Genomic DNA, 57,671 nt, shown 5'->3' with positions numbered 1-57,671 from the left:
ATACTGTAAACTAATGAATATGCCATTTATTGCTTAGTAAAGAGTTATTTTATTTGTTTTGAAATTAAAATTTATAGCGTTTAATTGCTTAAAAAAATGGTTATAGCGGGTTCAAAATAGGGTTTTACAACCATTTTGTTTTCGTTGTTTTTTTCTTCTATTTTTTGCCAAGCCCCACCATAATAGGTAAATATGCCACTTAGTTCTATTCTGTTGTACAACATGAACGGGTAGTATATTTTTTGAATTTTTACCGTGTTTGTATTTTGGTCGATTATGGTTTTTTCAACTTTGTTTTTATCAATAAATAATTTTTCAAAAGCTACAAAAAGACCTTTTTTAGGAAATATTAAATTATAGTCTGATACATCAATAACGTTTCTATAAATTCCTTTTTTGGGTTTTACTATAATGTCTTTTTGTAATAAATCTGAAGCAGGAAGTCCGTTTTCGTCTACACTATACAATCTCATTTTTACAATTGCAGAGTCTATTTGACTATCGGTATACACAGTAATTTTTTTAATAAACCTCGTTTTTTTATACTTTGTTAAGTATGGAAAAAATTTGGCGTCTATTTTTGGACCATTATCAAATGCCTGACGAATACTGTTTTTATAATCGCCAATTTCTATTGTTTTTGTTTGAAGTTTGTTTAAAATAACAACATCTTGCAATGTGTGATTTTTTGGCTGCATAAATACATTCATTTCTTTGGTAATGGAGACCTTTTTTTTATGGTATCCTACTGCCGAAAATACCAAGTTTCCCGTTTGGGTGTTTATGCTGAATTTACCCTCTTCGTCTGAAGTTGTTCCTTTGGCTTGATTTTCTAAAGAAATGGTTACATACGGTATAGGTTTGCCCGAAACACTATCTTTTACCACGCCTTTAACTTGAGCAAACGACATTACAGATATAAATAGAAGTAGAATGTTTTTCATCTTTTTTAAAGATTATTGTTTATTTATAAGGATATCCCCATGATTTTATCAAAGATAATTTCATTAAAGAAATATATGTAAAAAATTCGTTATTTTTCTAACTAATGCGTTATAAAATTGTAATAGAATCCAAGAGTTAGTTGGTTGGAAAAAAATTGTAAATATTCTACAGACTTTAGACCATTTGTTGGGTTATCTCCATTAAATCTAGAAAGCGTTATTTTTGACTTTAAGGCTATACAAATTCTTTTTGACAAATCATATTCTAAACCATAATTAAAGTCGAGATAATCTTGTTTTAAATCATACTTTTTTTCTTGAATTGTTGTTAATTCTGTATTGTTTGGATAAGAAAAGAAATTAAATTCTGTTTGTTTTTTAGTGTAAGAAAAACCTAGTAACGGTTTTATTTTACCTAGTTTATAATAGAAATTTATTGGTAGACATATTTGTTGAGTTTTTATGTCTTGAGGTATGTAATACATAACTTCGTTTGGAGTAATAAAGTAGCCATCAAAAGATTTTGACTCACTTGAGCTAAATACTTTTGAAAACGATAATTCTAAATGTATAAAAAGTTTATTGTTATAAATATTTTTTCTAGTAAAAATGCCAATTCCGCCACCTATACTTTGAATTTCTGATTGTTTTGAAAATAAATATTGTACAGAAACTCCAAATTTATCTATTTGAAAATAATGGTTTTTTTTTGGTGTTTTTTTGAGCGGTTTTAAAAGATTTTTTAAAACAAGAGTAGTATCTGCAATAGGTAGCATTGCCGCTTGTTTTATTGGTAAAGAATTGTTTTTGACGATAATGCTGTCTAAAATAGAGCTCTTTGTAAGAGTAGTGTCGTTTTTTGGTCTTTTTTTGTAAACAACAACTTTTTCACGAACATAAATGGTGTCAACCTTTTTTTTTGTTTGTGAAAAAGAGAAAAAAGAAATTAGTAATAAGGTTAGTAGTAATTTATTCATAAACATACACTGTATCAACAATTTTTTTAACTACAACATTATTTCTTTTCCGTTTTTTACTCTTTGCTGATTCATTTAATATGCTGGTTTCTAGTTTTATATTAGATTCTGGTTTTGATTTTTTTTCTAAATTAGATTGGTTAAGAGAATCGTTTTCTGTGATTAAAAAAGTGTTTTTTAGAGTGCCTTTTTCAATAGAATTTATTTTGTTTTTTTCTTTTTGAGCCTTACTTAAATCAATCTCTATAGTAACATTGTTTTTTGAAGTAAAAAAGTATAAAATTCCTAAAAAAATAAGAATTATAGAAAACAAAGAAAGTATAAAGTTTTGTAAAGTTACTCTAAAAATAAAGCCTTTTGTAGCTTTTACAGGCAAATTATTTATTCTAATTATTTCGGCTATATCAAATGGTTTTACAGGTTTTGTTTGAAATGATGAAAAACTAGCAGCATATAGAGAATCTACATAAAGGCTAATAAAGAAAAACCAGAAAAATAGTTTTTTTCTATCTTTTTTCTGCTCTTTTTCAGATGCTTTTAGGAATAATAGTTCTTGTATTTTTTTTCTTGCTCTCAATAGATGTGATTTGGATGTATTGGTAGTAATATTAAGTGTTTTACTTATTTTGCTGTGAGAGAAATTATCAACAACATACATATTAAAAACTATTCTATGATGTTCAGGAATAGATGCCACTACCTCAAGAAGTTCTTCTTGGGTAAAATCTGTGTTTATTATCTTACTCTTACTATTGGTAACCAAATTCATATCTATAGTTTCTGGAATAGTATCTGGAATTTCAATTTCTGAAATAAAAACACCTTTTTTATTTTTTCTTAAATAAATTAAAGAGGTGTTAATCATAATGGTTTTGAGCCAGCCTTCAAAAGAGCCAAATCCAGAAAAAGTATGCTGTTTTTGCATTGCAGTAATAAAACCCTCATGCATTAGGTCTTCAGCAAGCGACATGTCATCAACATACCGCTTGCAAACCCATAACATTTTTTTTGAATGTTTATTATAAATTTCAGTCCAATTTATACTTCCAAACATTTAATTTATTATTCATTTATAATCTATTTATTCTGTAACAAACATAGAAGTAAAACCATAGCCTATTCCCGCTGCGCCAAAATCTGGGTTAATACTAAATACATTGTTTATCAATGTAGTACCATGATTTTCTCGGGTACCAAAAGGTAACGGGTTTGGTGATACCAAGTTCGATTCTATACCTACAGCAAAAATATTATTGTTACTCACATACATAGAGGTAAAAGCCCCATGTTCAACATTTTTTTCCGTTACACTATTTCCGTTTTTCCAAACAACCGATTTATTTGGTACTCCTTGAGCATCAATTTTGTCACCACATAAATAGATATCACCGTTTGATATATAAATATCATGCACTTCAGCATTACTAGCTATTAAGGTTTCTATTACCCCATTTTTTATTAAATAAGCATTACTATTAAAAATAGATGATGAACCATCTCTTTCATTCACAGATAAGTAAACATCGTTGTTATTTACAGCAATACTTACTTCGCCAACATATCCACAAGAATAGGTATGATTAGAGTTTATAGTTGTTATATTTCCGTTTTTCCAATAAGCAATGGTATAATTAGAACTTCCTGTAGGATAATTACAACCAGCAATATATACATCGTTATTTTTAATTTCAATATCATATGCTACACCTGTATAATTGGGATCATTGTTTAAATAGGTTAAAATACCATTTTTCCAATAAGCAGGATGATTGTCTTTTTGCCCTACAATATAAACATCGTTGTCTTTTACAAACATTTTATACGCATGGTCGCCAGATGTACTGGATAAGAGAGTAAACATTCCGTTTTTTGAATAAGCTGCTATATTATCTTTATTTCCACAAGTATAAACATCATTTCCAGAAACAAACACATCAAAAGGCAGATAATTTGTGCCAAGACTTGTGTATGCACCATCTTTATTGATAAATCCTTCTGAATTACCATTTGCACCTACTGCATATATATGTGCTGTTGAAGGATTGTTTAGTTGATTTTCTACATCTGAGGTTTCACAACTTACAAATGCAAGAAAGGTAAGTGATAGTAAAAATAATTTTTTCATAATAAATAAGATTTGATTAAATAACCAAAACTATTTTGGTTTGAACCTAAGATGCAATTAGTAAAAAAAGTTGCAGTAAAAAACTCAACTTTTTTTAAATAATTTTTTTACAACAGTTTGTCTGCAATTTTTCTATCGTTGCTTAGTCTTGGTAATTTGTTTTGTCCGCCAAGTTTGCCTATAGATTGCATATATTTTTGAAATCCATTTTTTGAAACCTTTGTAATAATTAATGTTCGTAAAACATTCCCCGAAATTAAATCATCGTAATATACATTTTGTTTACGCATAGCTTGATCTATCTGTAACGCAAATTCTTGTAAATCGGCTGGTTCATTTTCAAATTCTATAAACCATTCATGATAAGGCAAACCGTTTTTTGGGTTAATTTGCGGAGCTACTGTAAATTCGTTTATACTGATATTGGTTCCCGTAATAGCTTGCTTTATAGCTTCTTCTACTTCTTTGCCAATAACATGCTCTCCAAATGCAGAAATGTAGTGTTTTAATCTACCCGAAACAATTACGCGGTAAGGTTGTAAACTAGTAAACTCAACAGTATCGCCAATATTGTATGCCCAAAGTCCGGCATTGGTAGAGATAATCAAGGCATAGTTTACCCCCAATTCTACTTCGCCAATAGTGTATCTTTTAGGGTTTTGAGTATAAAATTCATCTGCTTTTACAAATTCATAAAAAATACCTGAATTTAATAACAATAACATTCCTTTTTCTTTTTGAGAATCTTGGTAGGCAAAAAAACCTTCAGATGCAGGAAAAAGCTCTATTGCATCTACTTTTCTTCCCATAAGATTTTCAAATTTTGCACGATAAGGCTCGTAGTTTACACCGCCATATATAAAAAGATTAAAATTTTTGAAGATTTCGCCTATAGGTTTATTTCCTTTTTGATGTAGTTTTTCAAAATACATTTGCACCCACGAGGGTATACCCGAAATTACAGTCATGTTTTCAGAGAAAGTTTCTTCAACAATGGCATCAACTTTGGTTTCCCAATCATCAATAGAGTTGGTTTCCCAACTTGGCAAACGATTTTTTTGCAGATATTTAGGCACATAATGCGCTACAATTCCAGATAAACGCCCTAGTTTAATGCCATTTTTTTCTTCTAGCTTTGGACTTCCTTGTAAAAAAATCATTTTTCCATCAACAAAATCGGCGTTGCCCGTTTCGTGTATGTAACTCAAAATAGCGTTTCGAGCAGCTTTGATATGAAAAGGCATCGATTGTTTGGTAAGCGGAATATATTTTGCCCCAGAAGTTGTACCCGAAGTTTTTGCAAAATAAATGGGTTTACCAGGCCATAAAATGTTTTCTTTTCCTTTTGTAACTTCTTCTATATAAGGTTTTAAGTCTTCATAATCTCGAATAGGGACTTGCTTTGCAAAATCGGAATAGGTTTTTATTTTGTTAAATTGATGATCTTTTCCAAACTGCGTTTCTTTTGCTTGACGAATTAAATCTTGAAAAACTTTTTGTTGGGTTTCAACAGGCTTTTGTGTCCATTTTTGAGTTTCATTATAAATAGACTTAGCAAAAAGTTTGGCTATAAATGATTTTACTGACATGATTTTGTTTGTTCAAATTTTGAAAGTGCTTTTTCGGTAGTTATAAAAATATAGCCTACTGCTCCAAAAACAAGCGTTAGTCCCAATAGTAAATGAATGATTTCACTTTTAAAAAAGTAACCCAAAAAACTCAGTAAAATGAGCATTATACTAACCTCAAGCATTTTTATAGTGGAATATTTTTGAGAAAAATTCCAGTTTTCTATGTTTTTTTTAGACTTTGCTGTTCGGTATCCGTAGAGATCATTTATTTTTTTTGGTGGAAAAAGATAGGAGATTAAAGCAGCAATTAAAAAACATATACCTACTACTAATGAAATTTCAAAAAAAGGAAGCATATTTATTTCTTTTTGGTTTTTTCTACGATCTCTACTTCTTTTCGTAATTCTAGCTCGGCTTTTGTGGCATCAAGTTGTAACTCAGGTAATGTATCTACTCGTATTGCCATGATAGAATCTTTGTTTACTTTGGCATATTCTAGTTTGCCATTGAGCACTTTTTTTATAGACTCTAGGTATAGTTCGTTTTTTTTAATCGCAAATTTTAAAGAATCCGATTTTAATGCTAATTCTGTAGCCTCTCGTTTTAATTTTGTAGAAGTATAACCAGGAATGTATTCCCTAAGCGGAGTAAAAGCAATGATAAATGTAGTAACAAATATGATTAAAATTGCGCCTAAAGTAGCAAAAACAAAAACATTCATCAATGTAAGTTTTAACGAGAAAACTTCTTCAAAAGTATCATCATTTACAATTACCAATCGGTTTTTGGTAAATAAATGCCTTTTAAGTAAATCTTTTTTAAAAAACTCTTTAATTTTTTGCCACTTCATACTACAAATATATGATAGTTTTATGATAAAATTTTAGTTGTGAAATCTTTTTATTTATACCTTTGCTTCGTTAAACCATTAACAGCGAAAGCTTAAATTATATATCATGGGAAGACTTGGTGGTTCAGAATGGATTCTAATAATAATTGTAGTATTATTACTTTTTGGAGGAAAAAAAATTCCAGAATTGATGAAAGGCTTAGGTAGCGGCATCAATGAATTTAAAAAAGCTTCAAAAGGAGAAGAAGAAAATTCCAACAAAAACAACGAAACAAAAGAGTAATTTTACATTACTCTTTTTTTGTACCCTCTTATCTTAATTTATTAAATACCTTTTTCAATTTATCTATATTAAATACTTTAAAATTTTGTTTAATTAAAATATTTTTTAATTTTGTTAAAAATTATTTTAATTTTATTCAAAATGAAACTTCCTATTGTTTGTCCAAGTTGCGAAAACACGTTGCAAGTAAGTCAGATGAAATGCAACGATTGCCAAACAGAGATTAATGGTAATTACAATTTACCCTTATTTTTTAAATTAAATAGAGAAGAGCAAGACTTTATTCTCGATTTTTTTCTTTCAAGCGGTAGCATTAAAGAAATGGCTAAGCAGGCAGGAAATTCTTATCCTACTATGCGCAACAAAATGGACGATTTAATTGAAAAAATTAATCAACTTAAAAACGTATAAGGTATGAACTGGAAATTAATTTTTAATCCGTTTGAACAAATTTCTGAAAGAAAATTAATGCAGACAGGTGTTTTGTTTGCTTTATTGGCTGGTATTTATGCCTATTATTTTGGTGTGGTTTATGACGGTGTTTTGGATATTCATCTTTTTGAAAACGCATCTTCTTTGGTGCTTTTGTTTTCCAATGTTATTATTGTTGTATGTATGAGCCTTGTTTTATACATTTTTGGGAAATACATCAACACAAAAACACGATTTATAGATGTACTAACCGCAGTGTTATGGTTTAGAATACCCTTTTATGTTTCTGCAACGCTAACAACTTTGCCTGTATTTGCAGAGATTGAACACCAATTAAAAAATTCGAAAAACATTCAAAACATACAATTTGACACGTTTACAATTGTATTGTTGTTGTTTGTAACATTTGTGTTTTTGTTGGCTTTAGTTTATGCGTTTGTACTACTTATAAATGGCTTTAAAACAGCAACAAACATCAAAAAAGCAAAACATTTTGTTTGGTTTACAGTTCTTATTTTACTTTTAGAAATACTAACAAAGTTTATCATAAATACAATGGTTTAATTTTTTTAAATACTACTAACTCAAATTTTATATATATGAAAAGAAATTTAATTTTAATGTTTTTTCTGGCAATTTTTTGTCAGCTAAATGCTCAAAACATTGTTGGTGAATGGTCTGGAGAACTCGATATACAAGGAACAAAGCTTCCTCTTGTTTTTCGTATTTCTAAAACAGATAAAGGGTTTACTACCACTATAGATAGCCCTATGCAAGGCGTTAAAGATATCCCTACAGATCAAACAGATTTTAGCAACAACCAGCTTACAATTGTTGCCTCAAAAATGATGATGGAGTACAAAGGAGTTTTAGAAAACAATGCTATACAAGGAACATTTACTCAGGGAGGAATGAGTTTGCCTCTAAACTTACAAGCAGGTACTGGTGCCGTAAAAATGAATCGTCCACAACAACCTAAGGCTCCTTTTGATTATATGATAGAAGACGTGTCGTTTGTAAATCCAAAAGATAAAAACACTTTGGCCGGTACTTTTACTTACCCGAAAAACAAAAAAGATTTTCCAGTAGTAGTGCTTATCACAGGCTCGGGCGCTCAAAATCGAGATAGTGAACTATTTGGTCATAAAGCTTTTTGGGTTATTGCCGATGATTTTGCAAAAAAAGGCATAGGAGTATTGCGTTTGGACGATAGAGGCACAGGCAGTTCTAGCAAAGGTTCAATGCACGATACATCAGAAAATTTTGCTACAGACATAAGTACGGCAGTAGATTTTTTATTTCAAAAAGGATATAAAAATATTGGGTTAGCAGGTCATAGCGAAGGAGGAATGATAGCGCCAATTACAGCTTTAATGAACCAAAAGGTTAAGTTTTTGATTTCTATGGCCGGCCCAGGGATACCTATAGATGAGTTGATGGTATTGCAAACCCAAGCGGTGTTAAAATCGCAAGGCGCTACAGAGGAAGAAGTACAAAGAACATCTGAAAACAATCGTAAACTTTATTCGTTTGTAAAAAACTATAAAGGAGCAAACTTAGAAAATGATACGAAGCAGTTTTTAATTAAGGAGTTTACCAACGCAAATCCAGATAAAAAAATAGATTCTGAAATAGAAGAACAAATAAACAGCCAAGTATTTCAAATTACATATCCTTGGTTCGTGTATTTTTTAAAATACAATCCAGACACAAATTGGTCTAAAATAAAAATTCCTGTATTGGCTATAAACGGTGATAAAGATATTCAGGTGCTGGCAAAAGAAAACTTAGACGGAATAAAAAAATCGTTAGATAAAGCGCAAAACAAAAAGGTTACCATAAAAACATTTGAAGATTTAAATCATTTATTACAAACTTGTAAAGTTTGTTCTGTAGAAGAATATGCAGAACTAGAAGAAACTATCTCCCCCAATGTTTTACAAACTATAAGCGATTGGATTTTAAGTTTAAAATAAAAAAAGGGAGTTCGTCTCCTTTTTTTATTACATCGAATTGACTCTTATACTCGCTTTTACAAGAGCAAGAGCCCTTATTTTATCGAGTTCGACATCTTTGTCTTGGTGGTGTTTATTTTGGCTTACCAAACGCACACAAGATTTATGTTCTGATTTTTGAATGTATTTTACGGTAACATATTCTTCACCACTTACATCAAGGCTTAGCAAATACATTTCTCCCCAAAAAATCTCATTAAGCACATCGTGCACTTCTTTATACAATACAATATCACCACTTTTTAAAAGCGGATACATACTATCACCAGTTACATAAACGGCCCCATCGCACTTTGGAAGTCTAGGTATAGAAATAAAATCTATAGGAGATTGCTTCCCTCCGCTTAATAGTGGAACAAGCCCAGCCACAGCTTCTATATCATACAATGGAATTTGCTGACTTTCTACGGCAACATCTGTTTTAAGGCGATAAGTTTCAATACTTCTATTGAGCAAGAAATCATTATTGGTACTAAGCATTTCTCCATTTCCTGTTAAAAGCCATTGAGGGTTAATGTCTGTATAAACATTCATAATCGTTTCGAGTACGTTACTACCAATGCTTTTTTTGTCTTTTACGGCTTTGGAAATACTACCACGACTTACATTTAAACTATTTTCAAAAGCATAATAGCTTATTTTCTTCTTTTCGATATATTCTCCTACTCTTTCAGATACCATATTAATCGTTATTTATGCAAAAATATGAAAAAAATCTAAGCTAAAACTATTAAGAAGTAATGAAAGTAGCACGTTTTTTAATTATCTATCACTTGTATACGAATGTTTTTTTCACTTGTAAAAACAATATTATTGAGAAATAATTGTGTGATATTTATTTCGTATGATTGATTTTTTCTAAGAAAATAATAAACCAAACATATTGGGACTTGATGTAATACTAATATTAAAGGGTTTTATTTTTAAAAAAAGTAGTCAATAGATTTTGGTTTTTATGTTTTGCTAGTAAAATGATTATCTGTAGTATACAAAAAACAATATGCTATTGAATCAGTAAAAAAAGATTAAAGTATCAAAATAAATATTTAGTTTGCAAACTATACAGATTCCTTTTTTTCTTCAATTTTCAATTCAGATTCAATGAATTTTGCAAACAAAAGTTGTGTTTTTTCAAAAATTTCTTGATACGTAAGTCGCTCTTTTGTTTGGTAAAAAAACATCATAGAATATGGCGCTTTTATATTTTGCTTTAGCAAATCTTGATTGAGCCTGTAACATTCGCGTAATACGCGTTTATAATAGTTTCTGTCTACCGCTTTTTTAAAGTATTTTTTTGAAACAGATACACCAAACTTTAACCCGCTTTCGCTATGAGTTTCTTTTATATAAACCAATCGCAAAGGATATTTTGAAACCGACTTTCCTTCTGTAAAAAGAGAGCCAATTGTTTTTGTGCTTTTTAATTTTTCCGATTTTGGGTAAGTAAAAGGCATTATATATAATCGGTAATGTTATACACCATTTTTAAATCATTATAAATAATGTAAAATTGCTTGCGGTTGTTTTCTTTTTTACGTGTAATAATCATTATATAGCATAATTCGCCCGTGTTATCTTCACATTCAAAACCGATAGTTTCATCATTTTCTGTGGTAACTTTTTCTAAATATTTGTTTATTTTAAAAAGCTGTAAATCTTTAGAATTTACAATAAAACGATCTTTTTTACCATCTAAAGTAATAATAATCTCGGCTTTTTTAAACTCTGTCCAAGTATTCCATTTTCCTTTTTCGTCTTTGTCCATAACACTCAAACTACTTGTTTTAAAGTGATATACTTGCGCATTTACTGAAAAGGAAAGTAAAAAACAACTTAAAATTAAATGTAAGTTTAACCAAAGTTTCATAGGCTAGATGTTTTATTTATTGATGTTTAGTATTACGTTTTGTGTCCAAACAAAGGCTTTTTTGTTTGCCACAAATGTTGAATTACAGAGTGTAAAACTACAAATTCTATTCCAAATTATTCATTTTACACCATATTTGTAGCCTCGTTTGTTTATGCTACATTTGTTTTTTACCTTTTGTAACCATCAATCATAAAATCAATAATAAATATGCTTACCAATATTCATCCTAAACTACCTATGCGTAATAAGCTAATTACTAAAGATTTTTATATAAACAAACTAGGTTTTAAACAAATTGAGGGTGCTGATTATGAAGGATATTTAATGCTTTGTAAAGATGCTGTTGAAATTCATTTTTTTGAACACAAAACATTAGATATTTTAACTAATTACGGTCAGGTTTATATTAGAACTAGCGCAATTGAAGTATATTACGATTTATTGATTAAAAATGGTGTTTCAATTCACCCTAATGGTAGTTTAGAAATAAAACCTTGGAAACAAAAAGAATTTTCAATATTAGATCCAGATTATAACTTGCTTACTTTTGGAGAAGCTATTTAAAAGCACTACCAATCTCTTTTTTTAAGTATCCAATAGCTAGCTAGTATAAATAATGTAGTCCAAAGCAATGAGGCTACTAGGTTAAAAGTAGGGTATTGAAAACTAAATTTACCGCCTAGCATTTCTGCAATTTGCAAGCGCATCATAGGGTTTGGAATAAGTCCTGAGGTAGATTCTAGTGGTAAAAATTTGCTCCACATAAATTCGTTTTGTACTTTTTCAACAAGTTCTTGGTTTGATATATTTGGATAATTAGAGTAAAAAACTTTCATTTCCAAAACATTAAATACTTGTTCTAAGAACCAAAGTGCAAAAATCCCTAAAAAAACAAACATCGATTTTCGTAACACTATTGACAAAAACATCAATAATGTAAAAAATGTAAAGAGTTTTATAAAATAATTCGGAATAAAATAAATTTCTTGAGTTACTAAGTTAAAAGATGTTTTTTCAGAATAATTGTATCCTAAATACAAAGAAACAAACAATACAAATAGTGTAGAAAAAGTAGTGAAAATTAGAATAGTAAGTAGTTTTGAAAATATAAATTCTTTTCTGCTTAGACCATCAATAGTGTTTTGTTTAAACATTCTATTTGTAAATTCTTGACAAATAGAAAATATAATAATACACCCTAAAAATATTTTAAATAGTCCTACAATCCACGTTGTAAAATTCCATATTTGCGGAAAATTATAAATGCCTTGTTCTTTTAAATTTATAGTAAAATTACCAATAGAAAAATCTACCAAACCTATAAAAAGCAAAGCAATCAAAACGGTAAAATAAATTACACTAAATATTTTAAATGGTTTATAACTAAGGTTTTTAAGCCATTCCAATTGTAATAAACGTATCATAGCTATTGTTTTTTAACAAGTTCTAAAAATTGAGATTCTAAACTTTCTTTTTTCTTTTGCAACATAGACAAATAAATGCCACTTTGTGCAAGTTTTTTGTTGAGTTCTGCGGCCGCAATATCATTTTCGATAGTAGCAATAACTACTTCGTTTTGGATGTGTATTTTTTTGAACAAATTCATGGTTTGTAATGCGTTTATCAAAGCATCATTGTTTTCGCATTTTAATTCAAAATAACCCATACTACTTGTCATTCCCTCTACACTGCCACAATATAAAGCATTACCGTTTTTAAGCACAATAACATGGCTACATACTTTTTCAATTTCGTCGAGCAAATGGCTTGCCACAATAATTGTAGTGCCTTTTTGAGCAATTTGTGCTATAAGTTCTCGTATTTGAATAATACCTTCGGGGTCTAAACCATTTGTGGGTTCGTCCAAAATAAGTACTTGGGGGTTATTTATCATTGCCGAGGCTATTGCCAAGCGCTGTTTCATTCCAAGAGAATAGGTTTTAAAAGCATCTTTTTTTCTTTCTAGCAAACCTACAAGAGTTAATACTTCATCTATTCTAGAATACGGAATTCCTTTTATTTTGGCTACAATTTTCAAGTTTTTCTCAGCACTCAAATAAGGGTAGAAATTGGGTTGCTCAATTATAGCGCCTATTTTTTTTAAGGTTTTGGGTGTAGTTCCTTTTTCGCCAAACCAGTACCATTCGCCAGAAGTTGGATTTATAGTAGATAAAAGCATTCCAAAAGTTGTAGATTTTCCACTTCCGTTAGGGCCTAATAATCCATATACGTTTCCTTTTTGTACTTCAAAAGAAATTTGATTTACAGCGACTCTTTTGAATTTTTTGGTAAGGTTTTTTACAATTAAAACTTTTTCCATAAAACAATGGTTTTGTATTATTTGTGCTAAAAAGGAGCAAGATGTTACAAAATCAACACATTAAATTTTAAAAGAGTGCTGTATCTGCGCTATATTTATTTATTAGCAATTAATTTTTTAGCTATTGTTGTAAGCATATTTTGATTTTTTTCTATATACTGAAATCCAGCTTGAATAAGGTTGTAGATATTTTTGGCAGAAGTGTTATCCATATCTGCTGAGGCATTGTATAGCGAAGGCATAAGCCTGTAATAGTTTTTAGAATTTCTAGCGCCTAGTGTTTCATACATTTTTTGCAGATGATAATCGACCGTTTCTACATTAGAAGAAAGTAGAATATCTATAAGTGGAGAAACCCATTTGATTTTTCCTGCATTTTCAAAATTTTTAAACGAATAGGGCTGAAGTACCATGCCTGTTCCTACAGAAACCATAAGAATGTCTTTTATTTTTGGATAGTCGGGTTTGTTGGAATTTTGTAATAATTTGGAGAATTTTAATTTTTGAGCTTCCGAATAGGCGCACAACGCCGGATTGTTAGCATAGACGCCCCCATCTATAAGCGTAAATTCTTGCCCATAGGTTGATTTAATTTGTGCTGGTTCAAAATAAGTAGGTGCCGCAGATGTAGCTCGACATACATCTTTAACATAAAAGTTTTGCAATGTTTCAACAGCATCATGGCTTGTAAAAAATTTCGCCTTTCTATTAAATATGTCATAAGAGGTAATTAAACTAGGTTTTATAAATTGTGATAGTTCTAAATTTCCAAACACTTCTTGTAATTGTTTTTCCAAATTACGTTGCGATATTTTTTCATTAAATAAACCAAAAGGATTTATTATTTTTTCCCACATAGAAACAGTGAAAATATCTTCGCCTTTATTGGCATATAGGTCTAAGGCTTCTTGTACAGAAAATTTTGCTTTCCCGTCTTGATTTGGAAAAAGTATTAAAGAAGCAATCAGCCCACCTGTACTGCTACCAGAAATCATATCAAAATAATCGCCTATTTTTGCGTTTGGATGATCTATTTTTTGCAATTGCTCTTCAATGTATTTTAGAATGACACAGGTAATTATACCTCTTATTCCACCTCCATCTAGGCTAAGTATTCTTATTTTGGTTTTCATTGGGCGTTATTATAAAATTACATAATTGTTTTCATCTCTTTTAAGTTTTGAAAGCTTTTGCCAACTATTGTATCCTCTTTTTTCAAAATGAGGAAGGTCTTTAAAAGTTTTCCAATTGCCGCCCCATTCCCAACCGTGTATTGCGAAAATTTTCACACATTCATACCAATCGGCAATTTGGTCGTTGTCCCAATCTTTTGCGGTATCCCAAGAAGCCGTATTTCCACCAATAATCAAGCATATATCTACTGCAAAGCCATAATTATGTATAGATTGTCCAGCTTTTGCGTTGGTGATTTTTTTACCTAGTTTTGTTCTTCCTTGTTGATACAAAACATCTTGTTCTTCAAAGGTTCGTAAGCTTTGTGTTATTCTCACTTGTGCTTTTCCTGTAAGTGAAGCATTGCAATTTTCAATTATTTTTTTCATTTCATTTCGTACAGAGGGATGTAGTTTCTCTATACGTTTAGTTGTAATAGCATCCATAATCTTGATTTTGTAATTTACACAACAAATATAATTGAAAATATTCATATAAACGAATTAAATAAAAGAAAATATTACACATAACATTCTTTAATTTTATTTTCTTAATGTATTATGGTGTTTCAAAAAATAGTTACTTTGCAATTCAAAACAACAACACAACAAACACATGAATATTCTACTATTAGGCTCTGGAGGACGAGAGCATGCTTTGGCTTGGAAACTTAGTCAATCTAAAAATATATCTAAACTTTTTGTAGCACCAGGAAATGCAGGAACAGCACTTATTGCCGAAAACGTATTGATTTCTACAACCGATTTTGTATCCATTAAAGAATTTTGTTTAAAAGCTTGTATTGATATGGTGGTGGTTGGCCCAGAAGACCCATTGGTGCTAGGTATATATGATTTTTTTAAAGAAGATAAAGAACTTTGTACTATTCCTGTACTTGGCCCTTCAAAATTAGGAGCTCAACTAGAAGGCAGTAAAGAATTTGCTAAAAAATTTCTCATAGAAAATAATATACCAACGGCACGTTATTCAAGTTTTACAAAAGAAACATTTTTACAAGGTAAAGCCTATTTGGAAACCCTTAATCCGCCTTATGTATTAAAAGCAGATGGTTTGGCGGCAGGAAAAGGTGTTTTAATACTAGATAACCTAGACGAAGCTAAAATAGAACTTGAAAAAATGCTTTTGGAATCAAAGTTTGGACAAGCAAGTTCAAAAGTTGTTATTGAAGAATTTTTAAGTGGTATAGAATTAAGTTGTTTTGTGCTAACCGACGGCAAAAATTATAAAATATTACCCACTGCCAAAGATTATAAAAGAATAGGTGAAGGCGATACCGGACTAAATACTGGCGGAATGGGAGCCATATCGCCTGTGCCATTTGCAGATGAGGTATTTATGAACAAAGTAGAAAAAAACATAGTAATTCCTACTGTTAATGGACTTAGAGAAGCCAATATAGAATACAAAGGTTTTATTTTTATAGGATTAATAAAAGTTGGTAATGAACCCTACGTAATAGAATACAATGTACGTATGGGGGATCCAGAAACAGAGGTGGTTATACCAAGAATAAAAACAGATTTACTAGATCTTTTTACGGCGGTTGCTCATCAAAATTTAGACAGTATAACTCTCGAAATAGAAACTAAGTTGGCTGCAACTGTCATGGTGGTTTCTGGAGGTTATCCAAATGAATACCAAAATAATATGTTGATTACAGGACTAGAAAGCATAGAAAACTCTATTGTTTTTCATGCAGGAACCAAAGCAAGTAATCAAGAAATTTTTACCAATGGAGGTAGAGTTTTGGCAGTAACTTCGTATGGAAATTCGATTGAAGAAGCTACAAAAAAATCTTATCAAAATATAGAAAAGCTACATTTTGATAAGATGTATTATAGAAAAGATATTGGGCTAGATTTACTTTAAAAAAGAATGAGCCGTAGTATCTTGATTGTCTTCTCCTGTAGAATTGAATAATTTTATTTGTTTAATCCAATATACAACCCAATAAGCACAAATTATTACGAATACCCAGTTTATAATGTTTGCACCCCACCAAGATTTAAGCTCTAACCATCTTAAACCATCAAGTGGAAGAAATAAAAAGTCAACAAAAAATGCTTGTATTGCTTCAAAAAGTGTTTTCATTTTTAAACAAATGTTATATTTACACCACAAATGTATAAAATATCCTGATGTTTACAAGTATTTTTAAAAAAACTACTCCTTTTAGTTATTCTTTAGTAGCATTATTTTTACTAGTTTGCTTTACTGTTAGCGTGGTTTTTTCAGAAAAAACTATTTTCATACTAAATCCTATTGCGCAAGATGCAATTGCGTTTTTATTACTTTTTGCAAGCACATTTGTGGTGAATTTTATCGCAAAAAGAAATATGCTTACCAAAGATAGCGCTTATGCTATATTGTTTTATTTCTTATTGCATCTTTTGTTTCCAAAAATTTTGCTTGATATTCAAATACTTTTGTCCAATTTTTTTATTTTGCTTGCTATACGACGCCTTATTTCTTTGCAATCGCTTCACGGAACAAAACAAAAAATATTTGATGCTACATTTTGGATATTGGTAGCAAGTTTGTTTCATTTTTGGACTATCCTTTTTATTTTATTGGTGTTTATCTCTATAATATTTCATGTTTCTAGAGATTACCGAAATTGGCTCGTGCCCGTATTTGCTGCTATTGCTTTTGGTAATTTGTTTTTGTTTGCCAATTTGGTTTTACATCAAAATTGGATAAATGAATATGTAAGTCGTGCTACAGTATGTTATTCTATAGATTATTTTGAAAATGATTACCAAAATATTGCCTTTTCAATATATGCAGTTCTTGTTTTTGTGTTTTTTCTATCTTCGTTTTTTTCGGTAACATCAAAACCAATAAATTTACAAACATCGCACAAAAAACTTATTCTTTCATTTCTTATTTCGATTGCTATTTTTGTGTTATCTGCCAATAAATCAAACAATTTATTAGTGTTTACTTTTTTCCCATTGGCGATTATGGCAACCAATTTTATAGAGTATTCGCAAAATAAAATAAATCAAGAATTAACAATAACACTCTTTTTATTATTGTCATTATTCTGCTTTATCACACAGTTATAACTTACTTCCGTAGGCTAAATCTCCAGCATCTCCTAAACCTGGTAAAATATAATTTTTTTCATTGAGTTTGTCGTCGAGTGCTGCTACCCATAAATGACAATTTTCGGGAAGATTTTTTTCTAAATATTCAATGCCTTCTGGAGCTGCTATTACTACAGCGATGTGTATTTCTTTGGGTTTTTGTTCTAAATGAAGTTTTTGCAATACCGCTACAATCGATTGACCTGTAGCCAACATAGGATCGATAAGTATCAAATTTTTATTTTCAAACGAAGGTGCAGCTTGATATTCTACTCTTATTTCAAAAGAGTCATCATGATTAAAATGGTATCTATACGCCGAAACAAAACCGTTTTCTGCATCGTCAAAAAAATTCATAAAGCCTTGATGAAGCGCCAATCCAGCCCTTAAAATAGAGCACAACACAACAGGTTCTGCAATAGTAGTGGTGTGTTTTATACCTAACGGCGTTCGTACATCTATGGCTTTATATTCTAAGGTTTTACTTAGTTCATAAGCCATGATTTCGCCAATGCGTTCGATGTTTTTTCTAAAACGCATACTGTCTTTTTGAATATGAATATCGCGAAGTTGCGTAAGAAAATGGTTTAAAATGCTATTTTGTTCTGAAATGTAGTGAATTTGCATACGAAAAGGTAAAGTTTCAAAATTGAAAATTAATGTTTAAAGATATAAAAAACTATCTTTGCAAAAAAGTTATCTATTATGTTTTCAAAATTTGCTTATTCTATATTCGAACAAAGTATTCGTGATTATCATCTTTATGATAATGTTGATCAACCTATTAACAATCCTTATTCTAAAGATCAAATAGAACATTTATTATATTTTAAAAATTGGATTGATACCGTACAATGGCATTTTGAAGACATTATTAGAGACCCAAACATAAACCCTGAGGCTGCTTTGGTATTGAAAAGAAGAATCGATGCTTCTAACCAAGAGCGTACAGATATGGTAGAGTATATTGATAGTTATTTTCTTCAAAAATATAAAGATGTTGCAGCAAAGCCTACGGCAAAAATAAATTCTGAAAGTCCAGCATGGGCTATAGATAGGCTTTCTATTTTGGCATTAAAAATTTATCATATGCATGAAGAAGCCACTCGAGTAGACGCAAGCCAAGAGCACCGCGATAAGTGTCAAGAAAAACTTAATGTGCTTTTAGAACAACGCACAGATTTGTCTACTGCTATAGACGATTTGCTTACCGACATAGAGCATGGAGATAAATTTATGAAGGTTTATAAACAAATGAAGATGTATAACGACGATGATTTGAATCCAGTATTGTATCAAAATAAAAAATAATATTATTTTATAATAATTTGAAACCTAATGTAGTTCTATGTTAGGTTTTCTTTTTGTATCACATGGTAAAAAAACAACCACATATTGCTATTATTAGGCTGTCTGCTATGGGAGATGTAGCCATGATAGTGCCTGTAATACTTGCATTTGCAAAACAATATCCGCATGTGGTTATTACGGTTGTTTCAAAATCTTTTTTTAAGTCTATTTTTAAGCTTATTCCCAACGTAAATTTCGTTTCTGTACACACACACCATCAACACAAGGGGTTATTTGGAATAGTAAAATTAGCACAAACGCTTAAACGCAAAAAAGTAACCCATATTGCCGATTTACATCATGTTTTGAGAACAAAAATTATTCGTTTGTTTTTTTTGTTTTCTAATGTAAAAATAGCGGTTACAGACAAAGGCAGGGCCGAAAAAAAAGCACTCACGAGAGCTAAAAATAAAGTTTTTAAGCCTTTAAAACCAATGACAGAGCGGCATTTGGAAACTTTTGCCAAGTTGGGATTTCCTCTAGAATTTTCTCAACCTTATTTTTTACCTAAACTTGAATTGTCTGATAGAACTTTAGAAGTATCGGGTATAAAAACTACAACATGGATAGGTATTGCACCTTTTGCTCAACATCAAGGTAAGATATATCCTCTAGATTTAATGGAACAAGTTTTGAGTAATCTGTCTCAGCAACAAAATGTTACCCTGTTTTTATTTGGAGGAGGAAAAAAAGAATGTGAAGTGTTAAAGGATATTTCCGAAAAGTATACTAATGTAAAGAGTGTTGCAGGAGCTATTTCGCTGGAACACGAATTGGAGTTAATTTCAAATTTAGATGTGATGTTGTCTATGGACAGTGGTAACGCCCATTTGGCAGCTTTATTTGGAGTGAAAACAATTACACTTTGGGGTGCAACGCATCCTTTTGCAGGTTTTGCTCCTTATGCACAACCTTTAGAGAATTGCTTGGTTGCAGATCGATTAGTATACCCACTATTACCTACTTCTGTTTACGGAAACAAACAAGTAGAAGGTTATGAGCAAGTTATGCGAACTATTTTGCCCGAAAAGATAGTAGAAACAGTTTTAAAACAGTTGTAAAATTGTTTTATTACACATCGTCAAAATCTATAGCGATTGTGCTAGAGGTAGGATGAGCCTGACAGGTTAATACCAATCCTTCTGCAATATCATCGTCACTCAATACCACATTTTTTACCATGGTAGCACTGCCTTGTGTTATACGTGCCAAACAACTGCTACAAACACCACCCTGACAAGAATAAGGAGCATCTAAGCCTTTTTTTATAGAAGCTTCTAGTAGCGTTTGTTTTTGGTTCATTTCAAACGTTGTGGTTTCATCGTCGAGTAACACTGTAATTACCGTTGTTCCTTCAGATGTAGAGGCGTTTGAATTTGTATTTGATGAGGTAAAGAGTTCGTATTTAATTGCTGTTTCGGCTATATTATTTTCTTTTAATGTAGAGGCTACTACATTAATCATCTTTTCTGGGCCACACAAATAAAATTTTTCAAAACTTTTGTTAGTGTGTTTATAACGTAAAATATTATTAATAATCGCTTTGTCTATTCTGCCAAATAACTCGCTTTCGTTTGTTTTACTAAACACAAAATGTACCGATAAACGGTTGGAGTAATTTTGCTGAAGCGCAACGATTTCGTTGTAAAACAAAGTGTCTTCTATAGATTTATTTCCATAAACCAATACAAAACTACTTTGTGGTTCACTATTTAAAACCGATTTTATAATTGAAAGAATAGGTGTTATTCCACTTCCTGCTACAAAGGCAGCATAGTTGTTTTTGTTGGTTTCTTGCGGCTCAAAAGTAAATTTTCCTTCGGGAGTGCCTACTTCCAAAATATCGCCCGTTTTTAAACTAGTTGTGGCAAAATTTGAAAACAAACCATTGGGTATCGCTTTTACAGCAATTCTAAGCTCGTTAGTGTTAGGCGCAGAACATATAGAATAAGCTCGACGAATTTCTTTTCCGTCTAAGGTGAGTTTGATATTAACGTATTGTCCAGCTACAAATGTATATGCAGGTTGTAATTCTTGCGGTATTGAGAATGCTATAGAAACAGCTTGAGGGGTTTCTTTTTTTACTTCTTTTATAACTAATTTATAAAATGACGACATGCTGAATTTTTTTTTTGCAAAGATACTAAACTTATACTTTTTGCAGCGTATATAATTTATTTCATTCTACTTCATTCAAAGCTTTTTCTATAGTTTTATACACAATATCAAGTTGGTTATCTGTAATGATATAAGGAGGTAATATGTAAATGGTATTCCCTACTGGTCTTAAAATGATTCCGTGTTCTATAAAAAAAGAATACAGTTTATTTCTTAAACTTCCATAGTAACTTTCTGCATTTTGCACTTTGATATCCAACGCAAAAATAACACCTAGTACTCTTGTGTTTGCTACCCTTTTATGTTGCTTAATGTGGTTTGCAAATAGGCTATGTTTATGGTTTATTCTGTTTATGTTTTTTTGCATTTCATCGGTTTCCAATAAACTAATACTTGCCAAAGCCGCTGCACATCCTGTTGGGTTGGCTGTAAATGTATGCCCATGAAACAAGGCTTTATTTACATCATCGCTATAAAAACCGTCAAATACTTCTTGAGTAAAACTCGTAATAGCCATTGGAATTGTACCGCCGGTTAATGCCTTAGAAAGACATACCATATCGGGTTTTTGAGTTAGGTAATCAATAGCGAAAGTTTTACCTGTTTTTCCAAAACCCGTCATGACTTCATCGGCTATAGTAAATACTTGTTTTTGTTTAGAAATAGCTATGAGTTTATTTAATATTTCGGCATCATACATTACCATTCCTGCAGCACCAAGTACTAAAGGCTCAAAAATAAAAGCAGCAAAATTGTTGGTATTGACCAATTTTTCTAGCGCTGTTATTGTTGTTTCTTCATTGCCCGCTGTTGGCACAGGTATACGAACAACTTCTAAAAGAGAGCCTTTAAAAGCTTCTGTAAAAAACGAAATTCCACTAGCTGCCATTGCGCCAAATGTGTCACCATGAAAAGCATTTTCAAACGCAATAATTTTGGTACGCGATTCTTTTTTGTTATAAAAATATTGTAAAGCCGCTTTAATAGCTACTTCAACAGCTGTAGAACCATTATCAGAATAAAATATTTTTTTTTGGTTATTTGGTAATAGTTGTAATACTTTTTCGGACAACTCTATGGCTTTATTGTGTGTAAAACCGCCAAAAAGCACGTGTTCTAGCGTGTTGAGTTGCTTGTATATTGCATCGGCTATAAACGCATTGGAATGTCCAAATGGATTTACCCACCACGAGGCAATGGCATCTATGTATTGTTTGTTGTTTTCATCCCAAAGCAAAGCATCTTTTCCTTTTACAATTACGGGGTGTGGCGTTGATGTTTTATGTTGTGTATACGGATGCCAGTTGTATAAAGAATCTTTTTCGGAAAGCGTCATAGTTTGCTCTATATAATTAAAGATTTACGATTGTTTCTTTGAATTTTTCTGCATAATAGTTTATTACATTACAATCAAAATAAGGCTCATTTTCTATTCTGCCTAGCATTTTTATCTTAGTTTTTTCTAAAATAATACTTTCTGTGCTTTCATTTTTATCGCCCGAAAAAAGTATGCCTGCTATGTTAATACCTCTATTGTTAAGTGCCTCAATAGTAAGTAATGTGTGGTTTATACTTCCTAGATAGTGTCGAGAAACTACAATTACTTTATAATCGGGTTTTATTAAATCTATTACAGTATGCGTATTGTTTAGTGGTACCAAAATTCCACCTGCCGCTTCAATAACCAAATGATTTTTGGTTTTTGGTTCTACTATTTTTTGAATTTCTATAGAAATATTATCCAATTGAGCAGCAAAATGTGGGCTTGTAGGAGTGTTTAGGGCATAGCTGTTGTTGTGAATAACCGTTTTGTGGTTTGAAATATAGCGTTTAACTTTTGCACTATCTGAATTGTCTAAATCTCCTGCTTGTATGGGTTTCCAATAGTCGGCTTCGAGAGCCTGGGTAATAATAGCAGATGCTATAGTTTTGCCAACATCTGTTCCAATTCCGGTGATGAATAGTTTCATTTTTTGTCAAATTCAAATCCACAAATGCTACATTTATATTTTTCTTTAACATAAAAAGGAAGTAAAGAAAAAAGAGAAGAGATGAGGAAACTTAAGAATGATTTATAATCTTTTATTGTAGTGACTAATTCCACTTTTGCCTCTCCACATTTTGGACAAGTAATATTTTTAAAGTTATCATCTACAGAAAATGGATTAATCTCAGATAAAATTTTTTTCGCTTTATCAAATTCATTCTCGTGTACATAAATCTTTACTCCACCAATTGCTTGACTGTATAAAGGATCTGCATCTATTGTAAAATTATCTTTTATAAAAACAGCAATGCCATTAGCTTCCAATTTTGATTTAAAAATGAATGCTTCGGCAGAATAGTTATAAACGCCAATTATTTTAAATTTCGTGTTTTCCAATATTAAGACTTTACTTTACAAAGTTATACAAGAATACTAAAACATCTGTAATATGTTTTTTACTATTGTATGAATGCAAGCAAAATCGAAGTCTTTCTTTTCCTTTAGGTACAGTAGGAGACAGTATAGGTTTTACATCAAAGCCTTTACTCTGTAAATATTGTGATACTTTTTTTGCTTTTTCGTTACTAGGTATTACGGCACATTGTATGGGTGAATTGCTTGCTATAAAGAGATGTTTTAGCCCTATTGCGTTTATCTCTTCATTAAAAAATATAATATTCTTGTTTAGCTTTTCAATTTGTTCTTTTTCGGAGTTTAGATGTTTGTAGGCAATGTATATAGTGGCGGTGCTATGCGGAGAAAGTGCGGTGGTGTATATAAAACTTCGAGCATAGTTTATCAAATAGCTTTTCAATAACTCTGAACCCACAACTACAGCTCCATGACAACCCAATGCTTTTCCAAAGGTTATAATTCGTGCAAATACTTTGTCTTGCAAGTTTAACTGTTGCACAAGTCCCGAACCTTGCAGTCCAAACACACCCAATGCGTGTGCTTCATCTACAATTAAATAACATTGATGTTTTTCACACAATACAGAGAGCTTTTCTAGATTTGGAGAATCACCATCCATAGAAAATACACTTTCGGTAATAATGTATGTAACAGATGTTGTGTTATGAATTTTAAATTTTGTGAGTAATTTTTCTAAATTTTCTAAATCGTTATGTTTAAACTTATATGATTTTGCCTTGCTTAACTGAATTCCATCTCTAATGGAAGAATGACATAATTCGTCGTAAAAAATAATATCATTACGCTGAGGTATAGCGCTCAAAACACCTAAATTGGCATCGTAGCCCGAATTGAAAATCAAAGCCGCCTCTGTGCCGTGAAATCGAGCAATATAAGCTTCTGTTTCTGTATGTAGATTGTAATTTCCTGTAAGCAATCTAGATCCAGTGGCTCCGTTGGTCTTTATATTGTTTTCTACTAAATATTGATGTGTTTTTTGGAATATCAATTCATTTTTTGCATACCCTAAATAGTCATTTGAACTGAAATCGATTAAAACATTCTCATTGGGTAACATACGTTTAGAATGTTGGTCTTCACGCAAATTTAATTTTTCGATAAGAGGTTTTGGTAGCGTATTCATAGTTTCAAAAATAAAAAATGCCGAGCAATTACTCGGCATTTTTAAGTTTTATTTGATATTGTATTAGTCTACCAATACAATTACTTTATTATCTTTCATTTCTATTGTTCCAGAATTGATGTTTAAAGTATAGGTTTGTCCATCTACTTTGTTAAACTTAGTCAAGTTTTCGTTTGTAGAAGAAGTAACTATTTTAAGCACACCTTTTTCTAGTATAGAAACTATAGGAGCGTGGTTATTTAAAATTTGAAACGAGCCATCTACACCTGGTAAAGTAATTGATGTTATTTCTCCTGAAAATAATTTTGCTTCTGGCGATACAATTTCTAAAATCATAATTTTTATTTAAAATTCCAAATTTTAAAATTCCAAATTCTTGTTAGAGATTTGTGATTTTATTTTTGAAGCTTATCAATTTTGTTTGATTTACGCTTCTGCCAACATTTTTTGTCCTGCCTCTATAGCTTCTTCTATAGTACCTTTAAGGTTGAAAGCAGCTTCTGGTAAATGATCCAATTCACCATCCATAATCATGTTAAAGCCTTTTATAGTTTCTTTAATATCAACCAATACACCTGGTATACCTGTAAACTGTTCTGCTACGTGGAATGGTTGTGATAAGAAACGTTGTACTTTACGAGCACGTGCTACGGCTAGTTTATCATCTTCAGAAAGTTCTTCCATACCAAGAATGGCAATAATATCTTGAAGTTGTTTGTAGCGTTGTAAAATTTCTTTTACTCTTTGTGCACAATTGTAATGATCTGCACCTAAAATTTCGGGAGTAAGAATACGAGAGGTAGAGTCTAGAGGGTCTACCGCAGGATAAATACCTAACTCTGCAATTTTACGAGACAATACTGTTGTTGCATCTAAGTGCGCAAATGTTGTTGCAGGAGCAGGGTCAGTTAAGTCATCCGCAGGTACATATACTGCTTGAACAGAAGTAATTGAACCTTTTTTGGTTGATGTAATACGCTCTTGCATAGCACCCATTTCTGTTGCTAATGTTGGTTGATAACCCACCGCAGATGGCATACGACCTAACAAGGCAGATACTTCAGAACCTGCTTGTGTAAAACGGAAGATGTTATCTACGAAGAAAAGTACATCTTTTCCTTGGTCTGAACCAGCACCATCACGGAAATATTCTGCAATAGATAATCCAGATAGAGCCACACGAGCACGTGCTCCTGGTGGTTCATTCATTTGCCCGAAAACGAAAGTAGCTTTAGACTCTCTCATTCCAGATTTATCAACTTTGGTTAAATCCCAACCTCCATTTTCCATAGAGTGCATAAAATCATCACCATATTTAATAATACCAGATTCTAGCATCTCTCTTAAAAGGTCATTTCCTTCACGAGTTCTTTCTCCTACACCAGCAAATACTGATAAACCTCCGTGACCTTTTGCAATATTGTTAATCAATTCTTGAATAAGTACTGTTTTTCCTACACCAGCACCACCAAAAAGACCAATTTTACCACCTTTTGCATAAGGCTCAATAAGGTCAATTACTTTGATACCTGTAAACAATACCTCTGTAGAAGTTGATAAATCTTCAAATCTTGGTGCATCTTTATGAATTGGCATTCCATTTGAACCTTCTTTTGGCAAATCGCCCAATCCATCGATAGCATCACCAACTACGTTAAACAATCTACCGTAGATATCTTGACCCACAGGCATTTGTATAGGGTTTCCTGTAGCTACAACTTCTGTACCTCTACTTAAACCGTCTGTAGAGTCCATCGAGATGGTTCTTACTCCGTCTTGCCCAATGTGTGATTGAACTTCAAGAACTAATTTTGTTCCGTCAGGTCTGTTAATTTCCAATGAATCGTAGATTTTTGGAAGCTCAACACCCTCAGTGTCAAACACTACATCTACTACAGGCCCAATAATTTGCGATACTTTTCCTATTGCTTTTGACATTACTTATGTATTTATTTAATAGCGTATTAGTACTAAAAAAACACCTGGTTTTTTTACGTGTGCAAAGATAATTTTTATCAGAAGAAAATCAACATATTTATTAATTTTTTTTCAATCAATACATTAAATCTCTATCATTTATCTAAACAAAACATCAAAAACGAGTGTGAATTTCTTTCAGAGTTGATTAAATTGAGAATATTTCTTTAGCATTATTTGTAGTTATTTCTGCAATTTCTGCAATTGAAACCTGATGTATTTCTGCCAGTTTTTGAGCAATTATTGGTATATAGCTGCTTTCATTTCTTTTACCTCTGTAAGGTACAGGTGCTAAATAGGGTGCATCGGTTTCTAGTACAATATCTTTTAGAGATATTTGATGTAAAAATTGATCTATTTTGCCATTTTTAAATGTAACGACACCGCCAATACCTAATTTCATACCTAAACGAATAGCTTGATTTGCTTGTTCTAAGTTTCCAGAAAAGCAATGAAATATACCAAACAAATCGTCTGATTTTTCAGATTCTAATACCTCAAAAACTTCATCAAAAGCTTCTCTACAATGAATGTTTATGCCTAGTTTGTGTTGTTTTGCCCATTGAATTTGTTTTTTAAAAGCCTCTTTTTGAATGTCTAACGTGCTTTTATCCCAATATAAATCAATACCTATTTCGCCTACAGCATAATAGGTGTTACTTTTTAATTCTTGTGCAACCCATTCTAATTCTTTTTCATAACTTTCTGGTTTTACATAACAAGGATGTAGCCCCATCATTAAAAAAATATGTTCAGGATATAGTTGTTGTAAAGCTTTCATGCTACTCGTATAACTTGAGTCTATACTAGGAACGAACAATCGTTTCACGCCATTATCAAAGGCTCTTTGAAGCATTTGGTGGCTATCGTTTTCAAATTCTTTAGAATATAAATGAGTATGAGTGTCTGTAAATAGTAATTCCACAAAAAATAGTTTTATAAACGGCGCAAAGCTACAAACTAACATTAAAATAAGCTATTTTTGAAGTATGAAAGCACTCGAAGAACTTTTGAAATCTAAAAAATACAAAAAAATCCCTTTTCAGTTTTTAAAAACACAACATTTACTTTTAAAAGCAGATATAAATGGTGTAAAAGGTCGATTTATATTAGACACAGGAGCGAGTCATAGTTGTTTAAATAGAGATGTAAAAGACAAGTTTTTGGTACAAACTCAACCTTCTACAACTACTGCTGCTGGTGCAGGTGCGGTAAATATGGAAACACTACTTTCGGTAAAAAACAGCCTTAAAATTGGTTCGTGGAAAAAAGAAGAATTCTCTATCGTATTGTTTGATTTACACCATGTAAATCAGGCTTTGAGTACATATAAAGTAAAAGAAGTAGACGGAATAATAGGAGCAGATGTTTTAATGGCTGGCGAAGCCATTATAGATTATGCGTTTAAAAAATTGTATTTAAAATAATTATTTTTTTCTGAAGCTTACAAAAGATATAAATGTGCTTACCAACATTAAAACTGCACCAAGAACAAATGGCGCTCCTGCAAATTTAAACGGCGCATTGTTGTGTGTAAAATAGTAAAACGTGTTTGACATAAGTGGCGGGCCAACAATAGCCGAAGCACTCATTAAACTCGATACTAAACCTTGCATTTCTCCTTGTGCATTGGCAGGAACACTTCCAGATATGACACTTTGCATGGCTGGCCCAGCTATTCCACCTAAGCAATACGGTACTAAAAATACAAACAACATCCAGCTTTGGGTAGCTGTTGCAAACAAAGCCATTCCTATGGTATACAAAGCCATTCCTATGTAGATGCTTTTTTCATTGCCTAGTTTTGGGTTTACCCATCTAATAAGTCCGCCTTGAACCAAGCCAACAAGTAAGCCTATTACACCAAGCGAAATGCCTATCATACGTTCATCCCAATGAAATTGATATTTGGTGAAGAAACTCCAATTGCTATGTACAGCATGTCCAGCAACATTCAATAAAAAGATTGAAATTACTAAAGGTATTAGGTTTGGATATTTTTTAAGATTTAAAAACGCACCTATTGGATTTGCTCTTTTTAAGCTAAAGTTTCTTCTGTTTTCAAAAGGTAACGATTCGGGCAAAATAAATAAACCGTAAATAAAATTTAAAAAACACAAAACTGCTGCAGCATAAAAAGGAACTCGAGCTCCAAATTGCCCCAACAAACCTCCAATAACAGGGCCAATTATAAATCCTAAACCAAACGCTGCTCCAATCATTCCGAAGTTTTTGGCACGATTTTCGGCATTACTCACATCGGCAATATAAGCAGAAGCCGTTGTAATACTTGCTCCTGTAAGCCCTGCTATAATACGTCCTAGAAATAACCAACCAATAGTTGGAGCAAATGCGAGCAGCAAATAGTCTAAAGAAAAAGCAAACAACGACAATAATATAATAGGTCTTCTGCCAAATTTATCGCTCAGGCTACCTACAATGGGTGAAAAAACAAATTGAGTAATTGCATACGAGAACCCTAACCAGCCACCTATTTTTGAAGCTTCACTCACATCACCATGTATTAAAGTTTCTATAAGTTTGGGTATTACGGGTATAATAATGCCCCATCCTGTGATATCAATCAGCATGGTTATAAAAATAAATCCAATAGCAGGTGTTTTTTTTGATGATGCCATTTTGCCTAAATTGATTAGTATGGCAAATAAACAAAAAAATATTGTATTTTATTGAAAACATTAAAAATTCATATTTTTTAGACACCCTATAAAAAATAGCCTTAGTTGTTTTTAATTGTTAAAAAAAATTAAATAAGCATACTGTTTTTTAGGGTTGTTTGTTTAAAAAAGAATAAATTAATATTTTTACCCTATAAAATATTTTTAAATGAAAACAGAAAAACGTTGGGTAGTTGCCTTTCTACTTATTACTATGCTTGCAATTATAAGCTTATTTTGGACGCATACGCCTGCTAAAGAAAATGAAACCTTTATTGCAAGTAGCCAAATAAATTTTGCCGATGTAGCGTGGTTACTTACTGCATCGTGTTTGGTTTTACTCATGACACCTGGTTTATCATACTTTTATGGAGGAATGGTTGGCAAAAAAAATGTTATATCTACTATGCTTAAAAGTTTTATAAGTCTTGGAGTTGTAGGACTATTATGGGTAATTGTGGGGTTTAGTCTTTCTTTTGGATCACCAATAGGTTTTCAAATAGATGGTAATTATTATGGTATAATAGGAAATCCGTTAGATTTTATGTTTTTTGATAAAGTAGAGGTACTACCACACAAACTATTAGGAAGTTCTATTCCGTTTGTTTTATTTGCTCTTTTTCAAATGAAATTTGCCGTAATTACACCCGCAATTATCACAGGAGCTTTGGCAGAACGTATTCGATTTATTTCGTTTCTTTTGTTTATTAGTTTATTTACTTTACTTATTTACACACCATTATGTCACATGATATGGCATCCACAAGGATTATTAGGTGCCTATTTTGGTGTAAAAGATTTTGCAGGAGGAACAGTTGTACACATGAGTGCTGGTTTTGCTGCGCTAGCTGGAGTATTAGTTTTGGGCAAACGCAAAAAAAGCAAACACATACCTACCAATATTCCGTTTGTATTATTAGGAACAGGAATGCTTTGGTTTGGATGGTTTGGGTTTAATGCAGGGTCGGCATTGGCTGCCAATGCTACTGCGGCTATGGCATTTGCCACCACGACCGTTGCAAGTGCTTCGGCAATGATGACTTGGGTGTTTTTTGATAGAATACAAGGCAGAAAAGTTTCGGCACTTGGTGCTTGTATTGGAGCAGTAGTTGGGCTTGTAGTAATTACACCTTCGGCAGGATTTGTTACGATTCCGCAAAGTATTTTCTTTGGGTTTATAGGCGCTATCGTTTCTAATAAAATGGTGTATTGGAACAAACTAAAACAAATAGATGATACACTAGATGTTTTTGCTTGTCATGGCGTAGGAGGAATAATGGGGATGATACTTACAGCAATATTTGCACAAGGTAACAATGCTAGTTTACTTCATGGCGGTATTACAGTTTTTATGCACCACATGACCGCTTTACTATTAGTTTCGGCATTTACTTTTGGTGGAGCTTATTTGTTGTTTAAGTTTACCAATTTTGTAATACCTATTCGAGTAGACGAAGATTCTGAAGAATTAGGGTTGGACGTTTCGCAACACGGCGAAAGTTTAATATAAAATTTGATTAACCTTATACCATAACCTCTTTTAAATATTTTTAAGAGGTTTTTTTGTGAAATTCTAGATCAATTTTAATAAATCAAAACAATACATAAGAATATTATGTATATTTGTTTCAAAACTTTCTAAATGAAAAACTCTCAATTATATAAAGGAAGCCTAAACACAATACTAATGAAGTTGCTAGAAGAAAACGGCAAAATGTATGGCTACGAAATAACCCAAAAAGTTAAAGAAATAACCAAAGGTGAACTAAAGATTACCGAGGGTGCATTGTATCCTGCACTGCATAAACTAGAGGCAGAGGGTGTGCTAGAAGTAGAAGTGGTACAAGTGGATAATAGGTTGCGTAAATATTACAAACTTACCGAAAAAGGCAGTGCGGAAACCGTTAATAAACTTGCCGAACTTGAAGAATTTATCAAAAACATGCAAACTATTGTGAACCCTAAATTGAGTTATTGATATGATGCAACTATCCGCAGAAAACCTAAAATTTATAGACACCTATTTGCAAAATAGTGGGGTGTTTTATTATGATATTCGTTTAGAATTAGTAGATCATATAGCGACAGCCGTAGAAACTAAAATGAATTCCGATAACCTAGATTTTTACAATGCTTTTAAAAACTATATGGTTGAAAACAAATCTAGTTTGATGAAACTTAACAAAGAAAGCGTTGGTATTTCATGGCAAACCTTAAATCCTTTTTTGGTGTTTCTTATTAAACCTTTAATGCTTGTGTTGGCTATTGCAATTTATGCCTTTTACAGTTTTGTTAATGTACATTCTTTTTTCTCGGAACAATTCACTATCAATGAGTTATTTTTTGTATTTATTGTTTCATTGGCTTTGTTTCAAATTATTTATTTTCATGTGTTACTAAAAAGAAGGTATTTTACTATTGAAAAAATTGGGTCAATTTTGGGAATTTTATATTATTTTCAATTGTTTTTTGTTCCTGCTTATGAGAATAAAAAGTCATCGGCACTAACGTTATCAATTATTACTTACTTTTTTGTAGGGTATGTTTTATATTTTTATTCTAAGATTATTGATTTTAAAAAGACCAAAATAATATTACATTGAATATGAAAATCACACCAACACAAATTCAATATTTATACCAATTTACACGCCAACGTTATGTAGAATGGTATGATTTGCAAACAGAACTTGTAGACCATTTAGCGAATGCAATCGAGCAAAAACGGCAAGAAAATCCAAATATTACCTTTGAAAATGCTTTGGAGCTAGAGTTTAAAAAATTTGGTGTTTTTGGTTTTATGACGGTTGTTGAACAACGCCAAAAAGCGTTAAGCAAAAAGTACAACAGTATACTTTTACGGCATTTGAAAGCATTTTTTACAATTCCAAAAATAATAATTACAGGTTTAATTTTCTTGTTACTTTATTTTGTTTTTTATGTTTGTACTTACACTCAAGAAATTGCACTATTTATATGTTTGATAATTATTACCCTAGTCTTATATAAACAAACAAAGTTTAATAAGTATATAAAAAACAAAGAAAAAGAAACACATAAAAAATGGCTGTTTGAGCAACAAATATTTCAATATGCAAATGGGGTAGCTGTAATTAATTTTACATCTCCAATGGTTCAGTTTACAAATTTTTTAACACGAAAAGAATTTATTTACCATCATTACCAAATACTTTTTTTCGCATTATTATTTACCTGTCAAATATTGCTTTTTTATATTATTTACTTTGAAATTCCTGCCAAAGCACAAAGTTATTTAGAGCAAACGTATCCCGAATACAATTTCGAAACGATTTAAAGTGTAACAAATTATAAAATTCCTATTCTAATACCGTAACTAAAAACAAAAACATGATTAAAAACTTTATTAAACTAGAATGGAAATCATTTCTGCGTTCGGCATCTTTTGGAAGCAATGTAGTCATGAAAATTTTTATGGTTTTGGGAGCATTGTATTTTATGGCAATTTTTCTATTGCTTGGTTTTGCTTCATATCCATTGCTTCAAGATTCGGGTTTGCCACCATTTCCTACTGTAAATAAATACCTTATTTACTTTTTTGTTTTGGATTTGGTTGTTCGTTATTTTTTACAAAAAATGCCCGTACTCAATATTAAACCTTTATTGGTACTACCTATTTCGCGAAGCAAAATAGTTAATTATTGTTTAGGGAAAACAGCAGTTTCTTTTTTCAATTGGGTGCATATTTTTTTCTTTGTTCCTTTTAGTATTATGCTTATCAAAAATAATTTCAACACTTTGGAAGTGTTTACATGGATGATAGGTATGTTTTTTATTGTATACATCAACAATTTTATCAATGTACTCATCAATAATAAAGATGTTGTTTTTTATTCGGTTGTAGCTACAGTAGGTTTGTTGGGTGTGGCGCAATATTACCAATGGTTTGATGTAACATTGTATACAGCGCCGTTTTTTGAGTCTTTTTATCACAAGCCTTATATGGTACTTTTTCCTTTACTTTTGATAGCCTTGTTATATTATTTTGCGTACCAATATTTTGCAAGTAATTTAAACTTAGATGAAGGATTAGCCTCAAAATCTGAAATAGCAAAAACAGAAGATTTTACTTTTTTAGATCAATTTGGCACATTAGGAACATTTTTAAAGAATGATATCCGAATGCTTAAAAGAAACAAGCGATCTCGCACAACGCTTATAATGAGTGTTTTATTTGTTTTTTACGGTTTATTATTTTACACAAATTCTATAGAGGCTTACAATAACCCCGCTATGAGAGCTTTTGCTGGAATTTTTGTTTCAGGAGGATTTTTATTTACTTTCGGACAATTTGTGCCTAGTTGGGATAGTGCTTATTACCAACTTATGATGAGTCAAAATATTCAATACAAAGACTATTTGGCATCCAAGTGGTGGCTTATGGTAATAGGTACAGTATTGTCTACTATTTTGGCATCGTTTTATCTTTACTTTGGTCTAGAAACATATTTGCTTATTGTAGTAGGAGCTATATTTAACATAGGTGTAAATTCTCATTTGGTTATGCTTGGAGGTGCGTTTGTAAAAACTCCAATCGATTTGTCATCTAGCAAGCAAGCCTTTGGCGATAAACAAGCATTTAATCTCAAAACATTACTTATTTCATTACCAAAATTAGTGCTACCTATGGCTTTATATGCTTTGGGATATTATTTGTTTTCACCCAATATTGGATTACTTTTTGTGGCTTTGGCTGGAGTATTAGGATTTGCATTTAAAGATTATGTTTTCACTAAAATAGAAAGCATTTACAAAACCGAAAAATACAGTACCATAGCTTCTTACAAACAAAAAAATTAATTTTAAAAATCTAAAAACATCACACCCTATGATACAAGTAAACAATTTATCAAAAACATACAACAACGGAGTACAAGTTCTTAATATAGAAAATTTAGAAATACCAAAAGGACAAAGTTTTGGTTTGGTAGGAAACAACGGTGCTGGTAAAACTACATTTTTTAGTTTATTACTCGATTTGATTCAACCTTCAACAGGTAAAATACTAAACAATGGTATACAAGTCAATACAAGTGAATCTTGGAAACCTTTTACTTCTGCTTTTATAGACGAAAGTTTTTTAATAGGCTATCTCACCGCCGAAGAATATTTTTATTTTATAGGCGATTTGCGCAAACAAAACAAAGCCGATGTTGATGCGTTGTTGCAAAAGCATGAAGAATTTTTTAACGGAGAAATTTTAAATAAAAAGAAATATTTAAGAGATTTATCCAAAGGAAATCAAAAAAAAGTGGGCATAATTGCAACACTTATAGGCAATCCAGAAGTAGTAATACTCGACGAACCATTTGCTAATTTGGATCCTACAACTGTAAGTAGGTTAAAAAAAATAATCAAAGAACTTACCCAAAGTAAAAACACTACAGTGCTTATTTCATCGCACGATTTAATGCACACCGTTGAGGTTTGTGAGCGTATTGTTGCACTTCATTTGGGTCAAGTTGTAAAAGACATACAATCTACTAGTGAAACATTGCAAGAGTTAGAAAGTTTTTTCGCAGTATAGCATTTTAAAAAACGTCAATTCAACAAAAAAATCTGCTTTAAGCAGATTTTTTTGTTTTAAAGGCATTAATTTTTTCTTTGTTTCAAAAAATAGTTACTTTTACCAGTTAGTTATACTAAAACTAGTTTTTTAGAGTTATAGAAAATAAAAAAAATTGAAAAAAGATACCATAAAATACATAGCAGTCAGTTTGGTAGTTACGCTCATTATCAGTTGTTCTACTAAAAAGAATACTTTTTTGTCTAGAAATTCACATGCACTAAGTACCAAATATAATATTTTGTACAATGGCGGATTGGCTCTAGACAAAGGAATTACAGACTTAAAGAGCGAATACAAAGACAATTTTTGGGAAATTCTTCCAGTAGAACGCATGCTGGTTAAAGAAGAAAACTTGAACGATGAAAAACAAAAGAACCAAAATTTTGAACGTTCTGAAGAAAAAGCAGTAAAAGCCATTCAAAAACATTCGATGAATATTGATGGCTCCGAAAAAAACCCACAAATGGACGAAGCCCATCTGCTACTCGGAAAAACGCGCTACTACGACCAGCGTTTTATACCAGCACTCGAAGCTTTTAATTATGTTTTGTACAAATACCCAACCAGCGATAAAATTAATGAAGTGAAAATTTGGCGCGAAAAAACAAATATGCGTCTAGAGAATGATGAATTGGCTATAAAAAATTTAAATTCTTTACTAAAGGAAATTAAAGTAAAAGATCAAATTTTTGCCGATGCCAATGCTACTTTGGCTCAAGCATTTATTAATACAAAGCAAAATGATAGTGCGGTAGCAAAACTTAGAATAGCATCAAAATTCACAAAATTAGACGAAGAAAAAGCTCGTTATAACTTTATAATTGGACAACTTTTTGACGATTTAAAACAAAAAGACAGCGCTTTGGTAGCTTATCAAAATGTAATTGATATGAAACGCAGTGCTTCAAAACAATATGTAATACGAGCTCATGCCAAACAAGCTAATTATTTTGATTACAAAACGCAAGACACCACTTTGTTTTTAAAAAAATACCAAGAACTTTTAAAAGATAGAGAAAATAGACCTTACATAGATGTTTTAGAACATCAATTGGGTGTTTTTTACGACAAGCAAAAGAAATCTCAACAAGCCATAACACACTACAATAAATCGTTAAAAAAAGGTTCTCAAGATAAATATTTAGTAGCTTCAAATTATAGAAATTTAGCCGAAATACATTTCAACAACGCCAAATATCTTACCGCTGGAAAATATTACGATAGTACTTTGGCGGTTTTAAATGATAAAACAAGAGAGTACAAACAAATTGCCAAAAAACGAGAAAACTTAGACGATGTTATAAAATTTGAAGGAATAGCTCAAAAAAACGATAGCATTCTTAATTTGGCTTACATGAATCCTACAGAGCGCGACAAATATATTACACAGTACATAGAAAAACTAAAAATTGAAGACAATAAAAAGAAAGAACAAGAAGCAAAAAAAGCTTTAGAAAGTACTTCAAAACCAACTTCGGTAGCTCCAGAAATGATAACGTCAAGCACAAGTTCATTTTATTTTTACAATGCGCCAACTGTTGCCAAAGGTAAAATAGAGTTTAAGAAAAAATGGGGCGATCGACCTTATGTAGAAAATTGGCGTTGGTCTAAAGATATTAAACAATCTACAGATAATACTGTTGCTGATAATCAAAACAATACAGCTACAGAAACACCAAACAATGCTGTTGCAGATCCAAAGTACACAACAAATTTTTACACAAAACAAATACCTACAAGTAAAAAAGTTTTAGATAGTTTGGCAAAAGAACGCAACTTTGCTTACTATCAATTGGGTGTAATATATAAAGAGAAGTTTAAAGAATACCCTAGAGCCGCTCAAAAACTAGAAACATTATTAGATAGTAACCCCGAAGATCGGTTGATTTTACCAACGTTATATAATTTATATAAAATATATGAAATAATCGACGCAGAAAAAGCCGCCGCTCTAAAAATGAAAATCACAACAAAGTATCCCGATTCACGCTACGCTCAAATTATTAACAATCAAACGTTATTGTCAAATTTTGGTAGCCCAGAACAAGTTTACACTACATTGTACAACGATTATGAAAAAGGGCTTTTGCGTGAAACATTCAACAAAGTTAATGTTGCTGTAGAGCAATATAATGGCGAAGAAGTTTTATCTAAATTCGAATTATTAAAAGCTTACTTAACAGGAAGACTACAAGGGCTTTCCGATATGAAAAAGGCATTGAACTTTGTGGCATTAAACTATCCAAATAGTGAAGAGGGCAAAGAAACAGAGAAATTCATCGCCACTAGATTGCCTCAACTAGAAGCATTAGAGTTTAATACAGAAAACCCCACAAGTTGGAAGTTGGTGTTTGAAGCAAGTTTAGATTCATTAAAAAACAAACCTTTGTTGGCTAAACTTAATAAGTTTTTAAAAGATAGAGCTACAGATAAACTCTACATTTCAACCGATGTGTATACCCTTGATCAAGATTTTATAGTGCTTCACGGATTGACAACCAAAGAAAATGCTTTGGAAACAGCCCAAATACTAAAAGATTACAAAGAATATAAATTATCTAACAAAGCGATTATAATATCTAGTGAAAACTACAAAGTTGTTCAAGCCAAAAAAAATATAAACGATTACATAACAGGTGATTGGATTACAAAAGAAATAAAACCAATGCCAAAGAAAGTTTATATACCAACTCCAGAACAACAAGGCAATAAAGCGAATACTAAAATGGTAATTCCGGCATTGAAAGATAAAAATGAACTCTCAAAAAATCAAGAAAGTCTACCTATGAACCCTGGGTTTGAAAGAGAAATGAACACAGGAAAACCCAATGGAAATAATGATAGACAACCAGGAAACATGACTATGCCACCCTCTGTAACCCCAAAAAAACCATAATATGTTTGAAAGAAAAACTACAAAAACAGGCACAGACCAACTCGGACAAACCAATAGAATAGTAGAAGGAACAACAATAAAAGGAAATTTTTCTTGTGCTGCAGACACTCGTATTGACGGCACACTAGAAGGCGATTTTACTTCAGAAGGAAAACTAGTAATTGGTCCAGCAGGTAAATTTATTGGCAATATTATTTGTACAAATTGTGATATAGAAGGCTATTTTCAAGGAAACCTTACTATTTCAGAAACCCTCAATTTAAAATCGAGCGCAATAGTAAACGGTGAAGTAACTTGTGCAAAACTATCTGTAGAACCTGGAGCCGAATTCAACGCTACTTGTGTCATGAAATCAGATGTAAAGAATTTAAAAACACATGCAAAAACAACCGAAAAAACAGCTTAATAAATGGTTGGCACTCATAAGTATTCCTACCCAAATGGGAATTGTTATTTTTTTATTTGCATATCTTGGGCAATGGCTCGATGAAAAATATACAAACTCGGGTAATTGGTACACAAAAACGTGTACAATTATCGGAGTTTTTTTATCATTATACAATGTAATAAGGCAAGTAAATCAAATTAATAAAGATGAATAAAGAGATAGTACTAGTTGTTGTGGCTATACTTGTTTTTTCGACAAGTACTTTCCTTATTAATCATTATTTTTTACCTGCTCAATTAATCAATATTCCGCAAACGTATTTGTTTTTTACTCTAGCTTCAATTATTACCATGCTTATACTTGTGGTAGTAAAAAGAAAAAATTTAGATATAGTTGGAGTAAGTTTTCTACTCATTACAACAATAAAGGCAGGAATTGCATTTTGGTACGGCAAAAACATTATTTACGCTTCAGAAAAATACAATACAGACCGATTTAATTTCTACATCGTTTTCGTGTTATTTTTATTGATAGAAACACTTTTAACCATTTATTTATTAAACAAAACACCCAACAACCCAAATAACTATATTAATTTGTCAAAAAAAATATAAGCACTTATGTATAAGTTTTAATAAAAATTGTACTTTTGCACCAAATTTTAGAAACCTAAAAATTTAGTTAAATACTCATGGTGATTTACAAAAAACCACTCCAATTTATAATTGCTGCACTATTTTCGGTAATGCCGATTATAGCAAATGCAAATCCCACAGTAGATTCAGTAGCAACAACTACAGAGCAAACAGCAAAAGAAAATGTTTCAGAGGAACAGAAAAAAGTAGAAGAACGAGCAGAATTTATTCAACATCATCTTTTAGACTCTCATGGATTCACTCTTTTTTCTTATGGTGAAAAAGAAAATGAGCATCATGTAGGTTTTCCTTTACCTGTTATTTTATGGGATGAAGGATTACATATTTTTTCATCATCTGAGTTTAAACATGATACAGCTATAGTTGAATCTAAAGGTAAGTATTTTAAGATAGAGCATGGTATAGTATACTCTTGTGATAAAAATGGTGTTGTAGATCATCAAGCCCATACAAATCCTTTGAAAAGACCACTAGATTTTTCTATCACAAAAAATGTATTTATGATTTTAGTGGTTGGATTATTGATGTTCTTGTTGTTTGGAGGTTTGGCAAAATCATACAAGAAAAACAATGGAATAGCAAAGGGTGTAGGAAGGTTTTTTGAGCCAATAGTAATATTTGTTAGAGATGAAATTGCTATCCCAAATATTGGTGAAAAACATTACAAAAAATACATGAGTCATTTATTATCTGTGTTTTTCTTTATTTGGTTTTTAAATATGTTTGGTTTAACCCCGCTTGGCGTAAATGTTACAGGTAATATTGCCATTACAGCGGCATTAGCTATTATTACTTATTTAATTACAAATATTTCTGCTAATAAAAATTATTGGGGGCACATATTTTGGATGCCAGGTGTTCCTCCAATTATGAGAATAGTATTAGCGCCTATAGAGTTGTTAGGAACTATAATAAAACCATTCTCGCTTACTATTCGTCTCTATGCAAATATGGTTGCAGGTCATATAGTGTTGATGAGTATTATAGCAATGATGTATACGTTTAATAATGTTGCTGGTAGCGGATTTTCTTTTGTGTTAGCATTTGTGCTTTCTATTTTAGAAATATTAGTAGCAGGGTTACAGGCGTATATATTTACAATGTTAACGGCACTGTACTTTGGTTCTGCTTGTGAAGAACACCATCATGAGGAGGCACATCATTAATTTAATTGAATGTTTAATTTTTAATATATATACATTATGGGAACTATTCCAAATCTAGTAGGAGCAGGTTTAATCGTTATCGGTGCTGGTTTAGGTATCGGTAAAATTGGTGGTTCAGCAATGGACGCTATCGCTCGTCAGCCAGAAGCTTCTGGTAAAATACAAACAGCGATGCTTATTGCAGCTGCGCTTATTGAAGGTATTGGATTTGCTGCATTCTTTATGGGCAAATAATTCTTTTAAACAATTGTTATAACGGTTGGTTGTAACAATTGTTTTTACAATTAATTTAATTACAATAAAAATATATAATATATAAATGGAACAATTATTAGGAACTTTTTCACTTGGATTATTTATTTTACAAATAGTAATCTTTGTTGGTTTAATTTTCTTGCTTAAAAAGTTTGCATGGAAACCTATACTAGATGCAGTAAACACTAGAGAAGAGGGAATAAAAAACGCATTACTTTCTGCAGAAAATGCCAAAAAAGAAATGCAAAACCTTAAAGCTGATAATGAAAAATTGTTGGCAGAAGCTCGTGCAGAAAGAGATGCTTTGATGAAAGAAGCTCGTGAAATCAAAGAAAAAATGATTAACGATGCTAAAGTAGAAGCACAAGCTCAAGGCGAAAAACTTATTGCACAAGCAAAAGCAACTATAGAGGGCGAAAAAAATGCAGCACTTGCCGATTTAAAAAATCAAGTTTCTACACTTTCTATAGAAATTGCAGAAAAAGTGCTAAAAGAAGAATTGTCAAACAAAGAAGCTCAAACCAAATTAGTAGATAAACTTTTGGGTGAGGCTAAATTAAATTAATCGATATGTCAAGAGCAGCGATTAGATACGCCAAAGCAATACTAGACAATGCTTCAGTAAAAGGTAATGCAGAGGTAGTAAATAATGATATGAAACTTATATTGGAAACAATACAAGGCAATAAAGAGTTAAAAACCTTTATTAACAGCCCTGTGGTAAAGCAAGAAATGAAAAGATCGGCTTTATCTCAGATTTTTTCGGCGGTTAATGATGAAACAAAATCTTTATTCCAATTGTTGGCTTCCAATGCACGTTTTGAATTGCTAGATGATATAGCAATACAATACCATAACTTGTACAACGATAGCATAGGAATTGAAAAAGCCTATGTTACTACAGCAGTTGCTATTACTCCAGAATTGGAAAGCAAAGTAATTGCAAAAGCATCAGAGTTTACTTCTAAAAAAATCACAATAGAAAATCTTGTAGACCCTTCTATAATAGGTGGTTTTATATTAAGAGTAGCAGACAAGCAGTACAATGCGTCCGTATCAAGTCGTTTGGCAGAATTGAAAAGAGAATTTATAATAAATTAATACCATTAAATATATAAAAAATGGCAGAAATTAAAGCTGCTGAGATTTCAGCAATATTAAAGCAACAATTATCAGGTTTTGAATCTGGTGTTTCATTAGAAGAAGTAGGAACAGTACTTCAAGTAGGAGACGGTATTGCTCGCGTATATGGTTTATCAAATGCGCAGTACGGAGAATTAGTTCAATTTGATAACGGAATTGAAGCTATTGTTCTTAACCTTGAAGAAGATAATGTAGGTGTTGTTGTACTTGGTACTTCAAAAGCTATAAAAGAAGGTTCTACAGTAAAAAGGACAGGTAGAATTGCTTCATTAAAAGTTGGTGAACAAATGGTAGGTCGTGTTGTAGACACCCTAGGTAACCCAATAGATGGTAAAGGCCCTATAGGTGGCGATTTGTATGAAATGCCACTTGAGCGCAAAGCACCAGGTGTTATTTTCCGTCAGCCTGTAAACGAACCATTGCAAACAGGTATTAAATCTGTAGATGCTATGATTCCTGTAGGTAGAGGTCAAAGAGAGCTTGTTATTGGTGACCGTCAAACAGGTAAAACAACAGTTTGTATCGATACTATTCTAAATCAAAAAGAGTTTTACGATGCTGGACAACCTGTGTTTTGTATTTATGTTGCTGTAGGTCAAAAAGCATCTACTGTGGCTGGAATTGCTAAAACATTAGAAGATAAAGGTGCTATGGCGTATACAGTTATCGTGGCTGCCAATGCTTCAGATCCTGCTCCAATGCAAGTATATGCTCCATTTGCAGGTGCTGCTATTGGAGAATATTTCCGCGATACAGGTCGTCCTGCATTGATTGTTTATGATGATTTGTCTAAACAAGCCGTTGCTTACCGTGAAGTTTCTTTGTTGTTAAGAAGACCACCAGGACGCGAAGCATATCCTGGAGACGTTTTCTACCTTCACTCAAGATTATTAGAAAGAGCAGCAAAAGTGATTGCTGATGATGATATTGCAAAAAACATGAACGATCTTCCAGAATCGTTAAGACCTATTGTAAAAGGCGGAGGTTCATTAACCGCTTTACCAATTATTGAAACACAAGCAGGTGACGTTTCTGCATATATCCCAACCAACGTAATTTCGATTACAGATGGGCAAATTTTCTTGGAGTCAGATTTATTTAATTCAGGTGTTCGTCCTGCAATTAACGTAGGTATTTCGGTATCTCGTGTTGGAGGTAATGCACAAATTAAATCGATGAAAAAAGTAGCAGGTACCTTAAAATTAGACCAAGCGCAATTCCGTGAATTGGAAGCATTTGCAAAATTTGGTTCTGATTTGGATGCTGTTACAATGAATGTAATTGAAAAAGGTAAACGTAACGTAGAAATATTAAAACAATCTGTAAATACACCATTTACGGTTGAAGATCAAGTTGCTATTATCTATGCAGGTTCTAAAAACTTATTAAGAAATGTTCCTGTAAACAAAGTAAAAGAATTTGAAAGAGATTATTTAGAATACTTAAATAATTCTCATAGAGACACTTTAAACGCTTTAAAAGCAGGTAAATTTGATGATGCTATTACCGATGTTTTAGAAAAAGCTGCAAAAGAAGTTTCTGCAAAATATAATTAATTAGCTAATTATCCCATGTGTCAATTATGCAATTAATTGACACAATGGTATATTGGAACATTGATAAATTAACAAAATGGCAAACTTAAAAGAAATACGTAATAGAATTACTTCAGTTCAATCTACAATGCAGATTACTTCTGCAATGAAGATGGTTTCTGCTGCCAAACTTAAAAAAGCTCAAGACGCCATTACGGCTATGCGACCTTATGCGGAAAAACTAACAGAATTGTTACAAAATGTAAGTTCTAGTTTAGAAGGCGATGTAGGAGGAGCATTTACAACACAAAGAGAAGTAAAAAAAGTCTTGATTGTAGCTATTACATCCAATAGAGGTTTGGCTGGTGCATTTAACTCAAACGTTGTTAAACAAGTAAGAAATTTAACAGAAGAGTATAAAGGCAAGAATATTGAAGCCGAAGTTTTTGCCATTGGGAAAAAAGGAAATGATGTATTGAAAAAAACCAATACAGTTGTTGAAGTAAATACCGCTCTTTTTGATGATTTAAATTTTGATAATGCTGCAAAAATTGCTGATGCATTAACACAGAAATTTGTTTCTGGATCATACGACAAAATAGAATTGGTATATAATCAATTTAAAAACGCTGCTACTCAAATTATTAAAACAGAACAGTTTTTGCCTTTAGCCCCAATAAGTAGTTCAGACTTAAAAGTATCTTCCGATTATATATTTGAACCTAAAAAAGAAGAAATTGTTTTAACGCTTATACCAAAGTCATTAAAGACGCAGTTGTATAAAGCTTTAAGAGACTCTTTTGCAGCCGAACACGGAGCTCGTATGACGGCTATGCACAAAGCTACCGATAATGCTACCGAGTTAAGAAATCAATTAAAATTGACTTACAACAAGGCACGTCAAGCAGCTATTACAGGAGAAATTTTGGAAATTGTTGGAGGTGCAGAAGCCTTAAAAGGATAAAAATTTTAAAATCTATTTATAAAAAGAGTCACATTTGTTGGCTCTTTTTTTATTGCATCATTATTATAGTTATTTTTGTTTTTTTAAAATAATCTTACTTTGAGTTTATATAAAAACCTATTTAAGCAAACACTAATTTACGGATTGGCAACCGTTTTGCCTCGAATGATAAGCTTTTTGCTTAATCCTTTGTATGTTAAGAAATTACCAAAACAAGAGTTTGCAGATGTTTCTATTGTTTTTGCATGGTTGGTTTTTTTCAATGTAATTTTATCCTACGGAATGGAAACTGCTTTCTTTCGATTTTATAATAAAGAAGAAGATAAGAAAAAGGTAATATCAACAGCAACAATTTCTATTTTTTGGTCATCAATTACATTCTTATGCGTAGCATTACTATTTAGAAATACATTAGCACATTGGACAGAATTAAAAGTAGAATATATTACATATACTATTTGGATTTTGGTTCTCGATGCACTTGTAATCATTCCTTTTTCAAAATTAAGAGCAACAAAAAGACCTATGCAATATGCCATTATCAAAATTGGTAATGTAACTATAAATATGCTTTTTAATCTATTTTTCTTAATAGTTTTACCCAAATTAGCTCAATCAAATCCTCAAAGTTTTTTTAATACTATTTACTTTGAAAATTTTAAGGTAGGTTACATATTTGTTTCAGGTTTAATTGCAAGTTTGCTAACGTTTGTAATTCTCTCGCCTAATTATTTCAAAATTAATTGGAAATTCGATTACAATCTTTGGAAACAAATGATACAATATGGTTATCCAATTTTAATAGCAGGTTTAGCTTTTGCTATCAATGAACATTTTGATAAAATTCTGTTGGATTGGATGGATGTTTCAAAAGCAGATATTGGTGCTTACTCAGCTTGCTATAAAATAGGAATGTTTATGGTTTTATTTAGAACAGCATATACACTTGGTATTGAACCTTTCTTTTTTAGTCATGCAACGAACGAAAATGCACAACAAACCTATGCAACCATTACTAAGTATTTTGTAATATTTGGTTCATTTATTAGTCTTTTTGTAATTGTTTTTATCGATTTATTAAAGCAACCTTTGGTTCCAAATAAACAATATTGGGATGCCATAAAAGTTGTTCCATTGATTGTTTTAGCCAATTTTTTTCTTGGTATATACACCAATCTATCGGTTTGGTATAAGTTAATTGATAAAACAAAAATTGGTGCTTATATATCTATAGTTGGGGCAGTTGTAACTTTAGTACTAAATTATTTATTAATAAAGGAATTCAGTTATTATGGTTCTGCAATTGCAACTTTAGCAGCCTATGGAACAATGATGATAATATCTTATAAAATGGGACAAAAAAATTATCCAATCCCTTATGATATGAAGCGAATATTTGCTTATTTAGGATTAAGCATTGTGTTTTCGGCAATATCGTTTTATATTCCTTATTTAAGAGAAAACTATCTAGTAAAAATCGTTTTACTTTCTTTATTTTTATATTTCATTTATAGAAATGAGAAAGAAACACTTTTAAAAATTATAAAAAGAAAAGCAATAAAATGATTGTAAAAATAATAAATAAGTCGCAACACGAACTGCCAAATTACGAAACCATAGCTTCAGCTGGAATGGATTTGCGTGCCAATTTAAACGAATCTATAAGCTTAAAACCGCTAGAAAGAGTATTGGTAAAAACAGGTTTATTTATAGAGCTACCTATAGGTTACGAAGCACAAGTACGCCCACGTAGCGGTTTAGCGTTAAAAAAAGGAATTACCGTACTTAATACACCGGGAACTATAGATGCTGATTATCGTGGTGAAATAGGCGTAATTTTAGTAAATTTATCCAATGAAGTTTTTATCATCGAAAATGGAGAACGAATCGCTCAAATAATCATCGCAAAACATGAAAGAGCCGAGTGGATAGAAGTACAAGAACTGTCTGAAACATCTCGTGGCGAAGGAGGATTTGGTAGCACAGGAGTGAAATAATGAAATAGTTTAAAAATATTGAATGTTCAATTTTGAAAAACGAATGTTTAAGTTTAAGTAGGGATAAAACACTTCAAAATTCAAAATTCGTTGTTGAATGTTCTAAGTTTACAAATTTTGAATATTCAATTTTGAAAAACGAATGTTTAAGTTTACAGATAAAACACAAACCAAAATAATTCTATAAAAGCCATGAAAAAATTTGATTTGCACGAAAGACTAATTGATTTTGCAGTAGAAATTATAACCATTACAGATAATTTAAAAGCAACAAAAGCAGGAAATCATTTATCAGGACAAATAGTAAGATCTGGAACATCACCTTCGTTAAATTATAGCGAAGCACAAAGTGCTGAATCAAGAAATGATTTTATTCATAAAATGTCTGTTGTATTAAAAGAATTAAGAGAAACACATTCTTGTTTGAAAATTATTCATAAAGCAAATTTATATTTGAAAAACGAACAAGATTTAATACTAATAATAAAAGAAAATGACGAATTAATATCGATTTTTGTAAAAAGTATTGAAACATCTAGAAATAAAAATAAGTAGTCAAATAGTTCAAAGTTCAAAATTCAAAGTTGAATATTCCAAGTTCACAAGTGTTGAACATTCAATGATGAAAAACGAATGTTGAAGTTTAAAAAATAATATAAAATGAAAATAATAGTCCCTATGGCAGGTCGAGGTTCAAGACTGCGTCCACATACATTAACCGTTCCAAAACCCTTAATACCTATAGCTGGTAAACCCATAGTGCATAGGTTGGTAGAAGATATAGCCAAAGTATTAAATCAGCCAATAGAAGAAATAGCATTTGTTATACACGAAAGTTTTGGTCAAAAAGTAGAAGAAGATTTGGTTGCAATTGCGCAAAAACTAGGCGCAAAAGGAACAATTTACTATCAAAACGAACCTTTGGGAACAGGTCATGCTATTATGTGTGCCAAAGACTCTCTTTCGGGACCAGCAGTAATCGCTTATGCCGATACCTTAATACGTGCAGACTTTGATTTGGACAAAAATGCCGATAGTGTTATTTGGGTAAAACAAGTAGATAAGCCAGAGGCATTTGGTGTAATTAATCTCAACAAAGAAAATGAAATAGTAGAATTGGTAGAAAAACCAAAAGAATTTGTTTCTGATTTAGCAGTTATAGGAATATACTATTTTAAAGATGTTGCCGTTTTAAAAAATGAATTGCAAGCTGTTCTAGATAATAATATTATACATGGTGGCGAATATCAAATTAACGATGGCATTAAACAAATGATGGCAAAAGGCATGAAATTTGTACCCGGAAAAGTAGACGAATGGATGGATTGCGGCAATAAAGATGTAACCGTTGATACCAATACTAGAATGCTTGGATTTTTGCAAAACGATGGAGAAAACTTAGTTTCAACAGATGTGAAATTAGAAAATTCCACCATTATTCCACCCTGTTACATAGGGGAAGATGTAGTTTTAATTAATGCTACAGTGGGTCCAAATGTATCTTTAGGGAAAGGTTGTCATGTTATAGATAGTAAAATAAAAAACAGTTTGGTACAAACACATGCGCACATAAAAAATGCAAGTTTAAACAATGCCATGATAGGAAACCATGCATCATTCGACGGAAACTTTACGGCAATTAGCATTGGAGATTACTCTGTATTAGAATAAAAATATGAGAAAAATAATTCTATATACTTTTCTATTTGGGACTTTTGTATTCCCTACAGCTTCTGTTGCTCAACAACAAGAACCAGAGCAAGTGGCTTTAGATACAAAAGAGTTTGAAGATCATTTGTATGAGTCTTTCAAACAAAAAGGCATTGAAAATTACGACAAAGCCATACAAGAATTAGAAAAATGTCAAAACTTAGAACCCAACAATCCTTTGGTTTGGTTTGAGTTGGCAAAGAATTATTATTTTCAAAAAAAATATGTAGACAGCTATAATTATTTTGAGAAAGTTACACAAGCAGATCCCAAAAATCGTTGGGCATGGCAAGGATTGTACGATATATGTTACGATACTAAAGATTATAACAAAGCAATAACAATCGTTGCAAAACTCATTGAATTTAAAGAAGATTATAAAGAAGATTTGTTATCGTTGTATATGACAACCCAACAATACGACAAAGCACTTACTTTAATTAACGAATTAAATGAACGATTTGGCGTAACCGACAAACATGAACTATATAAAGCACAAATTTTAAAAGACGTAAAATACCAAGGCTCCGAAAAAGAAAATCTAATAGCTCAAATTAAAAAAAATCCTAAAGAAGAGAGTAATTATATTCAACTTATTTACTTGTATTCGCAAAGCAATCAAGAAGAAAAGGCACTCGAAGTAGCAAAACAACTCGAAAAAGAAATCCCTACTTCCGATTGGGCTCAGGTATCACTTTTTAAATTCCATATAAACAATCAAGATGGAGAAAAAGCAACCAAAGCCATGCACATTGCACTCTCAAGCACTAAAATAGATTCTAAAATAAAGCATAGAATACTCAACGAATATTTACTATTTGCCAAAGATAAGCCCCTTTTTGAAAAAGACTTAGACAAGGCTATTACTTATTTTGATAACGATAAAGAAGTAAAAGTAGCCAAAGAAATAGGTAAGTTTTACCACAGTAAAAAAACTTGGGATAAAGCCGCAAAGTATTATAAAATGCATCTAAACACGGTTTCAGATGACTACGAAACAATTAATCTTTTGGCAGAATGTTATAAAGAAGCACAAGAATACGAAGCATTGGCAAAATTTTCCGAAGAACAGTCACAATTGTTTCCATCGCAACCCGATATGTATTATTATTTAGGGTATGCCTATAATAAGCTGAAAAATTTTAAAAAAGCCAAAGAATCATTAGAAACAGGGCTCGATTTTATTGTAGACAACACAAAATTGGAAGCGGCTTTTTATAATCAATTGATAGAATGTTATTCTGGATTGGGCGATGCTAAAAAGAAAGAATACTATACCAACAAGCAATTAGAAGCTCAAAAAACGCAAAAAAAATGACATGAAAAAAAACATAATACTATTTATATCAAGTATAGCTCTATTCAGTTGTAAGCCTAAGCAAATTATAGCAGAAACAGGCGTTATAAAAACAGAAGACACCAAAAATTCTGCGGCAGAAATCATAGAAAAGCATTATCAAAATGATGTTAGCTTTACTACCCTTTATATCAAAGCCAATGCTAAATATGAAGACGAAAAGCAAAGCCAAAATGTAAATGCAGAGATTAAAATAAAAAAAGACGAAAAAATACTGATAAGTGTAAGAATACTTGGAATAACTATGGCAAAAGCACTTATTACACCAAGCACTGTATATTATTATGAAAAAATAAACAATACTTACTTTGAAGGCGATTATGCATTGCTCAGTCAATGGTTAGGAACGCCATTGGATTACAACAAAGTACAAAACCTATTTTTAGGAAAACCACTCAATTCGCTTAATGCGAGTACATTTGTAGCAACAGTTGTTAATAATCTATATCAATTAAAATCGAAAGGCAATAATACGATTGAAGAAGAATATTATTTTGAAGGAGAAAATTATTTATTAAAACAAGAACAAATCGCACAACCATTAGCAAATAGAAACGTACAAATACAATACTCCGATTACCGCAAGGAAAACGGAGTAATACTACCGTCTACAATAGGTGTGGTAGCAAAAAGTAAAAATACCGTTACAATAGATTTAACTTATAAAAATGTAACGGTAAACGAAGATTTAACTTTTCCTTACAATGTTCCAGAAGGTTTTGAAAGAATTTATTTAAAATAATAATTTTATGACTCGATATATATACTTATTACTATTTATAGGTGTTTTTAGTTTTTCTTATGCTCAACAATCTCAAGAAGAATTAGAACAACGCAAAGCAAAATTGCAAGCCGAAATACAAGAAAAAGAACGTATGCTTCAAGACATAAAGTCAAAAGAACTATCGGTTACCAAAGTATTACAGCTTCAAAAAGAAAAAATAGCTTTAAAAGAAAAACTCATACAAATGAGTGAAAAGCAGTCGAAAGTTTTAAAAAACGACATGTATACCAATCAAGTTCAAATAAATCACCTGAACAGCGATTTAACCGATTTGAAAAAAGATTATGCAGAGATGATTGTAAAATCGTACAAAAGCCGTTCTACACAAAGTAGAGCCATGTTCTTGTTGTCATCAGAAAGTTTTACTCAAGCTTACAAACGACTGCAATATATGAAACAATACTCTTCATATAGAAAAATGCAAGCAGATGAAATAAAAGATAAGTCTACCAAACTCATACAATATAACAGCAAATTAGAAGTACAAAAAAAACAAAAACAACAACTTATTAATGAGCAAGAAAAACAGAAGAAAGATTTAGAAAAAGAGAAACAAGAACAAGAAAAAATAGCCAATAGCCTTAAAAAAGACAAAAAAACTGTAGAAGCAGAAATCAAGAAAAAACAACAAGAATCTAAAAAAATTGATGCTCAAATTAATAAATTAATTAAAGAAGCTATTGCTGCAGCCAACAAAAAAGCTGCTGCAGCCAAGGCCAAAGCCAACCCAAAAACAACTACAGCCGAAACCAAAAAAATTACAGAATCAACCAAAATTGTATTAACCCCAGAGGCACAATTGGTTTCAGATAAGTTTAAAGCAAACAAAGGACGTTTACCTTGGCCTGTAGAAAAAGGGACAATTACTTTAGGCTATGGCGATCAGCCACATCCAGTATATAGCAATTTGGTAGTACATAATAGCGGTGTAGATATTGCCACAGAGTCTGGCTCAAACGCTAGAGCTGTTTTTAATGGAGAAGTAACCAAAGTTTTTCAAACATCACCATTAAACAAAGCCGTATGTATACAGCACGGAGATTATTTTACAGTATACATGAATTTAAGTAGTGTGTCTGTAAGTGTAGGCGACAAAGTAACTACAAAACAAACTATAGGTAAAGTACGAAGCAATAGCGATGGAAAAGCCGTATTAAAATTTATGATTTCTCAAAATACAACCTATACAAATCCAAGTAGTTGGTTGGTTAAATAATGAAATATTCAGTAGAAAAAAAGACTAGCTTGAAAGCATCAAGCTAGTCTTTTTCTGTACATAAAAACTCAATATCTTCTAGAAGTTGGCTTATGTTTTTAACACCTTCTTCTGTAGGGCCGTTTAAGTTTGTGCCGTCATAATAGCCGCGTATGCGTTTTTTACGATCTACTAACACAAAATTTTCGGTATGCACCATGTCGTATAATTCTTCAGGCTTGCCTGTTTTTACCACCAAAAAAGAAGTTCGAGCTAAATAATAAATATCTTTTTTGTTGCCAGTAAGCAAGTTCCATTTGCTATCTATAACGCCTTTTTGTACAGCATATTTCTTTAATACAGATACACTATCAATATCTGGGGTTACAGAAAATGAAACCAATTTTACATGAGGATTATTTTTGATTTTGTTTTGCAACCATACCATATTATTGGTCATTCTTGGACATATTGTTTTGCAAGTTGTAAAAAAGAAATCGGCTACATAAATTTTATCTTCATACTCTTTTTGAGTAATTATTTTTCCGTTTTGATTTTTAAAGGCAAAATCGGCAATAGTATGGTTTAAAGCAATATGCTGAATGGTTGTATCTACCAATTCTGGATTTATATCACTTGGATTGTAAACAGGCAAAGATTTTCTTGGTTTTAAAACCATATAAAAAGCACTCAGTGTGATGATAGAAAAAACACCAAAAAACACCAAAAGTTTACGGTTTCTTTTAAAAAGAGAAGACATACAAAATAATTTTATCAAAAGTACAAAACTTTTATGTTTTCAAAATATGTAACGAAAATCATATTATGGAGACCTATACAGATAAGCAAACAATTTTGATGGTAATTTATTAGAAACCAAAAAAATATGTAGGTTTGTATTAACTAAAAAAAATATTTTATGAATAAACCAAAAACTATAAAATCAATAGCGTTACTTGCGCTTTTAGTAGGTTCTAGTGTTGTTTCTGCTCAAAATAATTCGCGCGGTATCAACTTAGACCTTATGGATAAATCGGTAAGACCAAATGACGATTTTTTTAGATTTGTAAATGGAACTTGGCTTAAAAATACACCAATTCCTGCAGATAAAACACGTTGGGGAAGTTTTGATGAACTTCGATTAAAAACAGATAAAGATGCTTTGGCAATATTAAAAGAAGCGAGCCAAAACCCAAATTACAAATCCAATACAGATCAAGGAAAAGCGATAAATGTTTACAAAACATTTATGGATACTATTACCCGAAACAAACTCGGGGTTACACCTTTAAAACCGTTGGTGAAACAAATCAATGCCATTAAAAATGTTTCAGATTTACAAAAACTTCTTATTAAAGCAGAGAGTAGTACAGGAGTCGGCTTTTTGGGTATAGGCGTAAGTGCAGATCAAAAAGACAGTAACAAAAATGTAGCCTATTTATACCCAGGAGGCTTAGGTTTACCCGATAGAGACTACTATGTTTCTGAAGATAAAGATTCTAAAGAAAAAAGAGAAAAATATGTAGCTCATGTAGCCAAAATGCTTCAATATTTAGATATAAAAGGAGAAAAAGCTACACAAATGGCACAAAACATATTGGCTTTTGAAACCCAACTTTCAACACCTAGATTTACTCGTGTAGAACTTCGCGACGATAGATTGCAATACAATCCAATGTCTATAGAAGAACTACAAAAACTAATGCCTCAACTAAACTGGAAAAATTATTTACAAGCAATTGGGCTTGGAGAAATTAAAAGCATTGTAGTTACACAACCAAAATATTTTACAGCACTAAATACTATTTTAGAAAAAGGTAATGTTTCAGACTGGAAAGCCTACATGCTTTGGACTGCTTTAAGAAATTCTGCGGGCAGATTGTCTACACAAATAGGCGAAGCCAACTTTGCTTTTTATGGCAAGACGCTCACAGGAGCTATTAAACAACGTCCTATAGAAGAGCGCGCACTACAAACAGTAAATGGATCAGTAGGCGAAGCTTTGGGTAAATTGTATGTAGAGAAAAAATTTCCTGCAGAAGCAAAATTAAAAGCAGAAATGATGATAAAAAACATCATTAAAGCGTATCAAAATAGAATCCAGAATTTAACATGGATGTCTAACGAAACCAAAATTAAAGCGGTTGAAAAATTGAATAAAATTACCATAAAAATAGGTTATCCAGATAAATGGAAAGATTATTCAGCATTAACTATATTGAGCCCAGAAGAAGGAGGGAATTACTTTGATAATATGGAGCGTTTAAATAAATGGGGATTTGAGAAAAATGTAGCCGATATTAACAAACCTGTTGATAAAACCCAATGGGGAATGTCTCCGCAAACGGTAAATGCCTATTACAATCCATCGTACAACGAAATTGTATTTCCTGCAGCTATACTGCAAGCGCCTTTTTACGATTATCAAGCAGATGAAGCCGTAAACTATGGAGGAATAGGTGCTGTAATAGGTCATGAAATTTCTCACGGTTTTGACGATGCAGGGGCTAGATACGATGCTCAAGGAAACTTGGTCGATTGGTGGACAGAAGAAGATTTAAAACAATTTACAGCGTTGGGTAAAGCCTTAGCTAGTCAATATAGCGCTTTAGAACCACTACCAGGGGTGCATGTAGACGGCGAATTTACACTAGGAGAAAACATAGGTGATTTAGGAGGTATTAATGCTGCTTATGATGGTTTACAATTGTTTTTAAAAGAAAAAGGAAACCCAGGTCTTATAGATGGTTATACTCCAGAACAACGCTTGTTTATATCATGGGCTACAATTTGGAGAGGTAAAATTAGAGACGAAGCTTTAAAAAATCAAGTTAAAACAGATCCACACTCACCAGCACAATATAGAGCTTATGTTCCGTTGATTAATTTAGATACGTTTCATGAAGCATTTCAAATTAAACCAGGTGATGGTATGTATGTTGCTCCAGAAAAACGAGTAAAAATTTGGTAAACTAATTTCTCACATTTTAAAAAAGCGTTGTACATAATAGTATCAACGCTTTTTTGTAAAAAAACTTTTTATTAGTTGGCTACATTCTTCTTCCATAACTCCAAAAATCACTTCTGTTTTTGGGTGTAATTGAGTACCCATTACACGGTAGCCTCTATGATGGTCTTGAGCACCGATAATTATTTTGGATATTTGACTCCAATACAAAGCTCCTGCACACATTTGACAAGGCTCTAAGGTGACATAAAGCGTACAGTCTTTTAGATATTTTCCGCCTAAATAATTAGCAGCGGCTGTAATGCTTTGCATTTCAGCATGCGCTGTTACATCGTGTAATAATTCTGTAAGATTATGACTTCGTGCAATTATTTGGTTATTTACTACAACAATTGCCCCTACGGGTATTTCATCTTTACTAAAAGCTGTCTCGGCTTCTAGTAAAGCTTTTTTCATAAAGTATTCGTGAGTAAAAGGTTGCATTGTCATGGTAGTAAAATATGTAGTAAAAAAACAAATAAATAACAAAAATAGATAAACTAGGACTTTATATCAAACTTTGTAAAACACTTTATATTTTTGTAAGAAAAATATATTTAGAGATTATAATATTGTATAAACTTTTAATTTGTGTCGCAGTAATGTGTTGCAAAAGTTAGTGCATATATCTGCTTTTCAAAACTCACTGCTTTCGAAAGAATTCTTACGTTTGATTTCTACTTATAAAACTATATCATTTTTCTAAACATCCATTCTTATAATTTCAAGTAACTTAATGAATTGCTTTTCGTTTACAATTGCTATGCTAAAAGATTGTGCTAGAGTAGGAAATTTTAAAATTTCCAAATCATAAAAAAACCACATCTTAACGGTGTGGTTTTTGGTATTATTTTCTTTGTGGGCACGAGCAAGATGCTCGCGCTAGCGGGGGGGATTCGCGAGGGAGCGGGGGTATCGAGGGCTAATAAGAAGGTATTTTAATTATATTTAAAATTCTATATAATTTATTTTCGGGCAATTCTTTATCAATAACAATTAAGCCTTTATTATAAAATAGATAAACTTTTTTATAGTTATTTAATAACTCACTATCCCTCGATGTAAGTTCGCCTTTACATAGATCGCCATATAATTGAGTGTAATAAATCTTTATTTTTCCTTTGCTCTTGCGCTTATTAGCTATATTTAATTTAATCGTTGCAAGTCGTCGCTTCTTTTGTAAGGCTTCTTTCAAAACGGATTTTCTATACTTTATTATAGAATCATTATCAAAAGTGTTTCCAGTATTTAAAAACACTTTTGATTCGTTTTTACAAGTAATTACTTGATATTCTGAAATAGCATCATATAGTATTGGATATTCTGCATCGATTGGGTTATTTAAAGAGTCTAATTCAACTATATAAACCTCTAATTTTTTGTTTTCAATTTCTCTATTAAATTCTGATTCTTTAGTTATTAAAAGATATCTATTTTGAGAATTTGCATTAAAAAACAATAAAGCTATTAAAATATATATGAGTTTTTCCACTTATCAATTACCTTTATATGAGTTTTGTATAATAGAATCAATTTCACTTGAAATCAGAGGTTCTGGAGGAGAATTTAATATTCCTCCAGCTAGCGCGAGCATCTTGCTCGAGCCTAGTATCTAATTCAAATCAATTTCTAAAACAGTTTGATCATCATTGCCATAGTTTCTTGCGCTACAATATTTCCAGTCAATAGAATCTGTTACAAAGCCAGATTCTAATGGATTATTATGAATGTAATTCAACTTTTGTTCAAATACTTTCAATGACCAAATTTCGATAGGATTGTTATTTTGTTGCCAAAATTGTCGGTGTTTTACATTGCTATTTTTTTTGCCAGCTTTATCAAACATCCAAAGCAGCCATTCTTTCCTGCTTTCTTGAGGATTTTCTTGAATCATTTTCAACATTTTTCTTGAGGTAAATCCTTTAAAATCTCTAATTAACCCTGATGGATCACCATATGTTGAACGAAAAATTAAATGAATATGACTTGGCATTATACAATATCCATAAATTTCCATTCCTTTATTTTTTCTGCAAAAGTTTAAAGATTCTATAATTGTATCAAAATAATCAACTCGTGTAAAAACATCAATCCAATAAACGGTTGCAAATGAAATAAAATATGCTCCTTCCTTTTCTCCAAATTTATATTTTCTACTCACGGTTTCTTTTTATAAAAATAAAAAATTAAACGGTAACACAATAAATTATAGTTTAATTTTTTTCTAACAAATTGTGGGCACGAGCAAGATGCTCGCGCTAGCGGGGGACATTGTCTATTACTGATTTCGGTTTTCTTTATTCCTAATAAAAAAAGACATTCCAATCATTAAAATAATTATTAAAATAATTGAAGAATAGACCTTAGCTCTATGATTTTCAATAAAAAAAAGTAAATCTATGAAATTAAAAAAATAATAAAGCAAAAGAGATATACACAATATAACTAAAGTCTTAATGAAACTATTTGTGTTTTTGTAAAACATGTATGTTCCTATAAATAAATGTAAAAACACAGGTATAATGTTTATGTAAAAAAGTTTCATTGCTAATTCCCCATAATCTATATTTTTCTGTTTCGATAAATAATAAAAACTATCATCTGTCAATAAAAAAAATAGTATAATTAATAATTTTATTAAGCTTAAGCTTAAAAAGCCAAAAATTGAATTAAGTATTAATTTTATATTGTTTTTCATATTTACATTATTTTTTCGGGTCTTCCCCTAATGGTTTGTCTAATGCTTTTTTTAATCTATCCCAAATTTCTTTATACGTTTCAATATTTGTTTTTGATCTCTCAAAAGCATAATCCTGCATTTCTTTTGATGATTCAGAAAGCGTTGTTTTACTTGAATTTTTACTGATTAAAGTGTTAGGATGACTAATGACAAAGTCACCGTCTTCATTTTTAGAAACTTTATATGTGGTGGAAGAGTCAACAGTTGTTACTGATACAATATTAGAAACTCTTCCTTCATCTGTTATAGTAACTGTTTCTGTCTTCTCACTTTTATTGTAAACATAACTCGATGCATTAGCTGCTGAAGAAACTTTTTCTCCTTTCGAATTATAAAATGTACCTGAAATATTAGTTGTTACAACTGAAGCTGAGTTACTAATGTCTCCAGGATCAACTGTTTTTGCCATGTAACTAAGAAAATCTCCCAAAGGTCTATTATTAGATGTTGAACTACCAATTATTAATGTACCTGAGATATTTCCTGTTTGTGTTAAAATTCTTTCGCTTTTTCCGCCAAAAAAACTTGAAGACATTTTCATATAAGTAACTTGTCCAATTTGACTCAATGTTCTATTATCATTTGGATATGATGGAGGTGTGCCTGCTAACATCCCATCAGGGTCAACAAAGAAAACAGGATTGTCAAGAGCATATGTATAAGGATTAAATCTTCTGCTTTTCTCCGCTAGTGGGTCAATATTCATCCACCTACCAATTGCAGGGTCATAGTTTCTTGCGCCATAGTCGTAAACATTTAAAGAGAGTTCATCTTGAAGTTCTTTGCCGTTATATTTATACTTGTACGTTACTGAAGAAGAACTTTTCCCTGCCCCTATATAGTAACCAAAACTTCCTCTATTACCAGAAATAAAAACAGATTCTTCTACATTATACTTTTCGTGTTTCATACCAAAAGGATAGTAGTTGTTC

Annotated in this window: 64 protein-coding genes; 34 read left to right on the top strand and 30 right to left on the bottom strand. The window is 31.5% G+C overall.

The window, feature by feature from the left end; translation table 11 throughout:
* Positions 1 to 80: 80 nt before the first annotated feature.
* From Q361_RS00325 to Q361_RS00295, 7 genes are all read right to left on the bottom strand, one after another.
* Complete coding sequence (locus Q361_RS00325) at positions 81 to 944, bottom strand: carboxypeptidase-like regulatory domain-containing protein (protein ID WP_103724715.1); 864 nt, start codon at positions 942 to 944, stop codon at positions 81 to 83.
* Between the two features lie 101 nt (positions 945 to 1,045).
* On the bottom strand, positions 1,046 to 1,921 hold the full coding sequence (locus tag Q361_RS00320; protein WP_146046959.1) for a hypothetical protein: 876 nt from the start codon (positions 1,919 to 1,921) through the stop codon (positions 1,046 to 1,048).
* The gene (locus Q361_RS00315; protein WP_103724713.1) at positions 1,914 to 2,975 is read right to left on the bottom strand and encodes an RNA polymerase sigma factor; all 1,062 of its coding nucleotides are present in this window, start codon (positions 2,973 to 2,975) and stop codon (positions 1,914 to 1,916) included. The genes Q361_RS00320 and Q361_RS00315 overlap by 8 nt, the downstream gene beginning before the upstream one ends.
* A 27-nt stretch (positions 2,976 to 3,002) precedes the next feature.
* Positions 3,003 to 4,046, bottom strand: a complete 1,044-nt coding sequence (locus Q361_RS00310; RefSeq protein WP_103724712.1) for a hypothetical protein — start codon at positions 4,044 to 4,046, stop codon at positions 3,003 to 3,005.
* A gap of 107 nt (positions 4,047 to 4,153) precedes the next feature.
* Positions 4,154 to 5,635, bottom strand: a complete 1,482-nt coding sequence (locus tag Q361_RS00305; RefSeq protein WP_103724711.1) for a GH3 auxin-responsive promoter family protein — start codon at positions 5,633 to 5,635, stop codon at positions 4,154 to 4,156.
* Positions 5,626 to 5,973, bottom strand: a complete 348-nt coding sequence (locus Q361_RS00300) for an SdpI family protein (protein ID WP_103724710.1) — start codon at positions 5,971 to 5,973, stop codon at positions 5,626 to 5,628. Before Q361_RS00300 ends, Q361_RS00305 begins: the two co-directional genes overlap by 10 nt.
* Positions 5,974 to 5,975: 2 nt before the next feature.
* Positions 5,976 to 6,467 carry a peptidase gene (locus Q361_RS00295; protein WP_103724709.1) on the bottom strand — a complete coding sequence of 164 codons (492 nt, stop codon included), beginning with the start codon at positions 6,465 to 6,467 and terminating at the stop codon, positions 5,976 to 5,978.
* A 106-nt stretch (positions 6,468 to 6,573) separates the two neighbouring features.
* Between Q361_RS00295 and tatA the strand changes: the two genes are divergently transcribed.
* The 4 genes from tatA to Q361_RS00275 all read left to right on the top strand — a co-directional run bounded on the left by tatA (position 6,574) and on the right by Q361_RS00275 (position 9,158).
* Positions 6,574 to 6,750 carry a twin-arginine translocase TatA/TatE family subunit gene (tatA, locus tag Q361_RS00290; RefSeq protein WP_103724708.1) on the top strand — a complete coding sequence of 59 codons (177 nt, stop codon included), beginning with the start codon at positions 6,574 to 6,576 and terminating at the stop codon, positions 6,748 to 6,750.
* A gap of 141 nt (positions 6,751 to 6,891) precedes the next feature.
* Positions 6,892 to 7,161: a DUF2089 family protein gene (locus Q361_RS00285; RefSeq protein ID WP_103724707.1), complete on the top strand. Its 270-nt coding sequence runs from the start codon at positions 6,892 to 6,894 to the stop codon at positions 7,159 to 7,161.
* A 3-nt stretch (positions 7,162 to 7,164) separates the two neighbouring features.
* A complete protein-coding gene (locus Q361_RS00280) occupies positions 7,165 to 7,746 on the top strand; it encodes a YIP1 family protein (protein ID WP_103724706.1) in 582 nt (193 codons plus the stop codon).
* 35 nt (positions 7,747 to 7,781) lie between these two features.
* On the top strand, positions 7,782 to 9,158 hold the full coding sequence (locus Q361_RS00275) for an alpha/beta hydrolase family protein (RefSeq protein WP_103724705.1): 1,377 nt from the start codon (positions 7,782 to 7,784) through the stop codon (positions 9,156 to 9,158).
* A 27-nt stretch (positions 9,159 to 9,185) separates the two neighbouring features.
* Here the strand turns inward: Q361_RS00275 and Q361_RS00270 are convergent, their stop codons facing one another.
* From Q361_RS00270 to Q361_RS00260, 3 genes are all read right to left on the bottom strand, one after another.
* Entirely contained in the window at positions 9,186 to 9,878 is a 693-nt protein-coding gene (locus Q361_RS00270) for a S24 family peptidase (protein WP_103724704.1), read from the bottom strand.
* Between the two features lie 377 nt (positions 9,879 to 10,255).
* A complete protein-coding gene (gene rnpA, locus Q361_RS00265; protein WP_103724703.1) occupies positions 10,256 to 10,651 on the bottom strand; it encodes a ribonuclease P protein component in 396 nt (131 codons plus the stop codon).
* Positions 10,651 to 11,064 (bottom strand): hypothetical protein, encoded by a 414-nt coding sequence (locus Q361_RS00260; protein ID WP_146046958.1) that lies wholly within the window; start codon positions 11,062 to 11,064, stop codon positions 10,651 to 10,653. Before Q361_RS00260 ends, rnpA begins: the two co-directional genes overlap by 1 nt.
* Positions 11,065 to 11,274: 210 nt before the next feature.
* Here Q361_RS00260 and Q361_RS00255 point away from each other — a divergent pair, with 210 nt between their 5' ends.
* Positions 11,275 to 11,631 (top strand): bleomycin resistance protein, encoded by a 357-nt coding sequence (locus Q361_RS00255; protein ID WP_103724701.1) that lies wholly within the window; start codon positions 11,275 to 11,277, stop codon positions 11,629 to 11,631.
* 5 nt (positions 11,632 to 11,636) lie between these two features.
* Here Q361_RS00255 and Q361_RS00250 read toward each other — a convergent pair whose 3' ends face one another.
* The 4 genes from Q361_RS00250 to Q361_RS00235 form a co-directional block, all read right to left on the bottom strand.
* A complete protein-coding gene (locus Q361_RS00250) occupies positions 11,637 to 12,491 on the bottom strand; it encodes an ABC transporter permease (RefSeq protein WP_103724700.1) in 855 nt (284 codons plus the stop codon).
* Positions 12,492 to 12,493: 2 nt separating this feature from the next.
* Entirely contained in the window at positions 12,494 to 13,387 is an 894-nt protein-coding gene (locus Q361_RS00245) for an ABC transporter ATP-binding protein (RefSeq protein WP_103724699.1), read from the bottom strand.
* A 95-nt stretch (positions 13,388 to 13,482) separates the two neighbouring features.
* The gene (locus tag Q361_RS00240; RefSeq protein ID WP_103724698.1) at positions 13,483 to 14,520 is read right to left on the bottom strand and encodes a patatin-like phospholipase family protein; all 1,038 of its coding nucleotides are present in this window, start codon (positions 14,518 to 14,520) and stop codon (positions 13,483 to 13,485) included.
* A 9-nt stretch (positions 14,521 to 14,529) separates the two neighbouring features.
* A complete protein-coding gene (locus Q361_RS00235; RefSeq protein ID WP_103724697.1) occupies positions 14,530 to 15,006 on the bottom strand; it encodes a M15 family metallopeptidase in 477 nt (158 codons plus the stop codon).
* 169 nt (positions 15,007 to 15,175) lie between these two features.
* On the opposite strand from Q361_RS00235, the gene purD reads away from it, so the two are divergent.
* Complete coding sequence (gene purD / locus Q361_RS00230) at positions 15,176 to 16,450, top strand: phosphoribosylamine--glycine ligase (protein ID WP_103724696.1); 1,275 nt, start codon at positions 15,176 to 15,178, stop codon at positions 16,448 to 16,450.
* Here purD and Q361_RS00225 read toward each other — a convergent pair.
* Positions 16,442 to 16,672: a DUF6341 family protein gene (locus tag Q361_RS00225; RefSeq protein ID WP_103724695.1), complete on the bottom strand. Its 231-nt coding sequence runs from the start codon at positions 16,670 to 16,672 to the stop codon at positions 16,442 to 16,444. The genes purD and Q361_RS00225 overlap by 9 nt on opposite strands.
* Before the next feature lie 47 nt (positions 16,673 to 16,719).
* Here Q361_RS00225 and Q361_RS00220 point away from each other — a divergent pair, with 47 nt between their 5' ends.
* Complete coding sequence (locus tag Q361_RS00220; RefSeq protein ID WP_103724694.1) at positions 16,720 to 17,649, top strand: DUF6427 family protein; 930 nt, start codon at positions 16,720 to 16,722, stop codon at positions 17,647 to 17,649.
* Here Q361_RS00220 and upp read toward each other — a convergent pair.
* Complete coding sequence (gene upp, locus Q361_RS00215) at positions 17,644 to 18,297, bottom strand: uracil phosphoribosyltransferase (RefSeq protein WP_103724693.1); 654 nt, start codon at positions 18,295 to 18,297, stop codon at positions 17,644 to 17,646. The genes Q361_RS00220 and upp overlap by 6 nt on opposite strands.
* A gap of 78 nt (positions 18,298 to 18,375) precedes the next feature.
* On the opposite strand from upp, the gene Q361_RS00210 reads away from it, so the two are divergent.
* Both Q361_RS00210 and Q361_RS00205 read left to right on the top strand, forming a co-directional pair.
* Positions 18,376 to 18,981 carry a DUF4254 domain-containing protein gene (locus Q361_RS00210; protein ID WP_103724692.1) on the top strand — a complete coding sequence of 202 codons (606 nt, stop codon included), beginning with the start codon at positions 18,376 to 18,378 and terminating at the stop codon, positions 18,979 to 18,981.
* A gap of 62 nt (positions 18,982 to 19,043) precedes the next feature.
* Entirely contained in the window at positions 19,044 to 20,081 is a 1,038-nt protein-coding gene (locus tag Q361_RS00205; RefSeq protein WP_245874587.1) for a glycosyltransferase family 9 protein, read from the top strand.
* Positions 20,082 to 20,091: 10 nt separating this feature from the next.
* Here the strand turns inward: Q361_RS00205 and Q361_RS00200 are convergent, their stop codons facing one another.
* The 8 genes from Q361_RS00200 to Q361_RS00165 all read right to left on the bottom strand — a co-directional run bounded on the left by Q361_RS00200 (position 20,092) and on the right by Q361_RS00165 (position 27,585).
* Positions 20,092 to 21,138: a ferredoxin--NADP reductase gene (locus Q361_RS00200; RefSeq protein WP_103724691.1), complete on the bottom strand. Its 1,047-nt coding sequence runs from the start codon at positions 21,136 to 21,138 to the stop codon at positions 20,092 to 20,094.
* Positions 21,139 to 21,199: 61 nt separating this feature from the next.
* Positions 21,200 to 22,474 (bottom strand): adenosylmethionine--8-amino-7-oxononanoate transaminase, encoded by a 1,275-nt coding sequence (gene bioA / locus Q361_RS00195; RefSeq protein ID WP_103724690.1) that lies wholly within the window; start codon positions 22,472 to 22,474, stop codon positions 21,200 to 21,202.
* Between the two features lie 16 nt (positions 22,475 to 22,490).
* On the bottom strand, positions 22,491 to 23,108 hold the full coding sequence (bioD, locus tag Q361_RS00190; protein WP_103724689.1) for a dethiobiotin synthase: 618 nt from the start codon (positions 23,106 to 23,108) through the stop codon (positions 22,491 to 22,493).
* Entirely contained in the window at positions 23,105 to 23,521 is a 417-nt protein-coding gene (locus tag Q361_RS00185) for a putative signal transducing protein (RefSeq protein WP_103724688.1), read from the bottom strand. The genes bioD and Q361_RS00185 overlap by 4 nt, the downstream gene beginning before the upstream one ends.
* Before the next feature lie 10 nt (positions 23,522 to 23,531).
* The gene (locus Q361_RS00180; RefSeq protein WP_103724687.1) at positions 23,532 to 24,683 is read right to left on the bottom strand and encodes an aminotransferase class I/II-fold pyridoxal phosphate-dependent enzyme; all 1,152 of its coding nucleotides are present in this window, start codon (positions 24,681 to 24,683) and stop codon (positions 23,532 to 23,534) included.
* Positions 24,684 to 24,746: 63 nt separating this feature from the next.
* Positions 24,747 to 25,019 carry a F0F1 ATP synthase subunit epsilon gene (locus Q361_RS00175; RefSeq protein ID WP_103724686.1) on the bottom strand — a complete coding sequence of 91 codons (273 nt, stop codon included), beginning with the start codon at positions 25,017 to 25,019 and terminating at the stop codon, positions 24,747 to 24,749.
* A 90-nt stretch (positions 25,020 to 25,109) separates the two neighbouring features.
* Positions 25,110 to 26,621, bottom strand: coding sequence for a F0F1 ATP synthase subunit beta (gene atpD / locus Q361_RS00170; protein ID WP_103724685.1), 1,512 nt, complete (start codon positions 26,619 to 26,621; stop codon positions 25,110 to 25,112).
* A gap of 187 nt (positions 26,622 to 26,808) precedes the next feature.
* Complete coding sequence (locus tag Q361_RS00165) at positions 26,809 to 27,585, bottom strand: TatD family hydrolase (protein WP_394335842.1); 777 nt, start codon at positions 27,583 to 27,585, stop codon at positions 26,809 to 26,811.
* Positions 27,586 to 27,649: 64 nt separating this feature from the next.
* On the opposite strand from Q361_RS00165, the gene Q361_RS00160 reads away from it, so the two are divergent.
* Positions 27,650 to 28,087: a retropepsin-like aspartic protease gene (locus Q361_RS00160; protein ID WP_103724683.1), complete on the top strand. Its 438-nt coding sequence runs from the start codon at positions 27,650 to 27,652 to the stop codon at positions 28,085 to 28,087.
* Here the strand turns inward: Q361_RS00160 and Q361_RS00155 are convergent, their stop codons facing one another.
* Positions 28,088 to 29,299, bottom strand: a complete 1,212-nt coding sequence (locus Q361_RS00155; RefSeq protein ID WP_103724682.1) for a TCR/Tet family MFS transporter — start codon at positions 29,297 to 29,299, stop codon at positions 28,088 to 28,090.
* A gap of 208 nt (positions 29,300 to 29,507) precedes the next feature.
* Here Q361_RS00155 and Q361_RS00150 point away from each other — a divergent pair, with 208 nt between their 5' ends.
* The 23 genes from Q361_RS00150 to Q361_RS00040 all read left to right on the top strand — a co-directional run bounded on the left by Q361_RS00150 (position 29,508) and on the right by Q361_RS00040 (position 51,013).
* A complete protein-coding gene (locus tag Q361_RS00150; protein WP_103724681.1) occupies positions 29,508 to 30,848 on the top strand; it encodes an ammonium transporter in 1,341 nt (446 codons plus the stop codon).
* A 132-nt stretch (positions 30,849 to 30,980) separates the two neighbouring features.
* Complete coding sequence (locus Q361_RS00145) at positions 30,981 to 31,316, top strand: PadR family transcriptional regulator (protein ID WP_103724680.1); 336 nt, start codon at positions 30,981 to 30,983, stop codon at positions 31,314 to 31,316.
* A gap of 1 nt (position 31,317) precedes the next feature.
* Positions 31,318 to 31,941 (top strand): hypothetical protein, encoded by a 624-nt coding sequence (locus Q361_RS00140; RefSeq protein WP_103724679.1) that lies wholly within the window; start codon positions 31,318 to 31,320, stop codon positions 31,939 to 31,941.
* Positions 31,942 to 31,943: 2 nt separating this feature from the next.
* Positions 31,944 to 32,654, top strand: coding sequence for a hypothetical protein (locus tag Q361_RS00135; protein WP_103724678.1), 711 nt, complete (start codon positions 31,944 to 31,946; stop codon positions 32,652 to 32,654).
* 53 nt (positions 32,655 to 32,707) lie between these two features.
* Complete coding sequence (locus tag Q361_RS00130; protein ID WP_103724677.1) at positions 32,708 to 34,177, top strand: DUF5687 family protein; 1,470 nt, start codon at positions 32,708 to 32,710, stop codon at positions 34,175 to 34,177.
* A 28-nt stretch (positions 34,178 to 34,205) separates the two neighbouring features.
* Positions 34,206 to 34,904, top strand: a complete 699-nt coding sequence (locus Q361_RS00125; RefSeq protein ID WP_103724676.1) for an ABC transporter ATP-binding protein — start codon at positions 34,206 to 34,208, stop codon at positions 34,902 to 34,904.
* 154 nt (positions 34,905 to 35,058) lie between these two features.
* A complete protein-coding gene (porW, locus tag Q361_RS00120) occupies positions 35,059 to 37,842 on the top strand; it encodes a type IX secretion system periplasmic lipoprotein PorW/SprE (protein ID WP_146046957.1) in 2,784 nt (927 codons plus the stop codon).
* Position 37,843: 1 nt separating this feature from the next.
* Complete coding sequence (locus tag Q361_RS00115) at positions 37,844 to 38,248, top strand: bactofilin family protein (RefSeq protein ID WP_103724675.1); 405 nt, start codon at positions 37,844 to 37,846, stop codon at positions 38,246 to 38,248.
* A complete protein-coding gene (locus Q361_RS00110; RefSeq protein ID WP_103724674.1) occupies positions 38,220 to 38,444 on the top strand; it encodes an AtpZ/AtpI family protein in 225 nt (74 codons plus the stop codon). Before Q361_RS00115 ends, Q361_RS00110 begins: the two co-directional genes overlap by 29 nt.
* Positions 38,437 to 38,844, top strand: coding sequence for a hypothetical protein (locus Q361_RS00105; protein ID WP_103724673.1), 408 nt, complete (start codon positions 38,437 to 38,439; stop codon positions 38,842 to 38,844). The genes Q361_RS00110 and Q361_RS00105 overlap by 8 nt, the downstream gene beginning before the upstream one ends.
* A 77-nt stretch (positions 38,845 to 38,921) precedes the next feature.
* Positions 38,922 to 40,052 (top strand): F0F1 ATP synthase subunit A, encoded by a 1,131-nt coding sequence (gene atpB / locus Q361_RS00100; RefSeq protein ID WP_103724672.1) that lies wholly within the window; start codon positions 38,922 to 38,924, stop codon positions 40,050 to 40,052.
* A 36-nt stretch (positions 40,053 to 40,088) separates the two neighbouring features.
* Entirely contained in the window at positions 40,089 to 40,286 is a 198-nt protein-coding gene (gene atpE, locus Q361_RS00095; protein WP_103724671.1) for an ATP synthase F0 subunit C, read from the top strand.
* Between the two features lie 85 nt (positions 40,287 to 40,371).
* A complete protein-coding gene (locus Q361_RS00090) occupies positions 40,372 to 40,872 on the top strand; it encodes a F0F1 ATP synthase subunit B (RefSeq protein ID WP_103724670.1) in 501 nt (166 codons plus the stop codon).
* The gene (atpH, locus tag Q361_RS00085) at positions 40,872 to 41,408 is read left to right on the top strand and encodes an ATP synthase F1 subunit delta (protein WP_103724669.1); all 537 of its coding nucleotides are present in this window, start codon (positions 40,872 to 40,874) and stop codon (positions 41,406 to 41,408) included. Before Q361_RS00090 ends, atpH begins: the two co-directional genes overlap by 1 nt.
* A gap of 20 nt (positions 41,409 to 41,428) precedes the next feature.
* Positions 41,429 to 43,006, top strand: a complete 1,578-nt coding sequence (gene atpA / locus Q361_RS00080) for a F0F1 ATP synthase subunit alpha (protein WP_103724668.1) — start codon at positions 41,429 to 41,431, stop codon at positions 43,004 to 43,006.
* Positions 43,007 to 43,082: 76 nt separating this feature from the next.
* A complete protein-coding gene (gene atpG, locus Q361_RS00075; RefSeq protein WP_103724667.1) occupies positions 43,083 to 43,949 on the top strand; it encodes an ATP synthase F1 subunit gamma in 867 nt (288 codons plus the stop codon).
* Positions 43,950 to 44,048: 99 nt separating this feature from the next.
* The gene (locus Q361_RS00070; RefSeq protein ID WP_103724666.1) at positions 44,049 to 45,515 is read left to right on the top strand and encodes a lipopolysaccharide biosynthesis protein; all 1,467 of its coding nucleotides are present in this window, start codon (positions 44,049 to 44,051) and stop codon (positions 45,513 to 45,515) included.
* Positions 45,512 to 45,946, top strand: coding sequence for a dUTP diphosphatase (gene dut / locus Q361_RS00065; protein WP_103724665.1), 435 nt, complete (start codon positions 45,512 to 45,514; stop codon positions 45,944 to 45,946). Before Q361_RS00070 ends, dut begins: the two co-directional genes overlap by 4 nt.
* Before the next feature lie 192 nt (positions 45,947 to 46,138).
* On the top strand, positions 46,139 to 46,501 hold the full coding sequence (locus Q361_RS00060; RefSeq protein ID WP_103724664.1) for a four helix bundle protein: 363 nt from the start codon (positions 46,139 to 46,141) through the stop codon (positions 46,499 to 46,501).
* Between the two features lie 105 nt (positions 46,502 to 46,606).
* A complete protein-coding gene (locus tag Q361_RS00055; RefSeq protein ID WP_103724663.1) occupies positions 46,607 to 47,617 on the top strand; it encodes a sugar phosphate nucleotidyltransferase in 1,011 nt (336 codons plus the stop codon).
* Between the two features lie 4 nt (positions 47,618 to 47,621).
* A complete protein-coding gene (locus Q361_RS00050; protein ID WP_103724662.1) occupies positions 47,622 to 48,974 on the top strand; it encodes a tetratricopeptide repeat protein in 1,353 nt (450 codons plus the stop codon).
* Position 48,975: 1 nt separating this feature from the next.
* On the top strand, positions 48,976 to 49,755 hold the full coding sequence (locus Q361_RS00045; RefSeq protein ID WP_103724661.1) for a DUF4292 domain-containing protein: 780 nt from the start codon (positions 48,976 to 48,978) through the stop codon (positions 49,753 to 49,755).
* 7 nt (positions 49,756 to 49,762) lie between these two features.
* Positions 49,763 to 51,013 (top strand): murein hydrolase activator EnvC family protein, encoded by a 1,251-nt coding sequence (locus tag Q361_RS00040; protein WP_103724660.1) that lies wholly within the window; start codon positions 49,763 to 49,765, stop codon positions 51,011 to 51,013.
* A gap of 43 nt (positions 51,014 to 51,056) precedes the next feature.
* Here the strand turns inward: Q361_RS00040 and Q361_RS00035 are convergent, their stop codons facing one another.
* On the bottom strand, positions 51,057 to 51,752 hold the full coding sequence (locus Q361_RS00035) for an SCO family protein (RefSeq protein WP_103724659.1): 696 nt from the start codon (positions 51,750 to 51,752) through the stop codon (positions 51,057 to 51,059).
* A gap of 159 nt (positions 51,753 to 51,911) precedes the next feature.
* Here Q361_RS00035 and Q361_RS00030 point away from each other — a divergent pair, with 159 nt between their 5' ends.
* Positions 51,912 to 53,963 carry a M13 family metallopeptidase gene (locus tag Q361_RS00030; protein ID WP_103724658.1) on the top strand — a complete coding sequence of 684 codons (2,052 nt, stop codon included), beginning with the start codon at positions 51,912 to 51,914 and terminating at the stop codon, positions 53,961 to 53,963.
* A gap of 42 nt (positions 53,964 to 54,005) precedes the next feature.
* Here the strand turns inward: Q361_RS00030 and Q361_RS00025 are convergent, their stop codons facing one another.
* From Q361_RS00025 to Q361_RS13870, 4 genes are all read right to left on the bottom strand, one after another.
* Positions 54,006 to 54,449, bottom strand: a complete 444-nt coding sequence (locus Q361_RS00025; protein WP_103724657.1) for a nucleoside deaminase — start codon at positions 54,447 to 54,449, stop codon at positions 54,006 to 54,008.
* 472 nt (positions 54,450 to 54,921) lie between these two features.
* On the bottom strand, positions 54,922 to 55,491 hold the full coding sequence (locus Q361_RS00020; protein ID WP_103724656.1) for a hypothetical protein: 570 nt from the start codon (positions 55,489 to 55,491) through the stop codon (positions 54,922 to 54,924).
* A gap of 120 nt (positions 55,492 to 55,611) precedes the next feature.
* A complete protein-coding gene (locus tag Q361_RS00015) occupies positions 55,612 to 56,160 on the bottom strand; it encodes an REP-associated tyrosine transposase (protein WP_103724655.1) in 549 nt (182 codons plus the stop codon).
* 544 nt (positions 56,161 to 56,704) lie between these two features.
* Positions 56,705 to 57,671 (bottom strand): RHS repeat-associated core domain-containing protein (locus Q361_RS13870; RefSeq protein ID WP_245874585.1); only part of this gene is annotated, 967 nt, incomplete at its 5' end.

The organism is Flavobacterium croceum DSM 17960, from assembly GCF_002917885.1.
GTDB lineage: Bacteria > Bacteroidota > Bacteroidia > Flavobacteriales > Flavobacteriaceae > Flavobacterium > Flavobacterium croceum.
Note: the sequence above shows the minus strand (reverse complement) of the source record. Positions and strands in the feature narration are given on the sequence as shown.

Coding starts and splice junctions, on each gene's coding strand:
- atpG (WP_103724667.1), top strand. CDS start 43,083: ATGGCAAACTTAAAAGAAATACGTAATAGAATTACTTCAGTTCAATCT.
- Q361_RS00200 (WP_103724691.1), bottom strand. CDS start 21,138: ATGTCGTCATTTTATAAATTAGTTATAAAAGAAGTAAAAAAAGAAACC.
- atpA (WP_103724668.1), top strand. CDS start 41,429: ATGGCAGAAATTAAAGCTGCTGAGATTTCAGCAATATTAAAGCAACAA.
- bioD (WP_103724689.1), bottom strand. CDS start 23,108: ATGAAACTATTCATCACCGGAATTGGAACAGATGTTGGCAAAACTATA.
- Q361_RS00050 (WP_103724662.1), top strand. CDS start 47,622: ATGAGAAAAATAATTCTATATACTTTTCTATTTGGGACTTTTGTATTC.
- Q361_RS00205 (WP_245874587.1), top strand. CDS start 19,044: ATGGTAAAAAAACAACCACATATTGCTATTATTAGGCTGTCTGCTATG.
- Q361_RS00325 (WP_103724715.1), bottom strand. CDS start 944: ATGAAAAACATTCTACTTCTATTTATATCTGTAATGTCGTTTGCTCAA.
- Q361_RS00285 (WP_103724707.1), top strand. CDS start 6,892: ATGAAACTTCCTATTGTTTGTCCAAGTTGCGAAAACACGTTGCAAGTA.
- Q361_RS00030 (WP_103724658.1), top strand. CDS start 51,912: ATGAATAAACCAAAAACTATAAAATCAATAGCGTTACTTGCGCTTTTA.
- Q361_RS00035 (WP_103724659.1), bottom strand. CDS start 51,752: ATGTCTTCTCTTTTTAAAAGAAACCGTAAACTTTTGGTGTTTTTTGGT.
- bioA (WP_103724690.1), bottom strand. CDS start 22,474: ATGACGCTTTCCGAAAAAGATTCTTTATACAACTGGCATCCGTATACA.
- Q361_RS00275 (WP_103724705.1), top strand. CDS start 7,782: ATGAAAAGAAATTTAATTTTAATGTTTTTTCTGGCAATTTTTTGTCAG.
- Q361_RS00130 (WP_103724677.1), top strand. CDS start 32,708: ATGATTAAAAACTTTATTAAACTAGAATGGAAATCATTTCTGCGTTCG.
- Q361_RS00175 (WP_103724686.1), bottom strand. CDS start 25,019: ATGATTTTAGAAATTGTATCGCCAGAAGCAAAATTATTTTCAGGAGAA.
- tatA (WP_103724708.1), top strand. CDS start 6,574: ATGGGAAGACTTGGTGGTTCAGAATGGATTCTAATAATAATTGTAGTA.
- Q361_RS00055 (WP_103724663.1), top strand. CDS start 46,607: ATGAAAATAATAGTCCCTATGGCAGGTCGAGGTTCAAGACTGCGTCCA.
- Q361_RS00110 (WP_103724674.1), top strand. CDS start 38,220: ATGCAAAAACAACCGAAAAAACAGCTTAATAAATGGTTGGCACTCATA.
- Q361_RS00295 (WP_103724709.1), bottom strand. CDS start 6,467: ATGAAGTGGCAAAAAATTAAAGAGTTTTTTAAAAAAGATTTACTTAAA.
- Q361_RS00305 (WP_103724711.1), bottom strand. CDS start 5,635: ATGTCAGTAAAATCATTTATAGCCAAACTTTTTGCTAAGTCTATTTAT.
- Q361_RS00260 (WP_146046958.1), bottom strand. CDS start 11,064: ATGAAACTTTGGTTAAACTTACATTTAATTTTAAGTTGTTTTTTACTT.
- rnpA (WP_103724703.1), bottom strand. CDS start 10,651: ATGCCTTTTACTTACCCAAAATCGGAAAAATTAAAAAGCACAAAAACA.
- Q361_RS00255 (WP_103724701.1), top strand. CDS start 11,275: ATGCTTACCAATATTCATCCTAAACTACCTATGCGTAATAAGCTAATT.
- Q361_RS00125 (WP_103724676.1), top strand. CDS start 34,206: ATGATACAAGTAAACAATTTATCAAAAACATACAACAACGGAGTACAA.
- Q361_RS00145 (WP_103724680.1), top strand. CDS start 30,981: ATGAAAAACTCTCAATTATATAAAGGAAGCCTAAACACAATACTAATG.
- Q361_RS00155 (WP_103724682.1), bottom strand. CDS start 29,299: ATGGCATCATCAAAAAAAACACCTGCTATTGGATTTATTTTTATAACC.
- Q361_RS00135 (WP_103724678.1), top strand. CDS start 31,944: ATGAAAATCACACCAACACAAATTCAATATTTATACCAATTTACACGC.
- Q361_RS00160 (WP_103724683.1), top strand. CDS start 27,650: ATGAAAGCACTCGAAGAACTTTTGAAATCTAAAAAATACAAAAAAATC.
- Q361_RS00150 (WP_103724681.1), top strand. CDS start 29,508: ATGAAAACAGAAAAACGTTGGGTAGTTGCCTTTCTACTTATTACTATG.
- Q361_RS00240 (WP_103724698.1), bottom strand. CDS start 14,520: ATGAAAACCAAAATAAGAATACTTAGCCTAGATGGAGGTGGAATAAGA.
- Q361_RS00180 (WP_103724687.1), bottom strand. CDS start 24,683: ATGAATACGCTACCAAAACCTCTTATCGAAAAATTAAATTTGCGTGAA.
- Q361_RS00045 (WP_103724661.1), top strand. CDS start 48,976: ATGAAAAAAAACATAATACTATTTATATCAAGTATAGCTCTATTCAGT.
- dut (WP_103724665.1), top strand. CDS start 45,512: ATGATTGTAAAAATAATAAATAAGTCGCAACACGAACTGCCAAATTAC.
- Q361_RS00315 (WP_103724713.1), bottom strand. CDS start 2,975: ATGTTTGGAAGTATAAATTGGACTGAAATTTATAATAAACATTCAAAA.
- upp (WP_103724693.1), bottom strand. CDS start 18,297: ATGCAAATTCACTACATTTCAGAACAAAATAGCATTTTAAACCATTTT.
- Q361_RS00105 (WP_103724673.1), top strand. CDS start 38,437: ATGAATAAAGAGATAGTACTAGTTGTTGTGGCTATACTTGTTTTTTCG.
- Q361_RS00025 (WP_103724657.1), bottom strand. CDS start 54,449: ATGACAATGCAACCTTTTACTCACGAATACTTTATGAAAAAAGCTTTA.
- Q361_RS00270 (WP_103724704.1), bottom strand. CDS start 9,878: ATGGTATCTGAAAGAGTAGGAGAATATATCGAAAAGAAGAAAATAAGC.
- Q361_RS00225 (WP_103724695.1), bottom strand. CDS start 16,672: ATGAAAACACTTTTTGAAGCAATACAAGCATTTTTTGTTGACTTTTTA.
- atpD (WP_103724685.1), bottom strand. CDS start 26,621: ATGTCAAAAGCAATAGGAAAAGTATCGCAAATTATTGGGCCTGTAGTA.
- Q361_RS00220 (WP_103724694.1), top strand. CDS start 16,720: ATGTTTACAAGTATTTTTAAAAAAACTACTCCTTTTAGTTATTCTTTA.
- Q361_RS00040 (WP_103724660.1), top strand. CDS start 49,763: ATGACTCGATATATATACTTATTACTATTTATAGGTGTTTTTAGTTTT.
- Q361_RS00235 (WP_103724697.1), bottom strand. CDS start 15,006: ATGGATGCTATTACAACTAAACGTATAGAGAAACTACATCCCTCTGTA.
- Q361_RS00320 (WP_146046959.1), bottom strand. CDS start 1,921: ATGAATAAATTACTACTAACCTTATTACTAATTTCTTTTTTCTCTTTT.
- Q361_RS00090 (WP_103724670.1), top strand. CDS start 40,372: ATGGAACAATTATTAGGAACTTTTTCACTTGGATTATTTATTTTACAA.
- atpB (WP_103724672.1), top strand. CDS start 38,922: ATGGTGATTTACAAAAAACCACTCCAATTTATAATTGCTGCACTATTT.
- Q361_RS00300 (WP_103724710.1), bottom strand. CDS start 5,973: ATGCTTCCTTTTTTTGAAATTTCATTAGTAGTAGGTATATGTTTTTTA.
- Q361_RS00140 (WP_103724679.1), top strand. CDS start 31,318: ATGATGCAACTATCCGCAGAAAACCTAAAATTTATAGACACCTATTTG.
- Q361_RS00245 (WP_103724699.1), bottom strand. CDS start 13,387: ATGGAAAAAGTTTTAATTGTAAAAAACCTTACCAAAAAATTCAAAAGA.
- Q361_RS00210 (WP_103724692.1), top strand. CDS start 18,376: ATGTTTTCAAAATTTGCTTATTCTATATTCGAACAAAGTATTCGTGAT.
- Q361_RS00250 (WP_103724700.1), bottom strand. CDS start 12,491: ATGATACGTTTATTACAATTGGAATGGCTTAAAAACCTTAGTTATAAA.
- Q361_RS00310 (WP_103724712.1), bottom strand. CDS start 4,046: ATGAAAAAATTATTTTTACTATCACTTACCTTTCTTGCATTTGTAAGT.
- Q361_RS00115 (WP_103724675.1), top strand. CDS start 37,844: ATGTTTGAAAGAAAAACTACAAAAACAGGCACAGACCAACTCGGACAA.
- Q361_RS00280 (WP_103724706.1), top strand. CDS start 7,165: ATGAACTGGAAATTAATTTTTAATCCGTTTGAACAAATTTCTGAAAGA.
- atpE (WP_103724671.1), top strand. CDS start 40,089: ATGGGAACTATTCCAAATCTAGTAGGAGCAGGTTTAATCGTTATCGGT.
- purD (WP_103724696.1), top strand. CDS start 15,176: ATGAATATTCTACTATTAGGCTCTGGAGGACGAGAGCATGCTTTGGCT.
- Q361_RS00060 (WP_103724664.1), top strand. CDS start 46,139: ATGAAAAAATTTGATTTGCACGAAAGACTAATTGATTTTGCAGTAGAA.